Below are 57,671 nucleotides of genomic sequence, written 5' to 3' on the forward strand. Positions count from 1 at the left end.
TTGTGGTTGAGTGTTTTTGTGTAGTATTTTTGCTTGGTTGGATAGACTGGATAGATTGGTTATACAAAACGCATGTTTTATACTGACATGCGTTTGTACTTTTAAGAATGATGGAATGTTAACTTCTTAGGCTTTTAGCTTCGGTGTTATCATGATTCAATGAGAAGTGTGATAAAACTTCACTAAAACTGACTGCACTTATATATAGATGTAATGAATTGAGATTGGTACTAACTTAATTAAAAAATGATTCTTCTATATATGCAATCATAAAATAAAGTGCTACAATCACGCGTTCAGAAACGAATCCCTATTTTTTTAGATTAAGTAATGGATTAAATTATGGCGTTAGAAATTAAGAAAAATACGCACGAAGATGATAGCTTAAAGTCAAAAGGCCTAAATAGTTTTTTATGGATTTTAGTTGTTGCTGTCATTGCAGGGGCGGCATTAGGTAATATCTACCTTGTAGAACAATTTTCTACCCCAATTCGTGTTGTTGGTGTAGTTATTTTATTGCTTGTTGCGCTCGGTATTGCGGCATTAACAAATCAAGGCACAAAAGCACGTCATTTTTTCAGCGAGTCGAAAATTGAATTAAGAAAAATTGTATGGCCTTCGCGTCAAGAAGCAACTCAGACCACTTTTATTGTTGCAGGTGTCACAATCCTTGTTTCATTAATTTTATGGGGATTAGATTCAGTTATCGTTGCATTAATTACGTTCTTAACAGATTTGAGGTTCTAATATGACAGATACCGCACCAAAAAAACGTTGGTATGTATTACAGGCTTTTTCAGGTTTTGAAGGGCGTGTGGCAGCAACTTTACGTGAATATATTAAATTACATCAAATGGAAGATCAGTTTGGTGAAGTACTTGTCCCAACAGAAGAAGTTGTTGAGAATGTGGCTGGGAAAAGACGTAAAAGTGAACGTAAATTTTTCCCTGGCTATGTATTAGTTCAGATGGAAATGAATGATGAAACTTGGCATTTAGTACGTAGTGTTCCGCGTGTAATGGGATTTATTGGTGGTACAGCCGATAAACCTGCACCGATTTCACAGCGTGAAGCGGATAGAATTTTAAACCGTTTACAAGAAAGTTCAGAAAAACCACGTCACAGAAAAGAATTCCAGCCTGGTGAAGAAGTTCGCGTCACTGAAGGACCATTCGCTGACTTTAATGGTACTGTGGAAGAAGTGGATTATGAAAAAGGTCGCTTAAAAGTGTCTGTTTCTATTTTTGGTCGTGCAACACCAGTTGAACTTGAGTTTAGTCAAGTGGAAAAAACAAACTAGATTCTGACCGTATTTTATTAATGCTTGATGTAAGCATAAAGTGCAATCATATTTTGAGTAATTTTACTTGAAGTTTGGGCTGTATTTAATTAGAATACAGCCTTTTCGTAAACAGGGGAGCTAGTAATAGCGTTATTACCCATTCTAGAGGAAGCTAAAAATGGCAAAAAAAGTACAAGCCTATGTTAAGTTGCAAGTTGCAGCTGGTATGGCTAACCCATCACCACCAGTTGGTCCTGCATTAGGTCAACAAGGTGTAAACATTATGGAATTCTGTAAAGCATTTAACGCTCGTACTGAGAGCTTAGAAAAAGGTTTACCAATTCCCGTTGTTATCACTGTATATGCAGACCGTTCATTTACTTTTATCACCAAAACACCACCTGCCGCAGTATTATTGAAAAAAGCAGCTGGTATTAAGTCTGGTTCGGGTAAACCGAACAAAGATAAAGTGGGTAAAGTCACTTTAGAGCAAATCCGTCAAATCGCTGAAACTAAAGCGGCAGATATGACTGGTGCATCTATCGAAACTAAGATGAAATCAATCGCTGGTACTGCTCGTTCAATGGGCTTAGTGGTGGAGGAATAATACGATGGCTAAATTGACTAAAAAAATGAAAGCAATCAAGGCTGGCGTAGATTCTACTAAAGCTTATGAAATCAACGAAGCAATCACTGTATTAAAACAGTTTGCAACTGCAAAATTTGTTGAGAGTGTAGATGTTGCGGTTAACTTAGGTATCGATCCTCGTAAATCTGATCAAAACGTACGTGGTGCAACAGTATTGCCACATGGTACGGGTCGTTCTGTACGTGTTGCTGTATTCACGCAAGGTGCGAATGCAGAAGCTGCTAAAGAAGCTGGTGCAGATTTAGTTGGTATGGAAGATTTAGCAGACTTAGTGAAAAAAGGTGAAATGAACTTTGACGTCGTCATTGCTTCTCCTGATGCAATGCGTGTTGTTGGTCAATTAGGTCAAATTTTAGGTCCACGTGGTTTAATGCCAAATCCTAAAGTTGGTACTGTAACACCAAACGTTGCTGAAGCTGTGAAGAATGCAAAATCAGGTCAGGTTCGTTACCGTAATGATAAAAACGGTATTATCCACACAACAATTGGTAAAGTAGATTTCAGCGAAGCACAGTTAAAAGAAAACTTACAAGCGTTATTAGCTGCATTAGCGAAAGCAAAACCGACGACATCTAAGGGTGTATTCATCAAGAAAGTAAGTATTTCTACAACTATGGGTGCTGGTGTAGCTGTTGATCAGTCTTCACTATAATTCATAGAATTAATTAAAAAAAGACCGCACTTTATGGCTATAAAGTGCGGTCTTTTCTATGAAAAATAATTATTGGCTAACTTTGATAAGTTGCCAAAGTCTTGCCACGTTTTGTGCAGTAGAAATTAGATTTTCTCTACCTTTTTTCAAAGTAGTTTCTAAATTTTCTACTTGGCGTAGTATCGGAAAAACAGCATCAATACCAATATCATATATCACTTCATAGTCTTCCTTTAAACTTCCAACAATTGCAATGACAGGTTTGTTAAAGTGTTTTGCAACTTTAGCAACTCCAGCTGGTGTTTTCCCTTGCGCTGTTTGGCTATCCATTCTGCCCTCTCCAGTAATAATTAAATTAGCACTCTCAACTTGTCTTGTTAGATTGACGGCATTAATGACAATATCTACGCCTGATTGTAGTTGGGCATTAGGAAGTAATAATAAGCCCGCCCCCATTCCACCTGCTGCGCCGCTACCAGGTTGTTCACGAATGTTAAGATGATATTGCTGCTCCACAATAGAAGAAAAATGATATAGCGCACGATCAAGCTGTTGTACCATTTCTACAGTCGCCCCTTTTTGTGGACCAAAAACGGCAGATGCTCCGTTTGCACCGCACAAAGGATTAGTAACATCACAAGCAATTTGAAGTTCTACTGCTTTTAGACGTGGGTCAAGATTGGTAAGATCAATAGCAGAAAGTTGCTGCAATGCAGCTCCGCCTAATTGAATTTCTCGCTGTTCCTGATCAAAGAACTTTCCACCTAATGCTTGTAGCATACCAACACCACCATCATTGGTGGCGCTGCCACCGATGCCGAGTATGATTTTTTTTATGCCGCTTTCAAGTGCTGCTTTAATTAATTGTCCCGTCCCAAAACTAGTTGTTTTTAATGGGTTTCGCTGCTCAGGTGGTACTAAATGTAACCCTGAGGCAGCCGCCATTTCAATGAAAGCAGTGTTTCTATCTCCTGATAGTCCCCATGTGGCAGAAATAGTATTACCAAGTGGAGCTATCACAGATGTTGAGATTAAACAGCCCTGTGTAGCATCGATAAGAGATTGCACTGTACCTTCACCACCATCAGCCATTGGTACTTTAATATATTGGGCGTGGGGAAAAATTTTCTTGAAGCCCGTTTCAATAGCATTAGCGACCTCAAGTGCGGTTAAACTTTCTTTAAAAGAATCAGGTGCAATCACAATTTTCATATTAAGATCCTATTAAACTAACACTAAATACAGCAGATAGACGGTTAAGATACCAACGATCCCCATGATAAAAGTCAGCATCGTTTGAGTACGATAGCCTTGTTGTGGCGTCATTTTAGTGAAATTAGTCACAACCCAGTAGTAACTGTCATTTGCATGGGATACACACATTGCACCCGCTGCAATTGCCATTACAGTTAATGAGGCTGCAATTTCAGAAGTTAAACCTAATGCACTCATTAACGAATCACTAGCGTTGAACATACCCATAATTGATGCTGTAGTAATAATTGCTACTGTTGAGCTACCTTGTGCTGTTTTTAAAATAGCAGAAATCAGGAATGGGAAGAAAATACCCGCAGTGCTGATGATATGCGCATTTTGTTTAATATATTCAACGAATCCTGCTTCAGTAATCACTTTACCTAATACTCCACCCGCTGCGGTAATAAAGAGAATAGGCCCCACTAATTTTAAAGTGTCATTTGTTAATGTATCAAATTCTGAGCTTTTACCAGACTGAATCAATAATAAGATGGCAAAAATAACACCAATAGCAAGAGCAATAATTGGATTTCCTAAGAACTGTAGCAATATACCCAAATTACCTTCTATTGCCATGATTTTACTGATTGAGCCTAATGCCATAAGTAAAATAGGTATAAAAATAGGTGCTAAACTTAAGAAACCACTTGGTAATTGGCCATATTGTTTGAGTAGTTCATCATAGCTTTTGCTAATGACTGGATCTGAATCATCTTCAATTAAAGTAATATTTTTACTTGTCCATTTTGCAAAAAGGTAACTAGCAAATAAGACGGGAAGTGAGACAACAGTCCCCATTCCAATGACAAGTAATAAATTATGGCTTAAACCAACCGCACCTGCTGCTGCAATTGGTCCTGGAGTTGGTGGTATAAAGACATGCGCAGCATAAAGCCCTGCACTCAACGCCACTGCCATACTTACTGGATTAGCGGCAATTTTTTTACGCAGAGCTTCACGTATCGGATTGAGAACAACAAAGCCACTATCACAAAAAACAGGGATACCAACAACCCAGCCCATGATCAGCATCGCAAGTTCAGGTTTTTTCTGACCAATGATTTTGACAACCATATCAGCAAGTTTTAGTGCAGCGCCTGTTTTTTCTAAAATGGTGCCTATGATTGCTCCAAAAATAATTACAATCCCAATACTTTTAAAGGTACCACTGAAACCATCACCTACAATACTCGGGATCTTATTGAGACTAATCCCAGCGATGAGTGCTAACGAAAGTGAGATAGTCATTAATGCTAAGAAAGGATGAACTTTGAGTTTTGCGATTAACCAAATCATAATAATGATGGCAATAACAAAACTAATAATGAGTGTAATACCGCTCATAATAACCTCCTTTATGTTGTTTAGGTTCAATCATTATTATTGTGAATTTGTACTAAAAAAGCTTTGTATAAAACTACAAGAATGTACAGGATGAAACGGAATTTATTGTTAGTTTGGCTAATTTTAAGGCAATAATAATGTACCCAAATATAAGATAAATAAATCAGTTATCTTATTGAAAGATAAACTAGTTATTTGCTCTATTTTATGGAGGCGGTAGCGCAATGTATTAATATGAATGAATAGCTTTTGGCTAGTGAGAGATAGATCACAATTTGATAAAAAATATTGTTGTAATGTTTTTCTAAGTAGGTGGTTTTGATCTTGTTGAATGAGTTTTTGGATTGGCTTGAGTAATTCTTCCGCTTGCCAAGAGCGAGTTAAATTTTGTAACAGGACAGGTAGCTGATATTGTTCAAAAAAGTAAATTGTTTTTTTAGGATGATATTGTAAACCATATTCAAGGGTCGAAAGTGCGGTTTGATAAGAATAATGTATTTTAGATTCACCAGTAAAGTAACCGCCGACAGCTATGTGATAATTGTGTAATATGGCTGTTTCTGGTAATAATTTAGCCAGCTCTTTGTGCTTAATTTGTGTTTGAGGAAGTAATAGTACAATTTTATCGAGTGCTAAAATTGCTAAATGATGAGTAAAATGAGGTTGTTGAAGATAGGTGATGAGTTCTTGTAGTAATTCTGCGCTAGTTGTAGATAATTGAATGATGACAACAATGTAAGGTTGCTGTAAATCAACATCAAAGAAATGAGCTTGTTGTTTAAGTTGTGTTATTTGTTGTGTTTCATCAAGCAGTTGCAGGATGAATTCTTCTTTATATCGATGTAGCCAACGTTCTTGCTCTAATAAAATATATTGCTCAATAATTAATTCAGCGGTCATTTTGACTAACTCGGTATAAGATCTTACTTTATCAGGTTCACCAGAAATACCTACCGCACCTACAATATTACCCAAATAGTTGATTGGCATATTGATACCTGGTTTAGCCTCAAAGTTCCATTTTTCTGCGAGCGTTTGATCAATTTCTACCACTTTATTTTCGCGTATCGCTACAATAGCGCCAATGTGTTTTTGGTTTACACGAGAACTGTCACCTGAAGCAATAATAATTCCATTTTCATCCATTACATTGACCGAGTTTTGGATAATGTTCATTGTACGGCTGACAATTTTTTGTGCGGTTTGTTTATTAATCTTCATCTCAATATATTGCACCTGATCACTGTATAAGACGTAATAATTTTGTATTATAGATTTCGTTGTCAAATGAGTTTTATAACAAAGTAAGCTTTATTAGCAAAACCTGAGAGAAACATCATAGCAGTAGTTTATTTTTTGATAAATTATATTTACAAAACAAGAAATTCTGATTATAATCCCGCATCTGAATTTTGCCATATAAATATAGTGGTGAAAATTGATGGTGCTTGACCAATTTCAAGCCCCGTCCAAGACCGTAGGGGAAATCAAGTGTTTCTTAATTATCCTACGTAGATGGTGAACAGAATAAGAATTTTTCTTGCTTCTGTGCACCGAAGTCGTCCTCATATTATTATTTATATGAGGTAATTTAAGTCCGAGAAATCGGAGTGTATTCAGGAGCTAAAAGCCAATGGCATTAAATCTTCAAGACAAACAAGCAATTGTTGCTGAAGTAAACGAAGCAGCCAAAGGTGCCCTATCAGCTGTTATCGCGGATTCTCGTGGTGTAACAGTAGATAAAATGACTGAATTACGTAAAGCAGCTCGTGAAAACGGTGTTTCAATGCGTGTAGTACGTAATACTTTATTACGTCGTGCAGTTGAAGGTACTGATTTTGAGTGCTTAAAAGATACGTTTGTAGGTCCAACACTTATCGCATTCTCTACTGAGCATCCAGGCGCAGCAGCCCGTTTGTTCAAAGATTTTGCAAAAGCAAACGATAAGTTTGAAATTAAAGGTGCAGCCTTTGAAGGTAAGATCCAAGATGTTGAATTCTTAGCAACATTACCAACTTACGACGAAGCAATTGCACGTTTAATGGGTACAATGAAAGAAGCTGCGGCAGGCAAACTTGTTCGCACTCTTGCAGCATTACGCGACAAATTACAAGAAGCAGCTTAATTCAGCCGTTTCTTTACTCGTTTAACTTTTTTACTTTAGGAATTGATTGTTATGTCATTAACTAACGAACAAATTATTGAAGCGATCGCTTCTAAATCTGTAACTGAAATCGTAGAATTAATCACTGCGATGGAAGAAAAATTTGGTGTTTCTGCAGCAGCGGCAGCAGTAGCTGTAGCAGCAGGTCCAGCAGAAGCAGCTGAAGAGAAAACTGAATTCGATGTAGTTCTTGCAGGCGCAGGTGCTAACAAAGTAGCAGTTATCAAAGCAGTACGTGGTGCAACTGGTTTAGGCTTAAAAGAAGCTAAAGACTTAGTAGAATCTGCTCCAGCAGTATTGAAAGAAGGCATCTCTAAAGCTGAAGCTGATGCACTTAAGAAAGAATTAGAAGAAGCTGGCGCACAAGTAGAAATCAAATAATTTTGGTTAACTTGTTAGCCCTTCAAGGCTCGATGGCTGGTGGTTTTTCCATCAGCCATTTTGTGCTATCAAAACAGGAATAAATTTCTCCGTTTGGTTTTTTCTGTTTTTCTCAAATTAATTAAGTTGACATAATTTGGGGTATCCGCTCATCAGAAGTAAGGTTCAGAGTGCGGTCATCTGGAAACGGTATCTTAATAACATACATCGCATACATAGTGTTTATTTCGATAACATTATGTGTTTGGTTCACTGAAACACAGCAGAGGAACCCTATGGTTTACTCATATACCGAGAAAAAACGTATTCGTAAAGACTTCGGCAAACGCCCGCAAGTTTTAAATGTACCTTATTTATTAACAATCCAACTTGACTCTTTTGATAAGTTTATCCAAAGAGATCCAGAAGGTTTGCAAGGATTAGAAGCTGCATTCCGTTCTGTTTTCCCAATTGTCAGCAATAATGGCAATACTGAATTACAATATGTCAGTTATCAATTAGGTGAGCCAGTATTTGATGTAAGAGAATGTCAAATTCGTGGTACTACTTACGCTGCGCCATTACGTGTTAAATTACGTTTAGTCAGCTATGATAAAGACGCTGCACCGGGCACAATTAAAGATATTAAAGAACAAGAAGTATATATGGGGGAAATCCCATTAATGACCGATAATGGTACCTTTGTCATTAATGGTACTGAACGTGTTATCGTGTCGCAATTACATCGTAGCCCAGGTGTATTCTTTGATTCTGACAAAGGTAAAACCCATTCTTCAGGTAAAGTTTTATATAATGCGCGCATTATTCCTTATCGTGGTTCTTGGTTAGATTTTGAGTTTGATCCAAAAGATAACTTATATGCGCGTATTGACCGTCGTCGTAAATTACCTGCAACTATTATTTTACGTGCATTAAACTACACTACAGAGCAAATCCTTGATCTTTTCTTCGATAAAGTTGTTTTTGAGATTAAAGATAACAAATTGCTTATGACATTAGTGCCAGAGAGATTACGTGGTGAGACAGCAACCTTTGATATCGAAGCAAATGGTAAAGTTTATATTGAACGTGGTCGTCGTATTACTGCACGTCATATTCGTGTATTAGAAAAAGATAATGTTACACAAGTTGAAGTACCAACGGAATATATTGTTGGTAAAGTGGCTGCTAAAGATTATGTCGATTTAGATACTGGTGAGGTGATTTGTCCTGCTAATATGGAAATTTCGTTAGAAATGTTGGCGAAATTATCACAAGCAGGCTATAAAACTATTGAAACGTTATTCACTAATGACTTAGATCATGGTCCTTATATTTCAGAAACATTGCGTGTTGATCCTTCGAATGATCGTTTAAGTGCGTTAGTTGAAATTTATCGTATGATGCGTCCAGGTGAACCACCTACGAAAGAAGCAGCAGAAAATTTATTTGATAATCTATTCTTTTCATCCGATCGTTATGATTTATCTGCAGTGGGTCGTATGAAATTTAATCGCTCTTTAGGTATTGATGAAGAGACTGGTAGCGGCATTTTAAGCAATGATGACATCATCGGTGTGATGAAGAAACTGATTGAGATCCGTAACGGTCGCGGTGAAGTGGATGATATTGACCACTTAGGTAACCGCCGTATTCGTTCAGTGGGCGAAATGGCGGAGAATCAATTCCGTATTGGTTTAGTGCGTGTTGAGAGAGCGGTGAAAGAACGCTTGTCTTTGGGCGATTTAGATGCCGTGACGCCACAAGATTTGATCAATGCAAAACCTATTTCTGCGGCGGTGAAAGAATTCTTTGGTTCTTCACAACTTTCACAATTTATGGATCAAAATAACCCGTTATCAGAAGTGACGCACAAACGTCGTATTTCTGCATTGGGTCCGGGTGGTTTAACACGTGAACGTGCAGGCTTTGAGGTGCGAGATGTTCACGCAACGCACTATGGTCGTGTCTGTCCAATCGAAACACCTGAAGGTCCAAACATTGGTTTGATTAACTCACTTTCTGTTTACGCGCGTACTAATGACTATGGATTTTTAGAAACACCATATCGTAAAGTAGTGAATGGTCAAGTGACGGAAGAAATTGAATATTTATCTGCAATTGAAGAAGGTAAGTATGTTATTGCACAGGCGAACTCAAATTTAGATGAAGATTTCCGTTTTACTGATGCTTTCGTCACTTGTCGTGGTGAACATGGTGAATCTGGTTTATACCGTCCAGACGAAATTCATTATATGGACGTTTCAACTCAACAAGTGGTTTCTGTTGCTGCGGCGTTAATCCCATTCCTTGAACATGATGATGCGAACCGTGCATTAATGGGTGCAAACATGCAACGTCAAGCAGTACCAACATTGCGTGCGGATAAACCATTAGTCGGTACTGGTATTGAAAAAGCAGTAGCAGTGGACTCTGGTGTCACTGTTATCGCGAAACGTGGTGGTACAATTCAATATGTTGATGCTTCACGTATCGTAGTAAAAGTCAATGAAGATGAAACGATCCCAGGTGAAGCAGGTATTGATATTTATAATCTTGTTAAATATACCCGTTCAAACCAAAATACTTGTATTAACCAAGTGCCTTGTGTGTCTTTAGGTGAACCTATTGGGCGTGGTGAGGTGTTAGCTGATGGTCCTTCAACGGATTTAGGTGAGCTAGCACTTGGTCAAAACATGCGTGTCGCCTTCATGCCTTGGAATGGTTATAACTTTGAAGACTCGATGTTAGTGTCTGAGCGTGTGGTACAAGAAGATCGTTTCACAACAATTCACATTCAAGAACTTTCTTGTGTGGCGCGTGACACTAAATTAGGCTCTGAAGAAATCACAGCAGATATTCCAAATGTGGGTGAAGCCGCATTAAGTAAACTGGATGAATCAGGTATTGTTTATATTGGGGCAGAAGTTAAAGGCGGAGATATTCTGGTGGGTAAAGTGACACCAAAAGGTGAAACACAATTAACTCCAGAAGAAAAATTGTTACGTGCAATCTTCGGTGAAAAGGCCTCAGATGTAAAAGATTCTTCATTACGTGTACCAAACAGTGTATCGGGTACGGTTATCGACGTTCAAGTCTTTACTCGCGATGGTGTCGAAAAAGACAAACGTGCGCTTGAAATCGAAGAAATGCAGTTAAAACAAGCGAAAAAAGACCTTGTGGAAGAATTAGAAATCCTTGAAGCTGGCTTGTTTACTCGTGTACGTAATCTCCTTATCGCTGGTGGTTTTGAAGCGAAAAATTTAGATAAATTAGACCGCACTAAATGGTTAGAGCAATCATTAAGTGATGAGTCACAGCAAAATCAATTAGAGCAGCTTGCTGAACAGTACGAAGAATTACGTAAAGAATTTGAGCGTAAGCTAGAAGTTCAACGTGGCAAGATCATTCAAGGTGATGATTTAGCACCAGGCGTATTGAAAGTAGTGAAAGTATATCTTGCTGTTAAACGCCAGATTCAACCAGGTGATAAGATGGCTGGTCGCCACGGTAACAAAGGGGTTATCTCAAAAATTAATCCTGTGGAAGATATGCCATACGATGAAAACGGTCAACCAGTTGATATCGTGTTGAACCCGCTGGGTGTTCCATCACGTATGAATATTGGTCAGATCTTAGAGACGCACTTAGGTTTAGCTGCGAAAGGTATCGGTGACAAGATCAATGCCATGATCAAGCAGCAACAAGAAGTGGCGAAATTGCGTGAGTATATGCAAAAAGCCTACGACTTGGGTCACGGTTCACAAAAAGTGGATTTAAGCACTTTCACTGATGAAGAAGTGATGCGTTTAGCACAGAACTTACGTAAAGGTTTACCGCTCGCAACCCCTGTATTTGATGGTGCACACGAAAGCGAAATCAAAGGTCTATTAGAGTTAGGTGGTTTACCGACTTCAGGTCAAATTACTTTATTTGATGGTCGTACTGGTGAGAAATTTGAGCGTCCAGTAACTGTAGGTTATATGTATATGCTCAAATTGAACCATTTAGTTGACGACAAAATGCATGCGCGTTCAACGGGTTCTTATAGCTTGGTTACACAGCAGCCATTGGGTGGTAAAGCACAGTTCGGTGGTCAGCGTTTTGGTGAGATGGAGGTATGGGCTCTTGAAGCATACGGTGCAGCATATACCTTACAAGAAATGCTAACTGTGAAATCTGATGACGTGAACGGTCGTACTAAGATGTATAAAAACATCGTAGGTGGTACACATCAAATGGATCCAGGTACACCAGAATCTTTCAACGTAATTATGAAAGAAATTCGCTCGCTTGGTATCAATATTGATTTGGATGAAGATTAATCTGACATCATAGCCAAGCTTGGTGTGAAGCAATGTACGCTCAAGTGCGGTGAAAATTTTTAAAATTTCGACCGCACTTGAATAAGTTTAACTCCGACAGGAGCAAATCTGTGAAAGACTTAGTTAAGTTTTTAAAAGCACAATCAAAAACAAGTGAAGATTTTGATGTGATCAAAATTGGTTTAGCCTCACCTGACATGATCCGTTCTTGGTCATTTGGTGAAGTTAAAAAGCCTGAAACCATTAACTACCGCACATTCAAACCAGAACGTGATGGTCTTTTCTGTGCCCGTATTTTTGGACCAGTAAAAGATTATGAATGTTTATGTGGTAAATATAAACGCTTAAAGCATCGTGGTGTGATTTGTGAAAAATGTGGTGTTGAAGTTACGCAAACTAAAGTACGTCGTGAGCGCATGGGGCACATTGAACTTGCCTCACCAGTGGCGCACATTTGGTTCTTAAAATCACTGCCGTCTCGTATTGGTTTATTATTAGATATGCCATTACGTGATATTGAGCGTGTATTATATTTTGAATCATATATTGTGATTGAGCCGGGCATGACTGATTTAGAAAAAGGTCAGCTGTTAACCGAAGAGCAGTATTTAGATGCAGAAGATCGTTGGGGTGATGAGTTTGACGCAAAAATGGGTGCAGAAGCAATTCAAGCCTTATTGCGCGATATGGACTTGCCTCAAGAATGTGAAAACTTACGTGAAGAATTACAAGAAACCAACTCAGAAACGAAACGTAAGAAAATCACTAAACGCTTAAAATTATTAGAAGCCTTTATTCAATCGGGTAACAAACCAGAATGGATGGTGATGACGGTATTACCCGTATTACCGCCAGATTTGCGCCCATTAGTCCCGCTTGATGGTGGTCGTTTTGCAACTTCGGATTTGAACGATTTGTATCGTCGTGTGATTAACCGTAACAACCGTTTAAAACGCCTTTTAGACTTAATCGCACCAGATATTATCGTGCGTAACGAAAAACGTATGTTACAAGAGTCTGTCGATGCATTATTAGATAATGGACGTCGTGGTCGTGCAATTACTGGTTCTAACCGTCGCCCATTAAAATCACTTGCGGACATGATCAAAGGTAAACAGGGTCGTTTCCGTCAAAATCTATTAGGTAAACGTGTTGACTATTCAGGTCGTTCAGTAATCACCGTAGGTCCATACTTACATCTACATCAATGTGGTTTACCGAAGAAAATGGCATTGGAATTATTCCGTCCGTTTATCTATGCAAAATTAGAAAGCCGTGGCTTCGCTTCAACGATTAAAGCAGCGAAGAAAATGGTTGAGCGTGAAGATGCGATCGTATGGGATATCTTAGCTGACGTGATTCGTGAGCATCCAATTTTATTAAACCGCGCACCAACCTTGCACCGTTTGGGTATTCAAGCATTTGAACCTTTATTAATCGAAGGTAAAGCGATCCAATTACACCCACTTGTTTGTGCGGCGTTTAACGCGGACTTCGACGGTGACCAAATGGCGGTTCACGTGCCATTGACATTAGAAGCACAGTTAGAAGCCCGTGCATTAATGATGTCAACTAACAACATTTTATCACCAGCAAACGGTGAACCAATTATCGTTCCTTCACAAGATGTGGTATTAGGTCTGTATTATATGACTCGCGATAAAGTGAACGGTAAAGGCGAAGGCATGTTGCTACAAGATCCACGTGAAGCGGAAAAAGCGTATCGTACAGGTCAAGCAGAATTACATTCACGTGTGAAAGTGCGTATTACTGAATATGCGAAAAACGCGGCAGGTGAATTTGAGCCACAAACAAACTTAGTGGATACCACTATTGGTCGCGCTATCCTATGGATGATTGCACCAAAAGGTATGCCATTTAGCTTGTTTAACCAAACCTTAGGTAAAAAAGCAATTTCTAAATTGATTAATGAAAGCTATCGCCGTTTAGGGATGAAACCGAGTGTGCTTTTCGCTGACCAAATTATGTATACTGGTTTTGCTTATGCAGCACGTTCTGGTTCATCAGTGGGTATCGATGATATGGTGATCCCAGCGAAGAAATATGAAATTATTTCTGCAGCAGAAGAAGAAGTCGCGGAAATTCAAGAACAGTTCCAATCAGGTCTAGTGACAGCAGGTGAACGCTATAACAAAGTGATCGATATTTGGGCTGCAGCAAATGAACGCGTAGCAAAAGCGATGATGGAAAATCTGTCTACAGAAGAAGTCATTAACCGTGAAGGTCAGCCAGAAAAACAAGCTTCATTTAACAGTATCTTTATGATGGCAGATTCTGGTGCGCGTGGTTCTGCAGCACAGATTCGTCAGCTAGCGGGTATGCGTGGCTTGATGGCACGTCCAGATGGTTCGATCATTGAAACACCAATTACCGCAAACTTCCGTGAAGGTTTGAACGTATTACAGTACTTTATTTCAACTCACGGTGCGCGTAAAGGTCTTGCGGATACAGCATTAAAAACAGCAAACTCCGGTTACTTAACCCGTCGTTTAGTGGACGTGGCACAAGATTTAGTGATCATCGAAGATGACTGTGGTACACACGAAGGTATCGTGATGACCCCATTAATTGAGGGTGGTGATGTTAAAGAAGCATTACGTGATCGTGTATTAGGGCGTGTTGTTGCAGAAGATGTATTAAAACCAGGTACTGAAGATGTATTAATCCCACGTAATACTTTATTAGATGAGAAGTTATGTGATGTGATTGATGAAAACTCAGTCGATAGCATTAAAGTACGTTCAGTTGTAACTTGTAATACAGACTTTGGAGTGTGTGCAAAATGTTATGGACGTGATCTTGCACGTGGTCACTTAATTAACCAAGGTGAAGCGGTGGGTGTGATTGCAGCACAATCAATCGGTGAACCAGGTACACAGTTGACCATGCGTACGTTCCATATCGGTGGTGCGGCATCTGCGGCAGCGAAAGAATCCAGTGTTCAAGTGAAAAATACAGGTACATTACGTTTAGCTAATGTGAAATTCGTGACTAACAACGAAGGTAAATTAGTATTAACTTCACGTAACACAGAACTAACGATTATTGATGCTTTTGGTCGTACAAAAGAACATTATAAAGTGCCTTACGGTGCGATCCTAAGCAAAGCTGATGGCCAAGAAGTCAAGGCAGGTGAAACGGTTGCAAATTGGGATCCACATACTATGCCAGTTGTTTCTGAGGTAAGTGGTTTCGTGAAATTCATGGATATCATTGATGGCTTAACTGTAACCCGTCAAACGGATGAATTAACTGGTTTATCATCAATTGTTGTACAAGATGTAGGTGAGCGTGCAACGGCTGGTAAAGATTTACGTCCAGCGATTAAACTTGTTGATACAAAAGGCAATGATATTTTAATCCCAGGCACAGATGTAGTTGCTCAATACTTCTTACCAGGTAAAGCAATTGTGACTTTAGATGATGGTGCAGAAGTACACATTGGTGATCCATTAGCACGTATTCCACAAGAATCTGTGGGTACGAAAGATATTACTGGTGGTCTTCCTCGCGTTGCAGATTTATTTGAAGCGCGTAAACCGAAAGAACCAGCTATCTTAGCTGAGATCTCTGGTATCGTATCGTTTGGTAAAGAAACTAAGGGTAAACGCCGTTTATTAATTACACCAGCGGAAGGCGAAACTTACGAAGAAATGATTCCTAAATGGCGTCAGCTCAACGTATTTGAAGGTGAAATGGTTGAGCGTGGTGACTTGATTTCTGATGGCGCAGAGACTCCGCATGATATTTTACGTTTACGTGGTGTACATGCAGTTACTGACTACATTGTGAATGAAGTTCAAGAAGTTTACCGCTTACAAGGGGTAAAAATTAACGATAAACACATCGAAGTTATTGTGCGCCAGATGTTACGTAAAGCAATTATCACTAAAGCTTATGACTCTGAGTTCTTAGAAGGTGAACAAGTTGAAGTTGCGCGTATTAAGATCGTGAATCGTAAACGCGAGGCTGAAGGTAAACCATTAGTTGAGTTTGAGCGTGAATTACTTGGTATTACTAAAGCATCTCTTGCAACCGAGTCATTTATCTCAGCTGCATCATTCCAAGAAACAACACGTGTGTTAACGGAAGCTGCAGTTGCTGGTAAGCGTGATGAATTACGTGGCTTGAAAGAAAATGTCATCGTTGGTCGTTTAATTCCAGCAGGTACAGGTTTTGCTTATCACCAAAATCGCCAGAAGAAAGTCATTATGTCTGATGATATTCCAGTCAAACTTTCTGCAGCAGATGAAGAAGAGATTGCTTCAGAATTTGTGATGACTTCTGAGGATGCAAGTGCAAGTTTAGCTGAAATGCTAAATATGGTTGAAGTTGATGATGCACAATAAGCACTAATAGCTCAAAACCCCGAACAAATGTTCGGGGTTTTTTATTCGCTAAATGACCAAATTCCTTTTATAATGACCGCACTTTATTCAGTTATTATCGCCAAAAGAGCGGTCAGTTTTTTCAAAATTTTGTGAGTTTATATGAAACCAATTCAACCTAATGACACTGGATTTTGGCTGTTAACACAAGGGTCATCTTTGCATCTCATTGAAGGTCAGCTACCACAGGGAAAAGCGCTTGATTTTAATTTACAAGGTTTAAATGCGATGGTGATTGGTGAACTAGCACGACAACCAGTGTATTTAGTTGAAGAAAAGTTATCTGATTCAAGGCAATATTTCTCTTTACGTGATCAGTTATTCTTACCTGAAGATGTATTTAATGTGTTGAGTTGCGGTGTTGAACTGAATTATTTTCTTAATACACATCGCTTTTGTGGTAAATGTGGTTCCCCCACTCAAATTACAGAAAATGAATGGGCAGTAGAATGTCAAAGTATGCATTGCACATACCGTACTTACCCTGTGATTCATCCTTGTATTATTGTGGCTGTACGCCGTGGACGTGAGATTTTATTAGCTAACCATTTACGTCATAAAGGTGGAATTTATACTACATTGGCTGGGTTTGTCGAAGTTGGGGAAACCTTTGAACAAGCAGTACATCGCGAAGTTTTTGAGGAAACAGGTATTAAAATTAATAATCTACGTTATTTTGGTAGTCAGCCATGGGCATTTCCAAATTCGGTAATGGTTGGGTTTTTAGCTGACTATGAAGGTGGGGAAATTTGTTTACAAGAGACTGAGATTTGTGATGCAAAATGGTTTCGTTATGATAGCGTTTTACCAGAGCTTCCACCACGAGGGACTATTGCATTGAAATTAATTGAGCATACATTAAAGCTTTGTGCGGAAGAAGAAAGGAAAATAAAATGACAACATTAAAAAATGATCGTTATTTACGCGCATTATTGCGCCAGCCAGTAGACATGACACCAGTTTGGATGATGCGACAAGCGGGACGTTATTTACCTGAATATAAGGCAACGCGCGCAATGGCAGGTGATTTTATGTCTTTATGTCGTCATGCAGAATTAGCTTGTGAAGTGACATTACAACCGCTGCGTCGCTACGCACTTGATGCGGCAATTTTATTCTCCGATATTTTAACTATTCCTGATGCAATGGGGCTGGGTTTGAGTTTTGGTGCTGGCGAGGGACCTAAGTTCGCACATCCTATTGAAAGTAAAAGTGCGGTTGATAATTTACCGATTCCAGATCCAGAGGGGGAATTGCAATATGTAATGAATGCGGTACGTACTATTCGCCACGAACTAAAAGGTGAAGTGCCATTGATAGGCTTTTCTGGTAGCCCATGGACATTAGCAACTTATATGGTTGAAGGTGGAAGCAGTAAGGCATTTACTAAAATTAAAAGAATGATGTATGCCGAACCGCAATTGTTGCATCGCTTATTAGATAAATTAGCAAAGGCAGTAATACTCTATTTAAATGCTCAGATTAAAGCTGGTGCACAGTCAGTGATGGTTTTTGATACATGGGGCGGCGTTCTTGGACATCGTGAGTATTTAGATTTTTCATTGCAGTACATGCATAAAATTGTTGATGGTTTGATTCGTGAAAATGAAGGTCGTAAAGTCCCTGTAACTTTATTTACTAAGGGGGGAGGTCTATGGCTGGAGGCAATGGCTGAGACGGGTTGTGATGCTTTAGGATTAGATTGGACCGTCAATCTAGCAGAAGCGAAAGCTCGAGTTGGACATAAAGTTGCTTTACAGGGTAATATGGATCCTTCTGTGTTATATGCTTCTCCTGACCGTATTGAACAAGAAGTGCGGTCGATTTTAGCCGATTTTGGACAAGGAAGTGGGCATGTGTTCAATTTAGGACACGGTATTCACCAAGATGTACCTGAGAGCAGCCCAAAAGTGTTTGTTGATGCTATTCATCACTATTCTAAAAATTACCATAAATAAAGTACGATAAATCATGAGAAATCCGATTCATAAACGTTTAGAAAATCTTGAAGCTTGGCAGCATGTCACTTTTATGGTTTGCTTATGTGAACGTATGTTGCCTAATTTTCAGTTATTTTGCCAAGTGACTGAACAAGATAGTAACGCAAAAATATATCAGAATATTCTTAATCTGGTATGGGAACATTTAACTGTCAAAGGAGCTAAAATCAACTTTGAAAGCCAATTGGAAAAATTGGAACACATCATTCCAGATGTGAATGATTATAAATTTTATGGGGTGTTACCAGCTATTGATGCTTGTGAGGGGCTTTCTGAATTGCTGCATGCTATTATTGCGGGTGCTACGCTAGAACAAGCGATTAAATTGAGCCAACTTTCTTTATATACGATTAGTACATTATTAGAAACGCAAAATGAAAGTGAATTAAGCGAGAAAGAACTCAAAGAAAGTGAGGACATACAACAAGAATTAGATGTGCAATGGCAGATATATCGTAGTTTAAAAGAGTGTGAAGAACGCGATGTATCCCTCATATTAAGTTTAAAAAATGAGCTGAGAGATAGTGGAATCTCCAATATTGGTATAAAAATTGAGCAATAATGTGATGTTTATTACAATTTTTAAAAATCTTGCTTTGTTTTATCGTTAACTTAGATTAAGCTTGCTATTGCTGTAGTTACAGTGATGATAGTTATCGGAAACACACAATGTTTTTCCTTACAATTTGAATAAAAGTAGAAGGTATTTATTTATGAATAAAACGGACTTAATCGATGCAATTGCAAGTGCAGCTGATTTAAATAAGAAGCAAGCTAAAGCAGCATTAGAAGCAACTTTAGAAGCGATTTCTGGCAGTTTAAAAGCTGGTGAGCCAGTGCAATTAATCGGCTTTGGTACATTCAAAGTAAACGCACGTAAAGCGCGTACAGGTCGTAACCCACAAACTGGTGCAGAAATCAAAATTGCTGCATCTAAAGTGCCTGCGTTCGTTGCTGGTAAAGCATTAAAAGACGCTGTAAAATAATTAAGTAATCCTTTTTACACTTTGAAAGCTCTGTGAATTATCACAGAGCTTTTTATATTGTTCTCTCACTCCAAATGATAAATTAATTTACATTTTATCGCCAACTCTATAACATGCTACTCTTCGTGATTAAATTTTTAAATTAGCAAATGTACTTATTTTATTGACAGGAAATTTAGTGTATTAGCTTTGTATTATTAAAAGAGGAAAAGCAATGTGTGGTATTGTTGGTGCGGTAGCACAGCGTGATATAGCAGATATTCTAGTTAATGGTTTACATCGTTTGGAGTATCGAGGGTATGATTCAGCAGGGATTGCAATTGTTAATGAGCAACAACAGCTACAGCGTTTACGCTGTTTAGGTAAAGTAAATACATTAGAACAGGCAATTATGATGCACCCATTGCGTGGTGGAACAGGAATTGCGCATACTCGCTGGGCGACTCATGGCGAACCTTCGGAAAATAATGCTCATCCCCATGTTTCTGCAAATTTTGCAGTTGTACATAATGGCATTATTGAAAACTATCAAGCACTACGTACTATGTTGCAAGATAAAGGCTATTTCTTTCAATCACAAACGGATACTGAGGTTATCGCGCATCTAGTCGCGCGGGAAATGCGTACTGCAGCCTCTTTACTACATGCAGTACAGTCTGTTGTGAAGCAGCTTAAAGGTGCTTATGCCATTGTGGTCATGGATTGTGAAAATCCACGTCATCTTATTGCAGCACGATCAGGTAGTCCATTAGTGATTGGGTTGGGAAACAATGAAAACTTTTTTGCTTCAGATCAGATTGCGTTAGTCAATGTAGCGAGTCATTTTATTTTTTTACAAGAAGGTGATATTGCCGAAATAACTTCTGATTCAGCGCAAATTTATGATTTAAGCGGAAAAGTGGTTTTGCGTGAAAGTCAGCACATCATTTTGACAAGTGAAACTATTGAAAAGGGCGCATTTCGTCATTTTATGCAGAAAGAAATTTTTGAGCAGCCTACCGCATTAATTAATACGATGAATGGACGAATAAGCCATGAACATATCTTATTAGAAAGTATCGGGCATAATGCAGTCGCGCTGTTAGAAAAAGTTGAACATATTCAAATTGTGGCTTGTGGTACCTCTTATCATGCGGGGATGGTTGCGCGTTATTGGTTTGAAGACTTAGCTGGAATGAGCTGTGATGTTGAAATTGCTTCTGAATTTCGTTATCGCCAAGCTGTGACACGTCACAACAGTTTGTTTATTACACTATCACAATCTGGTGAAACGGCTGATACGCTCGCTGCGTTACGTTTAGCTAAAACAAAGGATTATCTAGGCACTATAACAATTTGTAATGTAGCAGGTTCTACATTGGTAAGAGAATCGGATTTTGCTTTTATGACGCATGCTGGTGTTGAAATTGGTGTAGCTTCAACGAAAGCCTTTACGACCCAGTTAGTTAATTTGCTTATACTTGTAAGTGCAATTGGTAAAGCCAAAGGGACTATTTTGACTCAACAAGAACAGAATATTGTGCAAGCACTAAAATCGTTACCAACAGAAATTGAGAATGCATTGGCATTTGCACCAGTCATTGAAAGATTCGCGCAAGATTTTGTTGAAAAGCAACATGCCTTATTTTTAGGGCGTGGTGAATATTATCCTATTATGTTGGAAGCAGCTTTAAAGCTAAAAGAAATTTCTTATATTCATGCTGAAGCCTATGCTGCGGGTGAGTTAAAACATGGACCATTAGCTTTGGTTGATGCAGATATGCCTGTTATTGTCATTGCACCAAGTAATTTACTTTTGGAAAAAGTAAAATCGAATATTGAAGAGGTTCGGACGCGAGGTGGACAACTTTATATTTTTACAGATGAAAAGGCAGGCTTTTTCGCGAGTGAGGAGATAAAAGTTATCAGTATGCCAAAAGTGAATACGTTGACAGCACCTATTTTTTATATCGTCCCTATGCAGTTGTTAGCTTATTATGTGGCTTTGATGAAAGGGACTGATGTAGATCGACCGAGAAACTTAGCTAAAGCAGTTACTGTTGAGTAGTAAGCAATGAAATGAGCAAAACTTTGCAAAAACTGACCGCACTTTACTTCACTTTTGACTGTAATGCTGATTGACTATTGAAATCACTATTACACTCATTTAAGTTGTGATTACAATTTATCGGCATGGTGAATCATTACGAAACGTTCCCAAAGCTGCTCATTGCTTTCAATGTGTTCTGGATCCGTGATGATACAGTTGTTGATTGGACAGACTTTTTGGCAGGTCGGGATTTCATAATGCCCAACGCATTCGGTGCACAGTGCGGGGTCTATGACATAAATTTCATCGCCCATTGAAATAGCCTTATTTGGACATTCTGGCTCACACATATCGCAATTTGTGCATTTGTCAGTGATTAAAAGTGCCATGATCTTTGTCCTTTGCTATTGCTGTGTTAAAGTGAAGGCGTCTGATTATAATGAATACCGTTTAAAAGTGAAGTAGGAATTTTATGAACGAGAAAAAAACACTACAGCTTTCTATCTTTGTCGTTTGTTTTTTAATGTTTTTATTGTCTGGATGGTATTACTTTTCTAAGCAAAAACAAGCAGTTGAAATTATTGTTGATCGTAATTATGACTATGTCATGAAAAATGATCCTATTGGGCAAAATGCGAATGCACCTACTGATTATTATACTTTTGTCCTTTCTTGGTCTCCAGCCTTTTGTGAAAAACAACGTCAACGTTATGGTGAAGATTTACCTAACTCTTTGCAATATCAATGTGGTCTAACACAACAATTCGGTTGGGTGATCCATGGCTTATGGCCACAAAATGAACGTGCTAGACGAGTTTCTGATCAGCCTCGCTTTTGTAAAGGCGATTTACCTATAGTACCACAGGAAATTATTGAGCAATATTTACCAGAGTCACCAAGTGCTAGCTTACTACAGGGAGAATGGGAAAAGCATGGCGCTTGCGCTTTTATGCATGCAAAAGATTATTTTGAAAAACAGCGTGAATTATACCGCACGTTAAAGTTGCCAAATTATGAGCTTAGCCGCAATGAATTATTTCAATGGTTACGTAAAAATAATCAGCAATTGAAAAATGCATACTTAGGTGCGAGTCGTAATGAATTGTTTATTTGTTATGATTTGAATTGGAGAGTGATTGATTGCCCAAGAAGTCGAACAGGGTATTAATTTTTATTCATTAAATGATGAAAAATGTTTGATCTAACGCAGTTACACCCTAGTTAGAAAGGGGTATAATGCCAGCAGTTTTTTCGAAATTTTAATTTAACTGAATAAAAGAGGACAAGATATGTCAGTGATCAAAATGACAGACTTAGATTTAGCCGGCAAACGTGTGTTTATTCGTGCTGATCTGAATGTGCCAGTAAAAGATGGTAAAGTGACTTCTGATGCACGTATTCGTGCAACGATTCCAACTTTAAAACTTGCTTTAGAAAAAGGGGCGAAAGTTATGGTAACTTCCCATTTAGGTCGCCCGACAGAAGGTGAGTTTGATGAAGCAAGTTCTTTAAAACCTGTTGTTGATTACTTAAATACACATTTAGATGTACCTGTTCGTTTAGTGCGTGATTATTTAGATGGTGTTGAGGTTAAAGAAGGCGAAATTGTTGTATTAGAAAACGTACGCATTAACAAAGGCGAGAAGAAAAATGATCCTGAATTAGGTAAAAAATATGCGGCACTTTGTGATGTTTTTGTGATGGATGCTTTTGGTACAGCTCACCGAGCTCAAGCATCAACTTATGGCGTAGCAGAATATGCGCCAGTTGCTTGTGCTGGTCCATTGTTAGCGGCAGAATTAGATGCATTAGGTAAAGCATTAAAAGAACCAGCGCGTCCAATGGTTGCAATTGTTGGTGGTTCAAAAGTATCAACTAAATTAGAAGTATTAAATTCATTATCAAAAATTGCAGATCAAATCATCGTAGGTGGTGGTATTGCAAATACTTTTATTGCTGCAGCAGGACATAATGTTGGTAATTCATTGTATGAAGAGGATTTAATTCCTGTGGCAAAAAATTTAGCAGCAAGCACTGATATTCCAGTGCCAGTTGATGTGCGTGTGGGTACAGAATTTTCTGAAACAGCACCAGCAGTAGAAAAAGCAGTGAATGAAGTGCAAGATGGTGAATCTATTTTTGATATTGGCGATAAATCAGCAGAACAACTCGCTGAAATAATCAAAAATGCGAAAACTATTCTTTGGAATGGTCCTGTCGGTGTCTTTGAATTCCCTAATTTCCGTAAAGGAACTGAGATTATCTCTCATGCAATTGCAAATAGTGAAGGTTTCTCTATTGCTGGTGGTGGCGATACTTTGGCTGCAATTGATTTATTTGGTATCAAAGATAAAATCTCTTATATCTCAACAGGCGGTGGTGCATTCTTAGAATTCGTAGAAGGTAAAGTATTACCAGCAGTTGAGATTTTAGAAAAACGTGCACAAAGTTAATCTAAAAAATAACGAATAATATTATGAATGATGCGCGAAAGCGTATCATCATGGAATGAAATTATAAAAGGGTGAGTGAGACACCTTATAACAACATAAAGGAAGCAGAAAAATGGCTAAACTATTAGATATTGTAAAACCAGGTGTGGTGACTGGTGATGATGTACAAAAAATCTTTGCTTATGCGAAAGAAAATAACTTTGCAATCCCAGCAGTAAATTGTGTTGGCTCTGACTCAGTGAATGCCGTATTAGAAACTGCGGCACGTGTTAAAGCACCTGTCATTATTCAGTTCTCAAACGGTGGTGCACAATTCTATGCCGGTAAAGGTTTAAAACCTACAAGTGGTGCACGTACTGATGTATTAGGTGCGATTGCTGGTGCAAAACATGTTCATCAATTAGCTGAAGAATATGGTATTCCTGTTATCCTTCATACAGACCATGCTGCGAAAAAACTGTTGCCTTGGATTGATGGTTTACTTGATGCAGGTGAAAAACATTTTGCCGAAACAGGTAAACCATTGTTTTCATCTCATATGATTGACCTTTCAGAAGAACCAATGGAAGAGAATATGGCTATTTGCCGTGAATATCTTGCACGTATGGACAAAATGGGGATGACACTAGAGATTGAGATTGGTATTACTGGCGGTGAAGAAGACGGTGTGGATAATTCTGATGTTGATGAGTCTAAGCTTTATACTCAACCTGAAGATGTGTTGTTTGTTTATGATCAATTAAATCCAATTAGCCCACGTTTCACCATTGCTGCTGCATTTGGTAATGTGCATGGTGTTTATAAGCCAGGTAATGTCAAATTGAAACCATCTATTTTAGGTGCATCACAAGAATTTGTTTCGAAGGAACGTAATCTACCGGCAAAATCATTAGATTTTGTTTTCCATGGCGGCTCAGGCTCAAGTCGCGAAGAAATTCGTGAAGCCATTAGTTATGGTGCAATTAAAATGAATATTGATACTGACACACAATGGGCATCTTGGGAAGGTATCTTAAATTTCTATAATGCTAATAAAGATTATCTGCAAGGGCAATTAGGAAATCCAGAAGGGCCAGATTCACCAAATAAAAAATATTATGATCCACGTGTTTGGTTACGTAAAATGGAAGAATCGATGTCTAAACGTTTAGAACAATCTTTTGAAGATTTAAATTGTGTTGATGTGCTATAACGTTTTAGATAAATAGAAAATTTGACCGCACTTTTAAAAGTGCGGTTTTTTTAGCTTTTTATTTAGGAGTTTAACATGGAGTAGTAATGAGTTTATCAAAAAAGAATATCATGTCGTTATGTGTTAACTTAACTGTTGGCTTATTTTTTATATTTATCTTAACTGTTAAAGGTAGGCATAATATTGCGCCTATTTTTGGGGTTTTGATTGGCGCTGGCTATTTTATTACTTTTTTCTTAAGAAGAATGCATGGTCTATTTCATCGTTTGGTAACGCATTGATATTAAGTTATATCTTCTATTTTAGTTTGTTTTTATTTTGTTTTACATAACGGTAGAATTCGAGAACTTGATAATCCTAGCCGTTTACTTATTTTTTTACCTTTGTTACTTTTGTTTACCTACTATCCTATTCGTTTTAAAACTATAGCTATCAGTATTCTTTTTGGTGCTTTTCTTGCAAGTATTATTGCATTTTACGATTGTTTCATTTTGTCTTCTCCCATCGCTTATTCTGCCGGGATGATGCAGATTCAGGCTGGGGATATTGCAATGGATTTAAGTATGTTTTCTTTGGTCATGAGTTTATATTTTGCGGGATGTAAAAGATATTTCATAATGGCTTTTTGTCTTGTTGCGACTTTGTCAGCTCTATTTGGACGTTTTTTATCAACAGCAAGAGGTGGATGGATTGGCTTACCTATTATTGTACCGTTAATTTTGTATTGTTTTAGGCGCATTTTATCAACGAAATTTATATTCAGTTTTATCGCTATTACACTAATCGCGATAGTCAGTGTTGCCACATTACCTCTGTTTAAAGCCATGCAGCGAGTATACCAAGCCCAAGATGAGATCACGGCATATTTTGTAGCGAATAATGGTAGTACTTCTGTTGGTGCTTGTTTTGATATGTGGAAAAGTGCTTTGCTGATGGTAAAAGAAAAACCAATATTAGGTTGGAGAGTTGAGGACGTTGGTGAGGAAAAGACAAGCAGAACAGCAAACTATTAGTCAATTTGCTGGGCAGTTTAATCATGCACATAACCCGTATTTAGATGATTAATCAAAACGAGGTATTTTGGGATTGATTGCACTATTATCTATATTTTATGGCGCGTTAAAAACATTTGAAGTAAGTCGAATATAAAAATAAAAATTTGTTTTTACTTTGTTCAATAGAGTAGTACGGCTGCCCAAACGACTAACACATTCATCATTGAAATGAAAACAGCAGCAGAACCAAAATCTTTTGCTCGCCCAGAAAGCTCATGGTGATCTAAACCCACACGATCAACTACAGCTTCAATTGCACTATTGACTAATTCAAGCGCGAGTACTAACAGTAGTGAACCGAGCATCAGTGCAATTTCAATACCATTTTCAGCTAGCCAAAATGCTAGAGGTACAAGAAACAAAGCAGCAAAAAGTTCATGGCGAAAAGCAGTTTCAAATTTGACCGCACTTTTCAATCCCTTAAGTGAATAACCAGTTGCTTTGATTAAATGAGTTAGACCTGTTGTTTTATACATTTTTATTATCCTAAGCTTGATGAGTTAGAGGCGTTTAGCTTCAATAACATCTTCTAATTTTGCTAATCGAGCTAGAATTTTACTCAAAATTTGGACATTATTCAGCTCAATTTCCATATCAATAGTTGCTAATTGTTTCTTAGTATCCGTTCGACTTGAGACACCTAATACGCTGATCTTATCATTTGCTAATACCGTGGTAATATCACGTAATAGTCCGTGACGATCGCTAGCAATAACACGAATGCTGATTTTGAATCCGCTGGCATAGTTTTCTCCCCAAATGGATTCTACAACGCGTTCTGGATGAGCATTTTGTAATTCGAGGAATTGTTCACAATCGCTACGATGAATTGAGATACCTCTACCCATGGTAATATATCCCATAATGTGATCACCCGGAATTGGCTGACAACAACGGGCAATATGATGCATTAAGTTACCAACACCTTCAACAATGACATAACCTTTAGGCTTTTCTTTTTGTTGGTTATGTGCGGCACTTTTATTTGCCACATGACGTAATATGCCTTCATCGACTTCTTGTGCTGTTGTTTTAATGAGTTTATTTTGTAAGAAGTTAATTAAGTGGTTAAGGCGAATATCTCCTCCGCCTAACCCTGCATATAAGTCTTCTAAATTTTTTAAGTTATAGCGCGGTAGTGCATGTTGTTCTATTTGCTTTAATGTAATGTTTAAGCGCGTCATTTCGGCATCTAACATGTCTTTACCAGCGGGAATGTTTTTATCGCGATCTTGCTTTTTAAACCAAGCATGAATTTTGGCTCTAGCTTTTGCCGTATGTGTAAAGCCAAGATTAGGATTTAGCCAGTCACGACTCGGATTCGGATTTTTCTGTGTGATGATATCAATTTGATCACCCATTTGAAGTTGGTAAGTGAAAGGCACAATTCTTCCGCCAACCTTCGCTCCAATACAACGGTGCCCAATTTCGCTATGAATTGTGTAGGCGAAATCTAAAGGTGTTGAACCTGTTGGGAGATCGATAACTTCTCCTTTCGGTGTGAACACATAGACGCGATCGTCAAAAACTTGGCTACGCATTTCTGCCATAATCTCGCCTGAATCGGTAATGTCATCTTGCCATGCGAGTAGTTTACGTAACCAAGCAATTTTTTCTTCGTAACCAGAACGTCCACCTACAGTACCTTCTTTATACTTCCAATGTGCGGCGACACCAAGCTCTGCATCATCATGCATTTGCTGTGTGCGAATCTGTACTTCAATCGGTTTTCCACCTTGTCCTAATACAACCGTATGAATAGATTGATAGCCGTTGGGTTTTGGATTGGCGACGTAATCATCAAATTCTTTAGGAATATGTTTAAAATGAGTATGTACAATGCCGAGTGCTGTGTAACAGTCTTGTAATTTCTGTACGATAATACGTACGGCACGGACATCATATAAGTCACTAAATTCTAAGTGTTTCTTCTGCATTTTCCGCCAAATACTATAAATATGTTTCGGGCGACCATAAACTTCTACATTATCAATATTGTGTTTTAGATAGCCACTTAGCTCAGTAACAAAATCGGCGATATATTGTTCACGATCTAAGCGGCGTTCTTGTAATAATTTTGCAATGCTACGGTATTGTTCAGGATGTAAATAACGGAAACAATAGTCTTCAAGTTCCCATTTAAGTTGTCCGATACCTAAGCGATTCGCTAATGGAGCATAAATGTTAGCGCACTCTTTCGCTGCCAGCACTTTATCTTCTTCAGAACAGTTTTGTTCAGCATCACGTAGGAAAGTAATACGTTCTGCAAGTTTAATAATGACACAGCGGAAATCATCTACCATTGCTAATAGCATGCGGCGTACGTTATCGACTTGTGAATTATTGGCGGATTGGCTGACGTTAAGCTGGCGAATGTTGTCCATTTCCATGACACCTTTCGCTAATTTACTGATATTACTACCAAACTCTTCGCTAATTTGGGTGAGTTCAACCAATTTATGATTAATGATAGGATACAGCATGGCAGTTAGTAGACTGTCTGTATCCATATTCAGACTATGCAGAATTTCAACCATTTCCACACCAGAATGTAACGAACAAATTGATTGTTCATTGATTTGAGCTGAAATTTGTTGTGAATAGTGCCAAGCGCGAATAAGGCTTTCTCTGGCTGGTTGTGGCAACTCCAATTGCCCACACCATGTTTCAATCACAAAATCTTTGGGATTGAGTAAATGAGAACTTCGTACTGCAACCATAATCTATCCTTATTCTTTTGCAAATAAACTGATGGATTCTAAATGTCCTGTATTAGGGAACATATCAATCATCGCGACTTTTTGGAGCCGATAGCCAAATTTTTGTAAAATTTCAGTATCTCGTATTAACGTAGCTGGATTACAAGATACATATAAGATTTTTTCTGCATTGAGTTCGCATATTGCATTAAGCACAAATGCCGCACCACTGCGAGGCGGATCAAGTAAGATTTTATTAAATTGTTGGTTTGCCCATGCTTGATCAGCAAAGGACTTATCTAAATCTGCCTGGTAGAATTGGACATTATTGCATTGATTTTGTTCCGCATTTTTTTCAGCTTTTTGCACCATTGCCCTCACACCTTCAATCCCAACGACACGCTGGACTAAACGACTTAATGGGAGTGTAAAGTTACCCATTCCACAGAATAAATCTAACACATGATCTGTAGCTTTTAATTCCAACCAGTCTAGTGCTATATTGATCATTTGTGCATTTAACCGTTTGTTTACTTGGATAAAATCGCGTACATCAAAGTGTAATTGGAGATTATTATTGAGCTGATAATAAGGTGAATTACCATAAACTTGTTGTACTTGATGATCATCTTGTAAAAACAACATTAGCTGTTCTTGTACCGCAAAGTTGAGTAATAAAGTGCGGTCAGTTTTATTCAAATTTCCACTATAACGCAGTAGCATAGCAATACCATTATCTGCTTTTACTAGTTCTAGATGTCCTAAATTTTTAGGCATTGACCATTGTGTGAAAAGTGTATTCAATTTTGGCAACAATTGATTTAGTGCGATTTCCAATATATCACATTGTTGAATATGGACGATTCGCTGTGAATTCTTTTGTCGAAATCCAATCTCTAGCTGTTTATTATTCAGATTGTATTTCATGCTAAGTTTTACTCGACGTCGATAATGCCATTGTTCACCAGCTAACATAGGCATTAATACAGTATGAGGTTGTAATTTTGTTAAACGTTGAAATAATGCTTTTTGTTTTGCATCACGTTGGAGTTCAAGGGGAATATGTTGGCTTTGGCAGCCACCGCATTTACTATAATATGGGCATTTAGGTTGTTGTCTTTTGGGGCTTGTTTGTAAAAATTTGTGCACGATACCTTGTCCATATTGACGTTTTTCTTCAAGGACTTGAACTTCTACAGTTTCTTGTGGTAACGCATTTTCAATAAACCAAGTTTTGCCCTGTACTTTTGCAACACCTACACCTTGATAATCTAAATCAAGAATTTGTGTAATAAATTTTTGCGTGTGCTTTTGAGATTGTTTATGAGAATAAAGTAAAACCATAGTTTATTTCTGGTATAGCATATATTGAGTAAATAATTCTCGGCTTTTCAAAGGTTTATTACCTAAATAAGGTTTCAATGCAATCCGAGTAAAACGCTTTGCCGCTTGTAAAGTTGCAGTATCATTAAACTGGCGAGCTTCAAATGCAAGTAGTTCACGTCCATAAAAAGTAAAATTGTCTTTGATTACTGAAGCAATAAATCCTTTTTCTTCACGATAACGATAGGTCATATTTTCATCTACAACCTCGCCTGAGCCAGCACAATGACAAAAGTCAACACCATAGCCTAAAGTATGTAGCAGTTGGAATTCAAAATAACGTAGACTCGGTTCGACTTGTTGTGGCGCACTTGCTAGACCAGTTAAACAATGGAGATAATCTTGAAAAAGTTGTGGGTACGCTGTTTCAGGTTCGAGTACACGACTAATTAGCTCATTAATGTAAAAACCACTATACAGTGCAGTATGTTGTAGTGGCAGAGCAATGGCGGCTGACTCAACTCGAGTTAATGTTTTTAATTCAGCTCGACCAGTCCAACGTAAAAGCAACGGAGTGAAAGGTTGTAATACGCCTTTTAACGAAGAGCGTTTTGCACGTGCACCTTTGGCAAGCACAGTTAAGCGTCCTGTTTCTTCAGTGAATAAGTCAACTAATAAGCTGGTTTCACTATAAGCTCTGCGATGTAGTACAAAACCACGTTGCCAATTTTCGATAATATGCCTCATTTCTGCTAAATTAAATCGTACGTATTTTAGCAGATTTTTGACCGTACTTTTTGCTCTTTATAATTTATTTTTAACAATAAAAAGATAATAAAAGTGCGGTAATGAATACCGTACTTGAGTTTGTTATATGAGCTTTAGTTAATCTTACCGAATTTACCGCTTTGTACATCATACATTGCTTGTACGATTTCATCGTTCGTATTCATTACGAATGGACCGTAACCAGCAATAGGTTCATTGAGTGGTTCACCTGTTAAAATGAGTAGTTTCACATCATTGTTTGCTTCAATATGGACATTTTCTTCACCTTTTTCAAAAGTGACCAATTCACCACGACGTGCGATATCTTCACCATTAATTTGTATTGTTCCGTCAAGTACTAGGATAATAAGGTTATGACTTTCTGGCACTGCATAAGTGTAAGCTTTAGCTGCATTCATTTTTATATCCCACATATTAATTGGGCTAAAAGTTGTAGCAGAACCAGTTACATCATTTAATTCACCTGCAATGATACGTGCAAAACCTGCATTATCAGCTAATTCAACGACAGGAATATTTGCAGATTTAATTGCTTGATATTTTGCTGGTGTCATTTTATGTTTCTCAGGTAAATTTACCCATAATTGTACCATTTCAAACATACCACCTTCGCGTGAGAATTTCTCTGAATGAAATTCTTCATGCATAATACCTGCTCCGGCTGTCATCCATTGGACATCTCCTGTACCAATAATGCCACCTCCACCAGTGGAGTCGGCATGTTGTACTTCGCCTTGATAAGCAATAGTGACAGTTTCAAAACCTCTATGTGGATGTTCGCCGACACCACGAAAATCACTTTTACGCCCACCATCAAAATGACGTGGAGGGTTGTAATCCATTAATAGGAAAGGATCTAAATTTTTATCTTTATCTTGATAACTAAACATCGATTGGACGTGGAAACCATTACCAACCCAATGTTTTGCTGGTGCATAGTGAACTTTTGCGACTTTTTTCATGTTGTCCTCTCTTAGTTACATTGTTAGGGCTTCTTAGCGTGATTATCCGCATAAGTGAGGCTATTATATATTTTCCTTATTTTTGATAAAGTCTTATTTTATTGAAATATTTTCAAATATAAGTTAATAATTTTTGAGAGGATGAATGATGATTTAATTCACTGAAAATGAGCTTTTCTGATATGATATTTAGCAAAATAACACGGTTAATTAACATTATGAGAATACCAAGAATTTATCACTCTACTTTATTGCAAGCAGTGAAATATTGTGCGTTAAGTGAAGAAGCCGCGAATCATGTTGGGCGTGTGCTACGTATGCAAGCAGGTCAACAATTGGAGTTGTTTGATGGTACGAACTATATTTATACAGCAGTTATTACGCAATCAAGTAAAAAAGCAGTAGAAGTTGAAATCTTAAGCCAGCAATTAGATGATCGTGAAAGCCACCTTAAAATTCACTTAGGACAAGTGATTTCACGTGGCGAACGGATGGAATTTACTATTCAAAAATCCGTCGAATTAGGTGTGAATGTAATTACGCCATTGTGGTCTGAACGTTGTGGTGTAAAGTTAGATGCAGAACGTATGGATAAAAAAATCCACCAATGGCAGAAGATTGCAATTGCTGCTTGTGAACAATGTGGGCGCAATATTGTGCCTGAAATTCGTCCAATGATGAAGTTGCAAGACTGGTGTGCAGAAAAAGATGGGAGTTTAAAGTTGAATTTACATCCAAGAGCCCAATATTCAATTCGTACCCTACCTGAAATTCCAGCGGAAGGAGTACGTTTATTGATTGGCTCTGAAGGTGGGTTATCTGCGCAAGAGATTGCACAAACAGAGCAGCAAGGTTTTACTGAAGTGTTATTAGGAAAACGCGTATTACGTACTGAGACAGCCGCACTAGCAGCAATTACTGCTTTGCAAACTTGTTTCGGTGATTTAGGTTAAAAGAGAGATATGATGGAATTACAAGATCATTTTTTAATTGCAATGCCACAAATGGAAGATGAATATTTTTCTCGCTCTGTAGTTTACATTTGTGAGCATAATGATCAAGGCACAATGGGGTTAGTTCTCAACCAACCCACAGATCTGAGTATTGCAGAACTTTGTGCCAAGATGAATTTTATGATGAAAACTGACCGCACTTATGGTGATGATTTAGTGTTAGCTGGGGGACCTGTCAATATTGAGCGTGGTTTTATTCTACATACTAAAACTACTCGAGATTTCAAACACAGTTACAAAGTGACCGATCATTTATTCCTAACAACTTCTGCCGATATTATTGATACGTTCGGTACGCCAAATGAACCTGAAAAATATTTAGTTGCTTTAGGTTGTGCAAGTTGGACACCACGTCAATTAGAAGGAGAAATTGCTAATAATGATTGGTTAGTTGTACCTGCTAATGATCGTATTTTATTTGATGTATCTTACGAAGATCGTTGGTTAGAAGCCAATTTATTGTTAGGTATTCAACATCATAATTTGGCATATCAAGCAGGGCATTGCTAATGGGAATTACCGCACTGGCATTTGATTTTGGTACAAAAAGCATTGGCTGTGCAGTAGGGCAAAGCATTACTGGCACGGCTCGAGCATTGGCTGCATTCAAAGCGCAAGATGGTATTCCTAATTGGCAGCAAATTGAGAAATGTTTAACCGAGTGGAAGCCCGATATCATTGTAGTTGGTTTACCTTTAAATATGGATGGTTCAGAGCAAGAACTTAGTGTAAGAGCAAGAAAGTTTGCTAATCGTTTGCACGGACGTTTTGGTATTAGAGTTGAATTACAAGATGAACGTTTGACGACAGCACAGGCTCGTGCAGAGATTTTTACGCGTGGTGGTTATCGTGCATTAGACAAAAGTAAAGTCGATGGCATCTCAGCTTGCCTCATTTTAGAAAGTTGGTTTGCGCAGCATAGCGGCATCGAATAAAATCTAATCTATAACTCATCGTACCTTTTCTTAAATCCTTCCCCTTTGTATTTATTTTATCTAATTTGAGTTGATTTTATCAAAAAAACGTATAGAATTTGCGCCCCTTTAAATTTAAGGATAAATCTAAGGAGATACAATGAAAAGGTTTTTACCTAGTCTTTTATTGTTAGGTTTAGTTGCTTGTTCATCAAATCAACGGATATGTGACTGTTCTCAGCCTGAGTCTCAAACTGATTTAGCGACTAAATCCTCAACAACACAATTTCAACCCCTATTATCAAAAGCGCCTTCAACGCCATTTAATTTGCTTTCTTCATCTAACTCAGATGAGCAGCAAAAAGAAAAAATACCTGAACCTGTATTATTGAGCGGGTTAACGACTCCAACACCTAGTGTTAAAGGTGTTAATGAGCCAGTCCTTTCATCTGACTCATCAAATTTTATGACTTTGATGGGGCAGAATGGCACCGTACTGACGGTTTGGGCATTGGCAAAACGTAATTGGTTATGGGCTTATGCCAATATAGATTCTCAGAATTTTGGCACAATTCGTAATTGGAAAATGGAACATAGTAAACATCGTGAGCATTTTCGTTTCGTTAACCAATCTTTAGGTACTTGTATTGAAGCTTATGGTAATGGGTTGATTCATGATACTTGTAATTTAAATAGATTAGCGCAAGAGTTTGAATTATTACCAACAGATAGTGGCGCTTTTGTCATTAAAAGTGTGTCACAGGGACGTTGTGTGACTTATAACCCAGTGAGTACAACAGATTATTCAACGATTACATTATCAACTTGTGATGGAGCAACCGAACCATTACGTGATCAAACATGGTATCTCGCTCCTCCTCTATTAAAAGCTATGGCGGTTAATTAAACTAAGGAGTTAATATGCAATGGATAAAGCAATTAAGTATAGTTTTCTGTGCTGTGTTATTTAGCTTTTCAAGTTATGCTAATTTAAGTGATTTCAAAGTAGCAACTTGGAATTTACAAGGCTCTTCTGCCGCAAATGAAAGTAAATGGAATATTAATGTTCGTCAGTTATTATCGGGCGAACAAGGTGCAGATATTTTAATGGTACAGGAAGCAGGCTCTTTGCCGAGCACTGCGCTAAGAACTGCACGAGTGATTCAACATGGCGGAACACCAATTGACGAATATACTTGGAATTTAGGTACTCGTTCTCGTCCAAATACGGTTTATATTTATTATTCTCGTTTAGATGTTGGTGCAAACCGAGTCAATTTGGCTATTGTGTCACGCCGCCAAGCGGATGAGGCTTTTGTGATACATTCTGACTCCTCAGTGCTTCAATCGCGTCCCGCCATAGGTATTCGTATTGGTACAGATGTATTTTTTACAGTGCATGCTTTAGCAACAGGTGGTTCTGATGCGGTAAGCTTGATCCGTAATATCTTTACTACTTTTAATCAAATGCCAGAGAGGCGAGGGTATAGCTGGATGGTTGTTGGTGACTTTAATCGTGCCCCTGTTAATCTAGAAGCCGCATTAAGACAGGAACCTTCTGTAAGTGAAAATACAGTTATTATTGCTCCAACAGAACCGACTCATCGTTCTGGTAGTATTTTAGATTATGCGATTTTGCATGACGCAAATTTACCACGTAGAGAGCAAGCGCGTGAGCGTATTGGTGCGAGTTTAATGTTAAATCAGCTACGCTCACAAATTACTTCTGATCATTTTCCTGTTAGTTTTGTACGTGATCGTTAAGGGGAATATAATGAACAAATATTTATTGAGCTTCTTATTGAATTTGATATTAGCGTTGCCAAGTTATGCAGAATCAAACCCAGATCCAACAACTTATCCTGATGTTGAATTATCGCCTCCACCACGTGTTAGCTTACGTAGTTTATTTACTGGTGAGCCAATTCGAAATGATCACTATGGTACTCATAGCCCTTTAAATAAACATTGGGAGCTAGTGGAATATAAGGGACCAGAATATGAAGAGAACCGCGATGGTGGCACCTTAATACAATTTAAAGTAGTAGGTGCATCAAAATGCTTTGCCTTCCAAGGAGTGAGTAATTGCACAGATACAAATCATACAGTATTTAGTTTGATTCCAACAGATACAGGTTCTTTTATTATTAAAGATGTGTTATTAGGCTTTTGTTTAACAAGCCATGGTTTCAATGATTTAAATCTTGAACCTTGTGGACATACTGTAAGTGGTAAGACATTTTCTTTGGCATATCAATGGGGGATTCTACCACCTTTTGGACCAAGTAAAATTTTGGTACCACCTGCTAAAAAATAGTACAAACACTTTATTTCTGTTTTAAAACACATGTTGATATAAGTAAGAAATGAGTGACTAGGCTTTTGCTTATCTCATTTTAAAATTTGGATACAATAACACATGGAATGTGGCATGAATAAGCAAAAAAACACCGCACTAAAAAGTGCGGTGTTATTTTTTATCGTTTTATCAGCAATAAATTATGCTTGACCTTTAACGGCTTTTAATCCTAAGAAAGGTGCTTTATCACCTAATGCTTCTTCAATACGGATTAATTGGTTGTATTTTGCGATACGATCTGAACGGCTCATTGAACCTGTTTTGATTTGACCCGCCGCAGTACCTACTGCTAAATCTGCGATAGTTGCATCTTCAGTTTCACCAGAACGGTGTGATATTACCGCAGTGTAACCAGCATCTTTTGCCATTTTGATTGCAGCTAATGTTTCAGTTAATGAACCAATTTGGTTAAATTTAATTAAGATAGAATTCGCGATACCTTTTTCGATACCTTCTTTTAAAATTTTGGTGTTAGTAACGAATAAGTCATCACCAACTAATTGAACTTTGTCACCTAAAACTTTAGTTTGGTATGCAAAACCTTCCCAGTCTGATTCATCTTGACCATCTTCGATAGATACGATTGGATATTCTTTGCATAACTCTTCTAAATAATGTGTGAATTCTTGTGAAGTGAATGATTTACCTTCACCTTTCATTTCATACATACCATTTTCTTTGTTATAGAACTCAGATGATGCACAGTCCATCGCGAGAGTGACATCTTTACCTAAAACATAACCCGCTTTTTCAACAGCTTCTTTAATACAAGCAAGTGCAGCTGCGTTTGATTCTAAATTAGGCGCGAAACCACCTTCATCACCAACAGCTGTACTTAAGCCTTTACCTTTTAATACTTTAGCAAGATTATGGAAAACTTCTGCACCGATACGTAGGGCTTCTTTTAATGTTTTTGCACCTACTGGTTGAATCATGAACTCTTGGATATCAACGTTGTTATCTGCGTGCTCACCACCATTAATGATGTTCATCATTGGTAACGGCATAGAGTATTGGCCTGGTGTACCATTAAGTTCAGCAATCCAAGCGAATAATGGCATACCTTTCGCTGCTGCCGCTGCTTTTGCGTTGGCTAAAGAAACAGCTAAGATCGCATTTGCACCAAATTTAGATTTATTTTCAGTACCATCTAAATCGATCATGATTTGGTCGATTTCAGCTTGATTCGCCGCATCTTTACCAATTAATGCTTGAGCGATAGGACCGTTTACTGCTTCAACCGCTTTCAATACACCTTTACCTAAGAAACGTGCTTTGTCACCATCACGTAATTCTAATGCTTCACGTGAACCTGTTGATGCACCTGAAGGTGCTGCAGCTAAACCGACGAAGCCACCTTCTAAATGTACTTCTGCTTCAACAGTTGGGTTACCACGTGAGTCGATGATTTCACGGCCGATCACTTTAACGATTTTTGCCATTTTTATTTTCCTCTTAAATTGAAAGTAAACTATAACGAATGTGTCGTATCTTAAAATAATTCATTTCGTTTGTCTTGTGAAAAATGCTGATTAATTGATTTATATCTAGTTTTTTAAGCGGGGAAAAAGTCATTACAAAATTTAGTTTACAGCCTTTATTTAAGCCGCCTTCTAGCATAGACAATAACCTAATTTTACGTTTTATCTACATAGCTTTCGTAACGTATTGATTACTAAACAGCACTGCAAAATTAAGTAAAAATCGACCGCACTTAGTTTGTTACAATCGTAGAAGAATGTGGTCACAGATTTAGTATATGTAAATGAAATAGAAAGAGATGAATAAGTTGTTAAGAGGAATTCACTGATTGACTATGCTCTGGATTTACGCAGTGAGAAAATAGCAAAAGGTACACAGATTATAATGTGAATGAGGGGAGATAGAGCGTGATCCAAACGGAATTAAGCGATGAGTAATAAGCGCCACAATGTTGTGACGCTTACTTTATCGTATTTATTTTTTTTGATTTTCTTTAGCTGCTTTGACAAAACCAGCAAATAATGGATGACCATCGCGAGGTGTAGATGTAAATTCAGGATGGAATTGGCAAGCAACAAACCAAGGATGGTTTGGTACTTCAATGATTTCCACTAATTTTTTATCTGCAGATAAACCTGTTACTTTCAAACCTGCTTGTTCAACTTGCGGGCGTAATACATTGTTTACTTCGTAACGATGGCGATGGCGTTCTTCAATGGTTTCTGCACCATAAAGCTGATAAGCTTTGCTTCCTTCGATTAGATGGCATTGTTGGGCGCCTAAACGCATAGTGCCTCCTAAATCAGATCTATCAGAACGCGTTTCAATATTACCTTCCGCATCTTGCCATTCTGTAATTAAACCGACAACGGGATAGTCGCAAGTGCGGTCGAATTCAGTTGAATTTGCATGAGTTAAACCTGCAACATTACGTGCGTATTCAATGTAAGCGACTTGCATACCTAAGCAAATACCTAAATAAGGTACATTATTTTCGCGTGCATATTTTGCTGTAAGAATTTTGCCTTCTATGCCACGATTACCAAAACCGCCAGGCACTAAAATACCATCCACACCTTCCAACACTTCGGTACCTTTAGTTTCTACATCTTGTGAATCAATATATTTGATATTCACGTTTAAACGATTTTTGAGACCTGCATGTTTTAATGCTTCATTGACTGATTTGTATGCATCGGGCAATTCAGTATATTTACCGACCATCCCAATAGTCACATCACCTGTTGGATTGGCTTCTTGATATAACACTTGTTCCCATTCTGAAAGATCAGCTTCTGGACAATCTAAATGGAAACGTTGGCAAATGAAATCATCTAAACCTTGTGATTTTAGTAATGCTGGAATTTGATAGATTGAACTGACATCTTTTAATGAAATTACGGCTCTTTCTGGCACATTACAGAACAAAGCAATTTTGGCACGTTCATTTGGTGGGATCATACGATCTGAGCGGCAAACCAGAACATCTGGCTGAATACCAATAGATAATAATTCTTTAACTGAGTGTTGGGTCGGTTTGGTTTTCACTTCACCCGCAGTTGGAATATATGGCACTAATGTTAAGTGCATAAATAAAGTCCGCTCACGACCTACTTGAACCGCTAATTGACGTAACGCTTCTAAAAATGGTAATGATTCGATATCGCCAACAGTTCCCCCGACTTCAACAATCGCAACATCATGACCCGCTGCACCATCAATAACACGAGATTTAATCTCATTAGTAATATGTGGAATGACTTGGATTGTAGCGCCTAAATAATCACCACGACGTTCTTTACGTAGTACTTCAGAATAGATTTTTCCTGTCGTAAAGTTATTACGTTTGGTCATTTTAGTACGAATAAAGCGTTCGTAATGACCTAAATCTAAATCGGTTTCTGCGCCGTCTTGGGTAACGAAAACTTCACCATGCTGAGTTGGGCTCATTGTACCTGGATCCACATTAATATAAGGATCAAGTTTTAACATGGTTACATTTAAACCACGAGCTTCTAAGATTGCTGCTAATGACGCTGCTGCAATACCTTTACCTAGGGAAGATACAACACCACCCGTTACAAAAATATAATTTGTAGCCATATGAAACCTAACTGTTGAGATGAAAAATAGATTGAATGAATAATCAAAGACGGGAGAGTAGTTTACAGCAAAGGGTTAATTAACTCAATCATTGTACGGTGTTTTCTGCTAAAGTCGCTTTAACATCAGACAGAAATGCTATTTATACCTATGTATTCGGGTAGGTAGTTATTGTAACACGTCTAAATATTGTACATTTTTTAGCACGCTGTTGTAGGTGCTGTCGATTTTTTATAGTACAATGTCACATTTTTATATTCTGTATAGATTAAAAAAATTTTATTTCTTTTTACTTTTGAGGTTTTATATGAACAAAAACACCTTTGTAGTTGGCTTTATGTTATTTGCCATTTTTTTTGGTGCAGGAAATTTAATTTTTCCGCCCAAGTTAGGGTTTGAAAGTGGTCTGGGTTTTTGGCCTGCTATTCTTGGTTTTGTTACAACTGGAGTGGGATTGCCACTATTAGGTATTTTAGTTGCAACGCGTTATGAAGGCGGATATAAAAAAGCATTAGAAGATATTCATCCATGGATGTCAATTCTCTTACTCGGTGCAATTTATTTAACTATCGGTCCTTTCTTTGCTATTCCACGTACTGCCGCAACGGCATTTGATATGGCAGTGATTCCATTTATTGGTGAAATGGATCAAATAGCATTGTTCGTTTTCACTCTCGTTTATTTTGGTATCACGTTATGGGTGAGTTTGAATCCAACTAAAATGGTGGATCGCATTGGTGCTATTTTAACACCTGTACTTTTAGTGGCGATTATGGCTTTAGTGGTTCGCATGGCGACTATTTTAATGGGCGGTGAATATGTGAATACCGCAGCAGGTATGAGCAACCCATTGGTAACGGGCTTTATTGAAGGCTATCAAACAATGGATGTATTAGCTTCTTTTGCTTTCTCTGTTGTTGTAATGAATGCTATTCGTGCGAAAAGTGATAAAAATAGTAGTTTTATTAAGCAGGCTACACTGGCAAGTATTGTTGCCGCTATTGCGCTTGCCTTTATTTATATTGCGATTGGTTGGATTGGTAATAATATGCCATTAAGTACAGGCATGCTTGCTGAAGTATCCGCCAAAGGTCAAAACTTAGGTGTGTTTATTTTAAATGAAGCGACAACGCAATCTTTTGGCGCGCTAGGTCGAAGCCTGCTTGGCTTAATCGTTACGCTTGCTTGTTTAACGACGGCGATTGGTCTGGTTGTTGCGACATCATCTTATTTTAATAGTATTTTCCCAAAAGTTTCTTATCGTAACTATGCGATTTTATTCACGTTAATTGGCTTTGGTTTAGCAAATCAAGGTTTGAATGCGGTGATTAGTAAATCTGTTCCTGTCTTACTGGTACTTTACCCAATTTCAATGACTGCTATGTTGCTTTTATTAGTCAATTTAGTCATGCCACTACCAAGATTAGCTAAAGGTGTTTCAATTGTTCTTGTGACAATTATTTCGATTCTTTCTGTTATGGGATCAACGCTAGTCGCCAATTTACCGCTTAAAGCTTATTCGATGGAGTGGTTACCATTCGCTATCTTAGGTTGTATAGCTGGTTTGATTATTGCAAAAGTGAAATCGAATCAAGCATTACGCAAAGCAACTGCGAAATAATTTCCTGTTTCTAAATAAAAGGCAGACAAATAGTCTGCTTTTTAATTAGGTAAAATTGAATTATGAATTATGCGAGTTCGTAAGGTAATGTTAACAAAGCTAAATCGGTCTGTTCGGTGAGTCTGAATTTTGTTCCCGCTTCCACCTGATTATTCATAACGACTTGTAACCATAACATGCCTTCGAAATTGACTGCATTGATAATTGCACCAGTTTTACGCCAGTGAGTGTCTAATTGCATTTCAATTTCACTATTTAATTCAGGCGTGTCTTGGCTATTGCCAACAAAAGTGAACATCGCTCGTTTATTTGCACCACGATATTTGGCACGTGCGACAATTTCTTGCCCAATATAGCAACCTTTTTGGAAGGAAATCGTATTTTCTAAGCATTGTAGATTTAAGGCTTGGGGAATAAATTCGCCTTGTGTTACTGTGCTTAACATTGGAATACCATCTTGAATATCTAACAGGTCCCATACAGAATGTGTTGCGTTAGTTGTGATATCTAACGAGGTTGGGTGAAGCAGTAATAGGCGAGGCTGTTGGCTGTTTAGATGGATGCGGATTTGAGCTTGAATTTCATCACACGCATTGATGAGCTGTTGACCAGCTAAACCAATAATATGCCAATTCAGTTCAGTGAAAGTCACTTTTGAAAAGACAGCATATTTTTTGAGCTGTTCTAATGTAGTTAGTAACAGTTGTTTTTTGATTAAAAGACAGAAATGTTGTGCTTCCGTACGAATTAAACGGAATAATGAAGTGACTTTGCCTTTCGGATCACAATGAGCTGCTAGTGTTGAATCCCCTTCAGCAAGTTGGCTCACATCACAAGTTAATTGACCCTGTAAGAATTTTTCCGCATCTTCACCTTTTATTTCAATTAAAGTGTATTGTTGTAAATCGCAAGCAATAGTATCTTGCATTTGAGTTAATAATGAATAAGTCATATCCTTTTTCCTTACTCTAAGTTTTGAATTTGTTCACGCATTTGTTCAATTAACACTTTTAATTCTACCGCAGAATTTGTCACTTCAGTATTAATTGATTTTGACGCAAGGGTATTGGATTCACGGTTTAACTCTTGCATCATAAAGTCTAATTTACGACCAATTGCACCGCCTTTTTGTAAAATAGTTTGTGTTTCTTTCACGTGTAGTTGTAAGCGATCTAGCTCTTCTGCTACATCTACGCGTTGTGCCACTAAAACCATTTCTTGTTCCAGTCGTTGAGGATCAGCCTGTAAATTAATTTCTTCAAAGCGTTGTAGTAAACGATCGCGTTGCCATTGTAAAATGTCTGGCATTTTTGACCGCACTTTATCCGCTTCAATAGAAATAGCGGTCAAGCGTTGTTCAATTAACGCTTGTACTTTTTCACCTTCTCTCGCTCGCATTGCAATAAAGTCAGTTAATAAAGCGTCAAAGCCGCTTAACAATTGCTGACTAATAAGATCCAGATCTTGCTCTGGTGCTTCTACGACCCCTGGATAGCGTAACACATCATTTAAATTAATTTCGCCTTCACCTGCTTGTTGTTTAATCCATTGTAATGATTGGATAACTTGTTGTGCTAAGGCTTTGTTTAAATTGAGTTCAGTTGCAGTTTGTTTTTTATTATCAATCCGCAGTGTACATTCAATTTTACCACGTGTGAGCTTTTGACGCAGTTTTTCACGTAACGTATTTTCAAGACCACGAAATTGTTCAGGTAAACGAAAAAAAGTTTCCAAATAACGTTGGTTTACCGAACGAATTTCCCATATGGCATCGCCCCACTCTTGTTTTATTTCAAGACGGGCGAAGGCGGTCATACTATAAATCATGTGAATTCCTTAAGTGTTACGAAAAGATGAACTGTTAAACTTGGCTATTGTACTTGTAAATTTCGTTTCTGTCAGTTTGTTTGTATGCTAAAATAGCGCGAATTTTTTATCAGAATAGCGAATAAAAAGGAATATCTTATGCGCCCAAATGCACGTGCAAATAATCAGCCCCGCCCAATTAAAATTACTCGTCACTACACAAAACACGCTGAGGGTTCGGTGCTTGTCGAATTTGGTGATACAAAAGTATTATGTACCGCAACGGTTGAGGAGTCTGTTCCGCGTTTTTTGAAAGGACAGAATCAAGGCTGGGTAACCGCAGAATATGGCATGTTACCACGCTCAACTCATAGTCGCATGCAACGTGAAGCAGCAAAAGGCAAACAAGGTGGACGAACTATGGAAATCCAGCGTTTAATTGCACGTTCATTACGCGCGATGGTGGATTTAGCAGCGTTAGGTGAGCGCTCGATTACCTTAGATTGTGATGTAATCCAAGCAGATGGTGGTACGCGTACGGCTTCGATTACAGGCGCTTGTGTTGCTTTATGTGATGCGATTAATACATTAGTTGCAAATGGTGCATTAAAAACTAACCCGCTCAAAGGGTTAGTGGCGGCAATTTCCGTCGGTATTGTTGAAGGAGAAGCTGTATGTGACTTGGAATATGTTGAAGATTCAACTGCGGAAACGGATATGAATGTCGTCATGATGGAAGATGGCAGAATGATTGAGGTACAGGGGACGGCAGAAGGTGAACCATTTAGCCATGAGGAACTCTTAACGTTACTTGGATTAGCGAAACAAGGTTGTGATGTGATTTTTGCTGCCCAGCGCCAAGCGCTAGCAGAATAAAAGGGACTTGAGAGTGGAAGCTTATAAATTAGAATTTATTCAATTTGCGTTAAGTCGTCACGTATTGAAATTTGGAGAGTTCACATTGAAATCAGGTCGTATTAGCCCATATTTTTTTAATGCGGGTTTATTTAATACGGGCGCTGATTTAGCGCGTTTAGGTGAATTTTATGCCAAAGCGATTCAAGCCAATGGGTTGGATTATGATGTGATTTTTGGTCCCGCCTATAAAGGCATTCCCATTGCAACTACGTTATCTGTTGCGCTATTTAATCAATTTCAGGTTGATAAGCCCGTTTGTTTTAATCGTAAAGAAGTTAAAGATCATGGCGAAGGCGGTCATTTAATTGGTGCAGCTTTACAGGGTAACGTGTTATTAGTTGATGATGTGATTACTGCGGGTACAGCCATTCGCGAGTCAATGGCATTAATTGCTGCAAATAATGCGCAATTAAGCGCGGTACTTATCGCTTTAAACCGCAAAGAAAAAGGTCAAGGCGAGTTATCTGCGATTCAAGAGGTTGAGCGTGATTATCAATGCCAAGTATTGTCAATTGTTGATTTTGATGATTTGATTAGCTTCATTGAACAAGAAGCACAGTATCAACAATATTTACCCGCTATGCGTGCTTATCGGGAACAATATGGGGTGAAATAAGCGAAAAGTGCGGTCTGTTTTAAGAAAATTTTAAGCATTATGCAATATTTTAGTAAAACAGACCGCACTTTTGTCTATTTTGGAGAAAAAGAATGAGTTTTATTGGTAAATTTTTAGGACTGATTATCGGTTGGAAGTTTGGTGGCTTTTTCGGCGCAATCTGTGGCGTGATTTTAGGTCATTTGGGTGATAAAAAATTGTATGAGCTTGGTACGGTAAATTCGAGCTTTTTTAAAAGTAAAATTACTCGTCAGTCGCTTTTCATGCAAACGACTTTTGCCGTGCTAGGACATTTAAGTAAAGCAAAAGGGCGAGTGACAGAAAATGATATTCAATTAGCAACGCATTTAATGCAGCAAATGCAATTAGATGAGACTAATCGCCGTTTAGCTCAAGAGGCTTTTACGCGTGGTAAAGGGACTGATTTCCCTTTGCGTCAAGTGATTCGCGAATTTCGACTCGGTTGTGGGCAACGCGCAGATTTGTTGAGAATGTTTTTACATGTACAAGTACAGGCGGCGTTTGCTGATGCGCAATTAGAGCAAAGCGAGAAAGACGTTTTGTATGTTGTTGCAGAAGAACTTGGTTTATCTCGTTTTCAGTTTGAGCAAATGTTGGCAATGGAATTTGCTGCGCGTCAATTTACTCGCAGAGGCTACCAACAGCAAGGTTACCAAAATGGTTATAGCTATCAACAACATAGTCAGCAAAATTATGGTGGTTACCAATCACATTCTGGTCCAACAGTAGAAGATGCTTATCAAGTACTGGGTGTGGCTGCCACAGATGATCAACAAACAGTTAAACGTGCATATCGCCGTTTAATGAATGAAAATCACCCAGATAAGTTAGTGGCAAAAGGGTTACCAAAAGAAATGTTAGAAATGGCTAAAGAAAAAACTCAGCAAATTCAAGCCGCGTATGATTTAATTTGTAAAACAAAAGGTTGGAAATAATGTTATTGCCAGCAAAAGATCGTTTTCCACTTTTGCTTGCAATGATCATTGTGCTGATTTTGGTATGGTCAAGCATTGAACCTTTCTCAAGAGCGGTATGGTATGCTGAAGTTTTACCAATATTGTTAATTTTAGGACTACTTGTAGTGACTTACCGCATTTTTCAATTTAGTCATCTTGCTTATTGCCTAATGAGTCTTTGGATGATCTTACATTTAATTGGTGCCCATTATACTTTTGAACATGTGCCATTTGATTGGGGTAATCGCCTCTTATCAGCTTGGTTAGGAGAGGAACGTAATCATTTTGATCGTGTTGCTCATTACGCGATTGGATTTTATAGCTTTCCAATGGCTGAGTGGCTATTACGCCGTAAATTATGTAGTCCAGCGCTTGCTGGCTTTTTTTCTTTGTTTTTTATTATGAGCGTTGCGGCAAGCTATGAATTAATTGAGTGGCAGTATGCTGTGATTGCTGGTGGTGAAGCCGGCGCGGCATTTTTGGGTTCGCAAGGCGATAGCTGGGACGCGCAAAAAGATATTTTGGCTGACATGTTAGGTGCTATTACGGCGTTAGTGTTGTTTTATTTAGTGAGAACTGACAAACAATGCGTGTAATTTTAGCGCCAATGCAAGGCGTACTTGATCCTTTTGTGCGCCAACTTCTGAGTGAAGTAAACCACTATGATTTGTGCATTTCTGAATTTGTACGTGTGGTTGATCAGCTTTTACCACCTAAAGTGTTTTATCGTCTCTGTCCTGAATTATATCAACAAGGATTGACTCAATCGGGTACGCCAGTGCGAGTTCAGTTACTGGGGCAACATCCACAATGGCTCGCGGAAAATGCACAACGTGCCATTGAATTAGGATCTCAGGGGATTGATTTGAATTGTGGATGTCCTTCAAAAACAGTGAATGGTAGTCAGGGCGGAGCTTCATTATTAAAGCAACCGGAATTGATTTATCAAGCCACAAAAGCATTGCGCCGAGCGGTGCCAGCACATTTACCCGTTAGTGTTAAAGTGCGTTTAGGTTGGGATAGTATTGAACAAGCCTTTGCTATTGCGGACGCTGTGCAGCAAGGTGGCGCAACAGAAATGACTATTCATGGCAGAACTAAAGCAGATGGTTATCGTGCAGATCGAATCAATTGGGCGAAGATTAATGAAATTCGACAAAAACTGCACATTCCTGTAATTGCTAATGGTGAGATTTGGAATTGGCAAGATGGACAAAATTGTTTAGCGATAACGGGTTGTAATGATTTAATGATTGGGCGCGGCGCACTTAGTATTCCTAATTTGAGTTTCGTCGTGAAATACAATCAACCTAAAATGGCATGGGCGCAAGTACAACAAATATTGCAGCAATATGCGCATACTGAAAATCAGTTTGATACTGGATTTTATCATGTTGCACGAATTAAGCAGTGGCTAGGTTATTTAAAAAAAGAATACCCTGAAGCACATGCGCTATTTGAATTAATTAAAACTTGCCATGATGGACAAGAACTAAGAATAAAAATAGATGGAGCAATGATTAAATGAAATACCAATGGCTTTTTTTTGATGCAGATGAAACGTTATTTTCTTTCGATGCATTTGCTGGTTTGCAAAAATTATTTGCTGATTATGGTGTTGATTTCCAACAAACAGATTTTGATGAATTCCAGCGAGTCAATAAACCGCTTTGGGTACAGTATCAAAATGCAGAAATTACCGCAGAACAATTGCAAGTGACGCGTTTTGCCAGTTGGGCTACTCGTTTAAATAAAAAGCCAGTGGAATTAAATGATCATTATTTAATTGCGATGGCAGATATTTGTAAGCCACTTGAACATGTAGTAGAAACTTTAGCAGTATTAAAAGAGCATACCAATTTAGGCATCATTACTAATGGATTTACAACCTTGCAACGTTTACGTTTAGAGAAGACTGGGTTAGCCGATTGGTTTCAGTTTATTACTATTTCAGAAGAAGTGGGAATCGCAAAGCCTGATTCGCGTATTTTTGAACATAGTTTAGAGCTAGCAAATGTCACGGATCGCAGCCACGTTTTGATGGTTGGCGACAATCTGGATTCTGATATTTTAGGTGGACATAACGCACAGTTGGATACGTGTTGGTTACATTATAATCGCGAAAATGCGACAAATGTTATACCGACTTACAGTATTGGTCGTTTTGATGAGCTATTGGAGATTGTTTTAGCCTAGTAAAAGGCATTGTGCTGTAAGAAAGTGAGTAAAAGAGCGGTCGATTTTTAGAAAGTTTTGAAATAAAAGTGATGCTTCTCAAAGAGCGGTGCTACGTACAATTTAGCGTGCTGGCGAGATACTCTGTATGAATGTGTTTGTATGAGCTTAATTATCACACTAAAAGTGCGGTCTGTTTTCTGAAGGTTTTGGTGACGAATAGCTATCTTCTGCCAAATGGTTGGTAAACATTACAAGAGCATGGAAATTGAGAGGCGGGTCTTGTGTCCGCCTTGATAATGAAAATGTCTGATTAATTGGTTTGCTTTTTGAGTGCTGCTGAAATACATTGCTACAATGAGAGCTGTTATAATCTGTGGATTGCTCCTTTAGCCTTTCATTATTGCTTAATTACACATCTAGACCAAGTACTTTACGTCCATTGATACTAGCAATATTTACCATGGCTTCTAAATCAGGAAAGCGACACCCTGCGGCTAGTAAGCTCAGTTCTTGCCACATATCGCCTTCGCATAATGGCACCATATAATCACAGATATTATCGGTACCGATTGCAACAGTAATCCCTTCTGGAATCATTTCATCTGCTGGCGTTAATGCATTATGAAATGGCATTAAATCTTCTTTACGATTACTATCGATCCATGCCATTGGGCACGCAATCATCATCATTTGTGCTTGACGCATTTTTTCATATAAACGGTAGCGGTAATCTTTCGAATGTGCGCCAATAGAAATGCCATGAATTGCAACGACGCGTCCTTCCATACCGTGTTCAATTGTTTTGTCACAAAGTTGTTCTGTTTCTTTTTCTTTAGGAGAGTTGAATTGATCTACATGGACATGACACATGATACCGCGAGATTTGGCTGTATCTAATAAAATATCCATTGCTTCTAAGCCTCGTCCATAATCTAATTCATCACGATAAGGTAAGCCGCCTATCATATCAACCATTTCCGCACCAATGTCAAACCATTGTCTTGCGGTTGGTTCAATTACACCTTTTAGTGTTTGGTTGGCAAATTTTAATGTAATGTCGTGTTTATATACTTCACGTGCCTTGTGTGCAGCAATAATCGCACGGTCTTCGCAGATAGGATCGATATCAACAAAAGTACCAAAGGCGGTGACACCTTGTGAGATCATTAATTCAATAGATTGGCAAAAACGAGCATAATAGTCATCTACACTGGATGTACGTTTGACTTCATCAACTAAATCCCATTTTTGTTGCAAATTACTGGTGTGATAAATTCCAATTTTTTCTGGAGTCATCGTGAAGGCACGATCTGCGTGTGCATGTGCATTTACCCACCCCCCTTTTTTAATGATTTCATCTCTAATATAAGTTTTAAAACTACGAACGTGGTTTTTCATAATAGCTCCGTGAAGGCATAAAGGTGAGAGATAAGTTAGGGATCGTAGAGATAAAAAAAATCCCCAATAGCTGAGGATTTCTGATTAATCAAAAATAGAAATGGAATCAATACGTTAAGGCGATTGATGGAATAACTAGCAATGTTATGAAAAATTCTCTGATTTTTAATTAATAACATTATGTCTAAATCCTAAAAAATTGCTCGCTAGTATAAAGTGTTGAACCTGAAAAATATAATTGGTTTTGACTATTGGTCATAGCCAGTTTTCGATTATTTTTCAATGAACGAGCGATCTTGATTGAATACCTCAAGGAATAATCCTAACGGTGGGCGTTGAGAAGATTCTTTTTGGTAATCACGATTGTATTTTTGATAATTTCCTTGTTTATCAATATGGTATTGTGTGCCATCAGCTGCAACAATCACATTCCAACGATAGTTAGATACTAAAATCCAGCCTACATCTTGGTTTAAATTAAACAAATCTCGGCCTTGTGAATAGTCTGAAATTGGATTTTGCGCATGAAAAATATGTTTCATTACTGCGGGCAGTAAATCCATGTGGCTAGTTAACTTAGTTATTTGTTGTACGGGTAAGGTGTGCCAATGAATGATCATTGGTACTTGGATTTCATCACGTGCAAAATAATGATTACGTTCTTTTTTATTTAAATCATTAAATTGATAGCCGTGTTCAGCTGTAATCGCAACAAAAGTATTGGTTAAGTCGATATCGGGTAATATTGCGCTTAATAAACGATCGATTTCGGCTAATTCCAGCATATAGTCTTCAGGTGACAAATTTGGACGAATATCGAGACTTAAGTAGGCAGCAAAAGGCTTATTTTGTGTTTTTGCTGTTTGTAGCCAAGTTTTAAACAACGTAGTTTCTGATTGATTGTTAGTTTTGCGTGTTGAACGGCTGAGAGTCGGGAATAAGACTTGACGGAATAATGTTGAATTAAACTGTGTACTAGAGAATAAACCTAATTGATAGTTTTCCTGTTTTAATTTTTCAACTAAGACTGAAGCTGTTTTATTACTGAGTAGGCTATCCATATAATTAGCGCTTAAACCATAAAATAAGCCAGTAAGCCCAGTGTTATTACTATTACCGCTACTATAATGATTAGTAAATTGAGTTGAATTTGTTGCAAACTGAGCCAAATGAGGCATTTTTGCTTCAGTGATAGCGTCATAGCGTAAACCGGAAATGGTAATTAAGACCATATTTGGCGTTTGGCTTGCAATAAAATTCAGTTTTTGTTTTGGATAGTTTACTTTTAGTGCATCTAATCGACCTTGTTGTTCAATAATTTGGTCGTATTCTTCTTTATTTAAGAAACCATGTTTCTCTAAGAATGAACGTGCGGTCATTGGGTAAGAGAGTGGAAAGTTAGAGCGCTGCATGGTTATCGGACGATAAATAAACGCATCGGCCCAAGCATAAATTAAGTGGGTAGCGATAAAGGTACAGACAAAGAAAACACCGACTACTTTAAGCCATTTTTGACGTTCTAAACTACGTAATTTCTGCCAAGACCAGCGCGAGAAAACCATTTGAACTAGTAAAATAATCGGCATTGGGACAAAGAAAATTTGCCATGTACGTGATAGTTCACCGTTATCTGGGTTGACTAATAAATTCCACACAACGGTAGATAAGTGCAGATTAAAACGGGAGAATACTTCCGTATCCACCAATAGTAGTGTCGCCCCAATTGTGGTCAGGAGCACAGTAATACCGCGGAAAGTTCGCTGATTTTTGATGATAAAACTCAGTGGAAAAATAATCAGCAAATAAAGCGCAAAAACGACAAAACTAAAATGACCTAAAATGCTAATGAAAAAATACAATTTACCTAATAATGTATCTGGCCAATCGATAATAAAGGCATAACGTGTGCCGATGGCGATTGCCCATAAGATATTAAAAAAAGCAAACCAATGACCCCATGAAATTTTTCGTGAGGTTTCTTCGCGATATTGTTTGCTTACTTTAATCCACATTATATTTACGATTTTTTGTCGCTAATTGAATGTAATAGAGCATTTGAAAAGGCTTTGGCTAATGCTGTGCGTTGATTGGTACCAACACTGCTGACTAATAAATTAGTGACCATATTACCGAGAACAACGAGTGATAAATCGACAGGTGCTTGATGTTTTTCTAAAACGGCGATCATGTCATTTAAAATCGCATCTACTTGTTTATCTTGATATTTTGAATTTTTTGCCATTCTAATTTTGCATTACGAAATAAAGTTTGTGCTATATCATAACCGATTATTTTGTATATCCCAGCATTTTTTCTTATTTATAGTTAAAAAAGTGCGGTTATAATATGACGAACTTTTTAAGGCAAAATAATGGATTAAACATGAGCATAAATGTGAACGAAATTGTGCTTCATCAGTTGATGAGAACCGGTGAAGGTGAGGCAGTAAAATTAAGCACTTTGTTACGTGAACAACTACTTACAATTACATCAGAAGTAGAACAAATGATGTTGCAACTACATCAAGCCTATCAAAATAAAAGTAAAGCCTATGGTGTATTTCAAGACACTTCCCTTTTTGCTCAAGATTTAAATCGTTTACTCGAAAATGACAATGAATTTCTCGAGTTTAGTCAAAAATCGACCGCACTTTTAGCCACAGAATTAAGTAAATATTCATTTGCAGACAACGGCACGCTAGTCTTTTGTCGTTATAGCTTTTTAGCTACAGATTATCTTTTTATTGCTTTACTTGATAGTCGAGCCAGTATGTTAGTTGATGAACATTTAGATATTCATCGTACTGAATATCTTGATATTACGCAGTTTGATATTGCAGCGCGTATTAATTTGACAGAGTTAAAATTAGATGCGCAATCGAATCGTTATTTGACTTTTGTTAAAGGGCGAGTAGGACGCAAAATTGGCGATTTCTTTATGGACTTTTTAGGGGCGGATGAAGGGTTGAACCCTCAAGTACAAAATCAATGTCTATTGCAAGCAGTGAGTGATTATTGTGAGCAAGCGGATTTGAGCAAAGAACAAGCGCAAGCCGTGAAAAAGCAAGTATTTGAATATTGCAAAGGGCAGATTAATTGTGGAGAAGAGATTGAATTAACGGAACTTTCTGCCAATATGCCAACTCTAAACGAACGCGCTTTTGTGGAGTTTGCGAGTGAACAGGATTATGGCTTAGAGCCAAGCATTCCACCAGTACGTTCGGCATTAAAATCGTTAACCAAATATTCTGGCTCTGGTAAAGGTGTCACTATTAGCTTCGACGCAGAATTAATTAATCAGCGTATTTTTTGGGATGAAAGTACTGATACATTAACAATTAAAGGATTACCACCAAATTTACGTGACCAATTGCAACGGCAGTTGAAAGAACAGAATTGATTTGGCAATCCAGCAAAGTTTCGGTATTATCGTTCATCATTTGCAGTGTATAAAAAGGTAAAAACTATGCAATTTAAATCAGTTATCAGTGCTATTGTGCTGGCATTGAGTATCACCGCTTGTTCAAGTGTAGATAAAATCGTTTATCGTATTGATGTGCCACAAGGCAATTATTTAGAAGCAGCAGCGGTAAATCAATTACAAGTAGGGATGAATGCTCAGCAAGTGCAGTATCTATTAGGTACACCTGTATTAATTGATCCTTTTAATAGCGATAAATGGTATTACGTATTTTTACAACAAAAAGCGTATCAGACGCCTGAGCAGCATACATTACTGGTAAATTTTGATAAGCGTGGGGTGGTAACGAGTTTTGATTTAGATAAACCTTTACCTGATGAAAGCAAGCCTGCGATTAATAATGCAATTATTCAAGCAGAAAATACTGCGCCAAAGAGTTGGTGGCAATTTTGGAAATAGTTAATTATTTGTAGCACTTCGTGGTTTGCGTGTGCTCTTTTTTCGGTTGGTCAAAGTTGAGGATAGTCTATGCCTAAGATTTTGTTAGTGGATGATGATGTTGAATTGATAGAGCTTCTTGCTGAATTATTGACGCTAGAAGGCTTTGAGATTGATATGGCAAATAATGGCTTGCAAGCATTACAAAAACTCGATCTTAGTTATGATTTAGTCTTGCTAGATATTATGATGCCTGTGTTAAATGGGGTTGAAACGCTAAAAAGAATTCGTCAAGAATTTAGTGTTCCAGTCATTATGCTGACTGCACGAGGCGATGATATTGATCGTATTTTAGGTTTAGAGCTTGGTGCAGATGATTACATTCCAAAACCCTTTAATGATCGTGAACTGGTAGCACGAATTAAAGCAATTTTACGCCGCACACAACAGTCAACTCCTCTAGGTGTTGTTGAACTTAAAGATAATCGTAGTGAATTTATGTTCTGTGGTATTACTCTTTGCCCAGGACGCCAACAAGCTTTTTATAATGATAAAGATTTAGAGTTAACTGGAACAGAATTTGCGTTGTTACAAAAATTAGTCTTAAACCCTGGACAAATTCTTTCAAGAGAATCTTTGAGTATTGAAATCTTAGGCAAACAATTAACACCATTTGATCGTGCTATTGATATGCACATGTCAAATCTACGTAAAAAATTACCACCTCGTACCGATGGTTCACCTTGGTTTAAAACCTTAAGAGGTCGTGGTTATTTGTTAGTGTCAGAAAGATAAATAAAAAGGCTATTATTTGATAATAGCCTTATGTTTGAGGACTGTATGCCATTTGCGAAAGAAAGTTACTTTAATACTATTTCATTCCGTATTTTTGCCTTTTTCTGGCTTACTTTCTCTTTGTTATCAATTCTTATTTTTTCGATTCCATATTTCGATTCACGTATTTATTCTGAATTAAGTGAAAAAGAGCTTGCGGCTTATCAACAAGAAATTATTACTTCTATTCGCCATAATCAAATCGCACGGATTTTAGCAGGCGTACCGCTTTCTCATGCTGATCGTCTTGGTGTCATTCGCCCAGTTTTGGTGGATGAAAATGATGGGCACAATGTTTTAGGGGCATCAGCAACTGAAATTCCGCTTTTATCACAATTTATGTATTCGTCATCAAATCCTGCGAAACCGCTAAAAAAAGTATTTGGTGATGTACGTATTGTTGGTCCTTTTTCGATTCATTTAGGTGGCGAAGCAAATAAATCTTACACGTTATATTTTATTGATCGTGTTAGTGTACAAAAGGAAATCATGAGCTTTGTGTTTGCCAATCCTGCAGTATTAGTGGCATTGCTGATTTTAATTTCAACGCCATTGTTGTGGTGGTTAGCACGAAGTATTGGTAAGCCAATTAAAAATTTACAGATGTCAGCAAAAGCTGTGTCACTAGGCGATTTTAAAGTCAATAAAGATCTTGAAACTAAAGGTTCTTTTGAATTACGCCAAGTAGGGCAAAGTTTTAATCAGATGACAGAAGCGTTGGAAGATTTACTTTCTAGTCAGCAAGTATTACTGTCTTCTATTTCTCATGAATTACGTACGCCATTAACTCGTTTACAGCTGGCTTTAGCGTTATTACGTCGTCGATTTGGTGAAGAAAATACTGAAATTCAACGAATTGAAATTGAAGCGCGCCGCTTAGATAAAATGATTAATGATTTATTGTTGTTATCTCGCCAACAGCTAAATAGCCATGTAGTGCGTGAGATTTTCCCAATCAATGAATTATGGGAAGAAGTATTGGATGATGCTATTTTCGAGGCAGAGCATCGTCAACTTTGTTTCACTGTAAGACAAAATATTTCTCAACCACAAAAATATTATATTAATGGTAATAAAGGACTATTGGTTAGCGCAGTAGAGAATATTGTGCGTAATGCCTTGAAATATACACATAGTGAAATCAAAGTTTCGATTTTCTTGAAAAAGCAAGAATTAATGATTGTTATTGATGATAATGGCAAGGGATTAGATGAGTCTGAATATGATAAAATTTTTCAGCCTTTTTATCGTGTCGATGAAACGAGAACTAGAGAAACTGGTGGAACAGGGTTAGGGTTAGCTATTGTGGCAAATGTTGTTAAAGAGCACCATGGTGCTGTTTGGGCAAGTGCCAGCCATTTAGGCGGATTATGTGTAAATTTACGGATTCCTTTATGGATTAATAGTTAGTGAAAATGCCACACTGTGTTGTGGCATTTTTGGTGTGATAATTAAGCTATTCTGGGGGTGGCTGCAAGTGCTTGGAGTCTACGTAAAATTAAATTCAATACTACGCCATAAGCGGGTACGAATAATAAGATACCTACCACTAATTTAAATAAATAATCGACAAAGCCTAATTCCATCCAATGTGCAGCCATAAATGGATCGCTGCTCGCATAGAACGCAATTGCAAAGAACAGGAATGTATCAGCCATTGAACCAAAAATCATCGAGCTAGTTGGCGCAATCCACCAAGTCTTTAATTGGCGTAAACGATTAAAGACTAATACATCCAATAATTGACCAAAGACATAAGCAAAAAAGCTCGCAATTGCAATACGGAAGACAAACATATTGAATGTGCTCAGCGCATTTAAGCCTTGGTATTGGCTATCAGAAAATAACGTAGAAATTACATAGCTGATAATGAGTGCGGGAATCATCACAACAAAGATGATCCATCTTGCTTCTTTGGCGCCAAATACACGTACTGTTAAATCGGTGGCAAGAAAAATAAATGGAAAAGTGACAGTTCCCCAAGTGCTATGAAAGCGAAAGTCTTCACTTGCACCAAACACACTTAATGGCAGCTTGACTTCAAATGGGATTTGTACCAGATAGTTACTCGCAGCAATAATAAAAATATGAAAAAAACTCAAAATAATTAAAGCTCGACGAGTTTGTTGATCGCTAAAGATCGAAAATGAATGTTTCATTGTAATACCTTTTTGATTGTTAATTGGGGTGAGGGAACCCAAAAGTGAATAATAAATTGTTATTCGCTATTTGCGAGGTCGCCATCATACGCATTTCAGCTCAGAATGCAAGCTTGTTTATTGATTAAACGTTTGCACCTAGAAAGAATCTCGCTACAATAAGTTTGGTTTTCATATTTTAGGTCAATTATGTTTATTCTTTATACATTGATTGCGCTCGCTGCAGGTGTCGCACTTGCTTCTCAGGCGGCAATTAATTCTCAATTAGCAAAAGCAATGGGTGATGAACCTTTAATCGCAACCTTTATTTCTTTTGGTACTGGCGCCTTGCTTTTACTGGTCATTAGCGCAATTAAAACAGATTTGCTGACTCAGCTTGCTACAGTGACACAGCATTCTTGGTGGAAATTTATTGGAGGGTCTCTTGGGGTGTTAGTAGTATTCACCACTATATTGCTTTCTCCTAAAATGGGGATTACCAATATGCTGTTCTTTATCATTGTAGGTCAGTTAATTACGGCAATGATTATTGATCATTATGGTTTAATTAATATGCCTGTACGCGAAGTGAATATATTCAAGTTAATTGGCTTAGCCATTGTTGGTATTGGGCTTGTGACTTTCTTTTTTGGTGATAAGCTAATGAAGTTGTTTCATTAGCGTTGACAGCGTAAAAGTGCGGTCGATTTTGTGAGAGTTTCGTTGAGAGGCAGCATATATCATACAGCAAAATTTATATCAAGATGGAGTTAATTATGCAAAAAGTAACATTAAGAATCGAAGGAATGCATTGTGGTGGTTGTGTAAAAAGTGTCACGCGTATTTTACAAGAATTTGATGGCGTTGCTATTGCCAATGTGAATCTAGAGGCAGCTAATGCAGAGGTCACATTTGATCACACTAAAGTAAGCGTTGCTGATTTAATTGATGCAGTGGAAAATGCAGGCTTTGATGCACAACAAGCATAACACTTATGCAATAGAAATAGACTGTGTGTTCAGTCTATTTTTTTATCGAAATTAACTGTACACAAATGGAATAGCGCATGCAGCAAAAAATTACTATTCAAATCGAAGGAATGACCTGTCAAGCTTGTGCAAGCCGTATAGAAAAAGTGTTAAATAAAAAACCTTTTGTGCAACAAGCTACGGTTAATTTTGCCAGTGAGCAGGCACAAGTGATGTTTGAAGATAGTACACATTCAGTGCAGGATATTTTGCAGATTATTCAAAATACAGGTTTTGCGGGGACGTTCAAAACAGATGATGAAGTTGTGCTTGTGGAAAAGCAGGTAAGTCATTGGCGCCTATGGCTTTTGTTGTTAATTAACCTCCCTTTTGCTGTCGGCATGCTAGGTATGTTATTGGGACAACATCATTGGATGTTACCTGCATGGTGGCAATGTGCCTTAGCTTCAATTGTACAATTTTGGTTAGCAATTCCTTTTTATAAAAGCGCATGGGGCAGTATTAAAGGTGGATTAGCTAATATGGATGTGTTAGTCA

55 protein-coding genes (1 of these 55 running past the window's edge) are annotated in these 57,671 nt (G+C 37.9%); 38 read left to right on the forward strand and 17 right to left on the reverse strand.

The window, feature by feature from the left end:
- Positions 1–342: 342 nt before the first annotated feature.
- The 4 genes from secE to rplA all read left to right on the forward strand — a co-directional run bounded on the left by secE (position 343) and on the right by rplA (position 2,583).
- Positions 343–747, forward strand: coding sequence for a preprotein translocase subunit SecE (gene secE, locus C0975_RS04315; protein ID WP_101775172.1), 405 nt, complete (start codon positions 343–345; stop codon positions 745–747).
- Between the two features lies 1 nt (position 748).
- Positions 749–1,300 carry a transcription termination/antitermination protein NusG gene (gene nusG, locus C0975_RS04320; RefSeq protein WP_101775173.1) on the forward strand — a complete coding sequence of 184 codons (552 nt, stop codon included), beginning with the start codon at positions 749–751 and terminating at the stop codon, positions 1,298–1,300.
- Positions 1,301–1,460: 160 nt separating this feature from the next.
- Positions 1,461–1,889 (forward strand): 50S ribosomal protein L11, encoded by a 429-nt coding sequence (gene rplK / locus C0975_RS04325; RefSeq protein ID WP_005763439.1) that lies wholly within the window; start codon positions 1,461–1,463, stop codon positions 1,887–1,889.
- Positions 1,890–1,893: 4 nt separating this feature from the next.
- Positions 1,894–2,583: a 50S ribosomal protein L1 gene (gene rplA / locus C0975_RS04330; RefSeq protein ID WP_101775174.1), complete on the forward strand. Its 690-nt coding sequence runs from the start codon at positions 1,894–1,896 to the stop codon at positions 2,581–2,583.
- Positions 2,584–2,652: 69 nt separating this feature from the next.
- On the opposite strand, the gene C0975_RS04335 is transcribed toward rplA, so the two are convergent.
- The 3 genes from C0975_RS04335 to C0975_RS04345 all read right to left on the reverse strand — a co-directional run bounded on the left by C0975_RS04335 (position 2,653) and on the right by C0975_RS04345 (position 6,405).
- Positions 2,653–3,795, reverse strand: a complete 1,143-nt coding sequence (locus C0975_RS04335) for a glycerate kinase (protein ID WP_101775175.1) — start codon at positions 3,793–3,795, stop codon at positions 2,653–2,655.
- 12 nt (positions 3,796–3,807) lie between these two features.
- Positions 3,808–5,184, reverse strand: a complete 1,377-nt coding sequence (locus tag C0975_RS04340; protein ID WP_101775176.1) for a GntP family permease — start codon at positions 5,182–5,184, stop codon at positions 3,808–3,810.
- Between the two features lie 123 nt (positions 5,185–5,307).
- Positions 5,308–6,405 carry a sugar diacid recognition domain-containing protein gene (locus tag C0975_RS04345; protein ID WP_101775177.1) on the reverse strand — a complete coding sequence of 366 codons (1,098 nt, stop codon included), beginning with the start codon at positions 6,403–6,405 and terminating at the stop codon, positions 5,308–5,310.
- Between the two features lie 412 nt (positions 6,406–6,817).
- On the opposite strand from C0975_RS04345, the gene rplJ reads away from it, so the two are divergent.
- From rplJ to glmS, 9 genes are all read left to right on the forward strand, one after another.
- Positions 6,818–7,309 (forward strand): 50S ribosomal protein L10, encoded by a 492-nt coding sequence (rplJ, locus tag C0975_RS04350; RefSeq protein WP_049214725.1) that lies wholly within the window; start codon positions 6,818–6,820, stop codon positions 7,307–7,309.
- Positions 7,310–7,360: 51 nt separating this feature from the next.
- On the forward strand, positions 7,361–7,729 hold the full coding sequence (gene rplL / locus C0975_RS04355; RefSeq protein WP_049214724.1) for a 50S ribosomal protein L7/L12: 369 nt from the start codon (positions 7,361–7,363) through the stop codon (positions 7,727–7,729).
- Between the two features lie 275 nt (positions 7,730–8,004).
- Positions 8,005–12,033, forward strand: a complete 4,029-nt coding sequence (rpoB, locus tag C0975_RS04360; protein ID WP_101775178.1) for a DNA-directed RNA polymerase subunit beta — start codon at positions 8,005–8,007, stop codon at positions 12,031–12,033.
- Between the two features lie 110 nt (positions 12,034–12,143).
- Positions 12,144–16,403: a DNA-directed RNA polymerase subunit beta' gene (gene rpoC / locus C0975_RS04365; RefSeq protein ID WP_101775179.1), complete on the forward strand. Its 4,260-nt coding sequence runs from the start codon at positions 12,144–12,146 to the stop codon at positions 16,401–16,403.
- 141 nt (positions 16,404–16,544) lie between these two features.
- A complete protein-coding gene (nudC, locus tag C0975_RS04370) occupies positions 16,545–17,339 on the forward strand; it encodes an NAD(+) diphosphatase (RefSeq protein ID WP_101775180.1) in 795 nt (264 codons plus the stop codon).
- The gene (gene hemE, locus C0975_RS04375) at positions 17,336–18,400 is read left to right on the forward strand and encodes a uroporphyrinogen decarboxylase (RefSeq protein WP_101775181.1); all 1,065 of its coding nucleotides are present in this window, start codon (positions 17,336–17,338) and stop codon (positions 18,398–18,400) included. Before nudC ends, hemE begins: the two co-directional genes overlap by 4 nt.
- A 13-nt stretch (positions 18,401–18,413) precedes the next feature.
- A complete protein-coding gene (locus C0975_RS04380) occupies positions 18,414–19,004 on the forward strand; it encodes a YjaG family protein (protein ID WP_101775182.1) in 591 nt (196 codons plus the stop codon).
- A gap of 151 nt (positions 19,005–19,155) precedes the next feature.
- On the forward strand, positions 19,156–19,428 hold the full coding sequence (locus C0975_RS04385; RefSeq protein ID WP_049214718.1) for an HU family DNA-binding protein: 273 nt from the start codon (positions 19,156–19,158) through the stop codon (positions 19,426–19,428).
- A gap of 214 nt (positions 19,429–19,642) precedes the next feature.
- On the forward strand, positions 19,643–21,475 hold the full coding sequence (glmS, locus tag C0975_RS04390; protein WP_101775183.1) for a glutamine--fructose-6-phosphate transaminase (isomerizing): 1,833 nt from the start codon (positions 19,643–19,645) through the stop codon (positions 21,473–21,475).
- 110 nt (positions 21,476–21,585) lie between these two features.
- On the opposite strand, the gene C0975_RS04395 is transcribed toward glmS, so the two are convergent.
- Positions 21,586–21,846, reverse strand: coding sequence for a YfhL family 4Fe-4S dicluster ferredoxin (locus C0975_RS04395; RefSeq protein ID WP_101775184.1), 261 nt, complete (start codon positions 21,844–21,846; stop codon positions 21,586–21,588).
- A gap of 83 nt (positions 21,847–21,929) precedes the next feature.
- Here C0975_RS04395 and C0975_RS04400 point away from each other — a divergent pair, with 83 nt between their 5' ends.
- The 5 genes from C0975_RS04400 to C0975_RS11345 all read left to right on the forward strand — a co-directional run bounded on the left by C0975_RS04400 (position 21,930) and on the right by C0975_RS11345 (position 26,115).
- Positions 21,930–22,625, forward strand: coding sequence for a ribonuclease T2 family protein (locus C0975_RS04400; RefSeq protein WP_101775185.1), 696 nt, complete (start codon positions 21,930–21,932; stop codon positions 22,623–22,625).
- Between the two features lie 121 nt (positions 22,626–22,746).
- Positions 22,747–23,910: a phosphoglycerate kinase gene (pgk, locus tag C0975_RS04405; RefSeq protein WP_101775186.1), complete on the forward strand. Its 1,164-nt coding sequence runs from the start codon at positions 22,747–22,749 to the stop codon at positions 23,908–23,910.
- Positions 23,911–24,022: 112 nt separating this feature from the next.
- Positions 24,023–25,102: a class II fructose-bisphosphate aldolase gene (fbaA, locus tag C0975_RS04410; protein ID WP_101775187.1), complete on the forward strand. Its 1,080-nt coding sequence runs from the start codon at positions 24,023–24,025 to the stop codon at positions 25,100–25,102.
- A gap of 86 nt (positions 25,103–25,188) precedes the next feature.
- Positions 25,189–25,383, forward strand: a complete 195-nt coding sequence (locus tag C0975_RS04415; protein WP_101775188.1) for a hypothetical protein — start codon at positions 25,189–25,191, stop codon at positions 25,381–25,383.
- 336 nt (positions 25,384–25,719) lie between these two features.
- Positions 25,720–26,115: an O-antigen ligase family protein gene (locus C0975_RS11345; RefSeq protein ID WP_167383033.1), complete on the forward strand. Its 396-nt coding sequence runs from the start codon at positions 25,720–25,722 to the stop codon at positions 26,113–26,115.
- 161 nt (positions 26,116–26,276) lie between these two features.
- Here the strand turns inward: C0975_RS11345 and C0975_RS04425 are convergent, their stop codons facing one another.
- The 5 genes from C0975_RS04425 to C0975_RS04445 form a co-directional block, all read right to left on the reverse strand.
- On the reverse strand, positions 26,277–26,633 hold the full coding sequence (locus C0975_RS04425; protein ID WP_101775190.1) for a diacylglycerol kinase: 357 nt from the start codon (positions 26,631–26,633) through the stop codon (positions 26,277–26,279).
- A gap of 24 nt (positions 26,634–26,657) precedes the next feature.
- Positions 26,658–28,877: a GTP diphosphokinase gene (relA, locus tag C0975_RS11475; protein ID WP_101775191.1), complete on the reverse strand. Its 2,220-nt coding sequence runs from the start codon at positions 28,875–28,877 to the stop codon at positions 26,658–26,660.
- Positions 28,878–28,886: 9 nt separating this feature from the next.
- Entirely contained in the window at positions 28,887–30,200 is a 1,314-nt protein-coding gene (rlmD, locus tag C0975_RS11480; RefSeq protein WP_101775192.1) for a 23S rRNA (uracil(1939)-C(5))-methyltransferase RlmD, read from the reverse strand.
- A gap of 3 nt (positions 30,201–30,203) precedes the next feature.
- Positions 30,204–30,926, reverse strand: coding sequence for a DNA repair protein RecO (gene recO, locus C0975_RS04440; RefSeq protein ID WP_101775193.1), 723 nt, complete (start codon positions 30,924–30,926; stop codon positions 30,204–30,206).
- 134 nt (positions 30,927–31,060) lie between these two features.
- A complete protein-coding gene (locus C0975_RS04445) occupies positions 31,061–31,930 on the reverse strand; it encodes a pirin family protein (protein WP_101775194.1) in 870 nt (289 codons plus the stop codon).
- 218 nt (positions 31,931–32,148) lie between these two features.
- On the opposite strand from C0975_RS04445, the gene rsmE reads away from it, so the two are divergent.
- From rsmE to C0975_RS04475, 6 genes are all read left to right on the forward strand, one after another.
- A complete protein-coding gene (gene rsmE, locus C0975_RS04450) occupies positions 32,149–32,883 on the forward strand; it encodes a 16S rRNA (uracil(1498)-N(3))-methyltransferase (RefSeq protein WP_101775195.1) in 735 nt (244 codons plus the stop codon).
- A gap of 12 nt (positions 32,884–32,895) precedes the next feature.
- Complete coding sequence (locus C0975_RS04455; RefSeq protein WP_101775196.1) at positions 32,896–33,453, forward strand: YqgE/AlgH family protein; 558 nt, start codon at positions 32,896–32,898, stop codon at positions 33,451–33,453.
- Positions 33,453–33,878, forward strand: coding sequence for a Holliday junction resolvase RuvX (gene ruvX, locus C0975_RS04460; protein WP_101775197.1), 426 nt, complete (start codon positions 33,453–33,455; stop codon positions 33,876–33,878). Before C0975_RS04455 ends, ruvX begins: the two co-directional genes overlap by 1 nt.
- Before the next feature lie 139 nt (positions 33,879–34,017).
- Positions 34,018–34,764, forward strand: a complete 747-nt coding sequence (locus C0975_RS04465; protein ID WP_101775198.1) for a cytolethal distending toxin subunit A/C — start codon at positions 34,018–34,020, stop codon at positions 34,762–34,764.
- A 14-nt stretch (positions 34,765–34,778) separates the two neighbouring features.
- The gene (locus C0975_RS04470) at positions 34,779–35,621 is read left to right on the forward strand and encodes a cytolethal distending toxin subunit B family protein (protein WP_101775199.1); all 843 of its coding nucleotides are present in this window, start codon (positions 34,779–34,781) and stop codon (positions 35,619–35,621) included.
- Between the two features lie 10 nt (positions 35,622–35,631).
- A complete protein-coding gene (locus C0975_RS04475; RefSeq protein ID WP_101775200.1) occupies positions 35,632–36,174 on the forward strand; it encodes an RICIN domain-containing protein in 543 nt (180 codons plus the stop codon).
- 182 nt (positions 36,175–36,356) lie between these two features.
- Here C0975_RS04475 and eno read toward each other — a convergent pair whose 3' ends face one another.
- On the reverse strand, positions 36,357–37,658 hold the full coding sequence (gene eno / locus C0975_RS04480) for a phosphopyruvate hydratase (RefSeq protein ID WP_101775201.1): 1,302 nt from the start codon (positions 37,656–37,658) through the stop codon (positions 36,357–36,359).
- 514 nt (positions 37,659–38,172) lie between these two features.
- Positions 38,173–39,801: a glutamine hydrolyzing CTP synthase gene (gene pyrG, locus C0975_RS04485; protein ID WP_101775202.1), complete on the reverse strand. Its 1,629-nt coding sequence runs from the start codon at positions 39,799–39,801 to the stop codon at positions 38,173–38,175.
- Positions 39,802–40,108: 307 nt separating this feature from the next.
- Here pyrG and brnQ point away from each other — a divergent pair, with 307 nt between their 5' ends.
- A complete protein-coding gene (gene brnQ, locus C0975_RS04490) occupies positions 40,109–41,422 on the forward strand; it encodes a branched-chain amino acid transport system II carrier protein (RefSeq protein WP_101775203.1) in 1,314 nt (437 codons plus the stop codon).
- A 67-nt stretch (positions 41,423–41,489) separates the two neighbouring features.
- Here the strand turns inward: brnQ and ygfZ are convergent, their stop codons facing one another.
- Positions 41,490–42,374, reverse strand: coding sequence for a CAF17-like 4Fe-4S cluster assembly/insertion protein YgfZ (gene ygfZ / locus C0975_RS04495; RefSeq protein ID WP_101775204.1), 885 nt, complete (start codon positions 42,372–42,374; stop codon positions 41,490–41,492).
- A gap of 11 nt (positions 42,375–42,385) precedes the next feature.
- The gene (locus C0975_RS04500) at positions 42,386–43,249 is read right to left on the reverse strand and encodes a YicC/YloC family endoribonuclease (RefSeq protein WP_101775205.1); all 864 of its coding nucleotides are present in this window, start codon (positions 43,247–43,249) and stop codon (positions 42,386–42,388) included.
- 138 nt (positions 43,250–43,387) lie between these two features.
- Here C0975_RS04500 and rph point away from each other — a divergent pair, with 138 nt between their 5' ends.
- From rph to yjjG, 6 genes are all read left to right on the forward strand, one after another.
- Positions 43,388–44,104 (forward strand): ribonuclease PH, encoded by a 717-nt coding sequence (rph, locus tag C0975_RS04505; protein WP_101775206.1) that lies wholly within the window; start codon positions 43,388–43,390, stop codon positions 44,102–44,104.
- Between the two features lie 13 nt (positions 44,105–44,117).
- Positions 44,118–44,762, forward strand: coding sequence for an orotate phosphoribosyltransferase (pyrE, locus tag C0975_RS04510; protein ID WP_101775207.1), 645 nt, complete (start codon positions 44,118–44,120; stop codon positions 44,760–44,762).
- Between the two features lie 92 nt (positions 44,763–44,854).
- The gene (djlA, locus tag C0975_RS04515) at positions 44,855–45,718 is read left to right on the forward strand and encodes a co-chaperone DjlA (RefSeq protein WP_101775208.1); all 864 of its coding nucleotides are present in this window, start codon (positions 44,855–44,857) and stop codon (positions 45,716–45,718) included.
- Positions 45,718–46,335 (forward strand): DUF2238 domain-containing protein, encoded by a 618-nt coding sequence (locus C0975_RS04520; protein WP_101775209.1) that lies wholly within the window; start codon positions 45,718–45,720, stop codon positions 46,333–46,335. The genes djlA and C0975_RS04520 overlap by 1 nt, the downstream gene beginning before the upstream one ends.
- Positions 46,326–47,267: a tRNA dihydrouridine(16) synthase DusC gene (gene dusC / locus C0975_RS04525; protein WP_101775210.1), complete on the forward strand. Its 942-nt coding sequence runs from the start codon at positions 46,326–46,328 to the stop codon at positions 47,265–47,267. The genes C0975_RS04520 and dusC overlap by 10 nt, the downstream gene beginning before the upstream one ends.
- Positions 47,264–47,935: a pyrimidine 5'-nucleotidase gene (gene yjjG / locus C0975_RS04530; protein ID WP_101775211.1), complete on the forward strand. Its 672-nt coding sequence runs from the start codon at positions 47,264–47,266 to the stop codon at positions 47,933–47,935. Before dusC ends, yjjG begins: the two co-directional genes overlap by 4 nt.
- 390 nt (positions 47,936–48,325) lie before the next feature.
- On the opposite strand, the gene C0975_RS04535 is transcribed toward yjjG, so the two are convergent.
- The 3 genes from C0975_RS04535 to C0975_RS04545 all read right to left on the reverse strand — a co-directional run bounded on the left by C0975_RS04535 (position 48,326) and on the right by C0975_RS04545 (position 51,557).
- Complete coding sequence (locus C0975_RS04535) at positions 48,326–49,315, reverse strand: amidohydrolase family protein (RefSeq protein WP_101775212.1); 990 nt, start codon at positions 49,313–49,315, stop codon at positions 48,326–48,328.
- A 272-nt stretch (positions 49,316–49,587) separates the two neighbouring features.
- Positions 49,588–51,327 carry a DUF3413 domain-containing protein gene (locus C0975_RS04540; RefSeq protein ID WP_101775213.1) on the reverse strand — a complete coding sequence of 580 codons (1,740 nt, stop codon included), beginning with the start codon at positions 51,325–51,327 and terminating at the stop codon, positions 49,588–49,590.
- Positions 51,328–51,332: 5 nt separating this feature from the next.
- Positions 51,333–51,557 carry a YejL family protein gene (locus C0975_RS04545; RefSeq protein WP_101775214.1) on the reverse strand — a complete coding sequence of 75 codons (225 nt, stop codon included), beginning with the start codon at positions 51,555–51,557 and terminating at the stop codon, positions 51,333–51,335.
- 140 nt (positions 51,558–51,697) lie between these two features.
- On the opposite strand from C0975_RS04545, the gene yejK reads away from it, so the two are divergent.
- The 4 genes from yejK (at position 51,698) to cpxA (ending at position 55,417) form a co-directional block, all read left to right on the forward strand.
- Complete coding sequence (gene yejK, locus C0975_RS04550) at positions 51,698–52,714, forward strand: nucleoid-associated protein YejK (RefSeq protein ID WP_101775215.1); 1,017 nt, start codon at positions 51,698–51,700, stop codon at positions 52,712–52,714.
- A gap of 66 nt (positions 52,715–52,780) precedes the next feature.
- A complete protein-coding gene (gene bamE / locus C0975_RS04555; protein WP_101775216.1) occupies positions 52,781–53,194 on the forward strand; it encodes an outer membrane protein assembly factor BamE in 414 nt (137 codons plus the stop codon).
- A 69-nt stretch (positions 53,195–53,263) separates the two neighbouring features.
- The gene (locus tag C0975_RS04560; RefSeq protein WP_101775217.1) at positions 53,264–53,968 is read left to right on the forward strand and encodes a response regulator; all 705 of its coding nucleotides are present in this window, start codon (positions 53,264–53,266) and stop codon (positions 53,966–53,968) included.
- A gap of 45 nt (positions 53,969–54,013) precedes the next feature.
- Entirely contained in the window at positions 54,014–55,417 is a 1,404-nt protein-coding gene (gene cpxA / locus C0975_RS04565; RefSeq protein WP_101775218.1) for an envelope stress sensor histidine kinase CpxA, read from the forward strand.
- A gap of 41 nt (positions 55,418–55,458) precedes the next feature.
- On the opposite strand, the gene C0975_RS04570 is transcribed toward cpxA, so the two are convergent.
- Positions 55,459–56,166: a 7-cyano-7-deazaguanine/7-aminomethyl-7-deazaguanine transporter gene (locus tag C0975_RS04570; protein ID WP_101775219.1), complete on the reverse strand. Its 708-nt coding sequence runs from the start codon at positions 56,164–56,166 to the stop codon at positions 55,459–55,461.
- 189 nt (positions 56,167–56,355) lie between these two features.
- Between C0975_RS04570 and C0975_RS04575 the strand changes: the two genes are divergently transcribed.
- From C0975_RS04575 to C0975_RS04585, 3 genes are all read left to right on the forward strand, one after another.
- Entirely contained in the window at positions 56,356–56,826 is a 471-nt protein-coding gene (locus C0975_RS04575; RefSeq protein WP_101775220.1) for a DMT family transporter, read from the forward strand.
- Positions 56,827–56,921: 95 nt separating this feature from the next.
- Entirely contained in the window at positions 56,922–57,134 is a 213-nt protein-coding gene (locus C0975_RS04580) for a heavy-metal-associated domain-containing protein (protein WP_101775221.1), read from the forward strand.
- Between the two features lie 77 nt (positions 57,135–57,211).
- Positions 57,212–57,671 carry the start of a heavy metal translocating P-type ATPase gene (locus C0975_RS04585; RefSeq protein WP_101775222.1) on the forward strand. Its footprint extends 1,703 nt past the window's final position, so only the first 460 of its 2,163 coding nucleotides appear in the window; its start codon is at positions 57,212–57,214; the stop codon falls past the right edge of the window.

The organism is Pasteurella oralis (assembly GCF_002850605.1).
Taxonomy (GTDB): Bacteria; Pseudomonadota; Gammaproteobacteria; order Enterobacterales; family Pasteurellaceae; genus Pasteurella; species Pasteurella oralis.

Bases quoted from the DNA above. Each gene is read 5' to 3' on its own strand.
- secE (WP_101775172.1), top strand. From the start codon at position 343: ATGGCGTTAGAAATTAAGAAAAATACGCACGAAGATGATAGCTTAAAG.
- nusG (WP_101775173.1), top strand. From the start codon at position 749: ATGACAGATACCGCACCAAAAAAACGTTGGTATGTATTACAGGCTTTT.
- rplK (WP_005763439.1), top strand. From the start codon at position 1,461: ATGGCAAAAAAAGTACAAGCCTATGTTAAGTTGCAAGTTGCAGCTGGT.
- rplA (WP_101775174.1), top strand. From the start codon at position 1,894: ATGGCTAAATTGACTAAAAAAATGAAAGCAATCAAGGCTGGCGTAGAT.
- C0975_RS04335 (WP_101775175.1), bottom strand. From the start codon at position 3,795: ATGAAAATTGTGATTGCACCTGATTCTTTTAAAGAAAGTTTAACCGCA.
- C0975_RS04340 (WP_101775176.1), bottom strand. From the start codon at position 5,184: ATGAGCGGTATTACACTCATTATTAGTTTTGTTATTGCCATCATTATT.
- C0975_RS04345 (WP_101775177.1), bottom strand. From the start codon at position 6,405: ATGAAGATTAATAAACAAACCGCACAAAAAATTGTCAGCCGTACAATG.
- rplJ (WP_049214725.1), top strand. From the start codon at position 6,818: ATGGCATTAAATCTTCAAGACAAACAAGCAATTGTTGCTGAAGTAAAC.
- rplL (WP_049214724.1), top strand. From the start codon at position 7,361: ATGTCATTAACTAACGAACAAATTATTGAAGCGATCGCTTCTAAATCT.
- rpoB (WP_101775178.1), top strand. From the start codon at position 8,005: ATGGTTTACTCATATACCGAGAAAAAACGTATTCGTAAAGACTTCGGC.
- nudC (WP_101775180.1), top strand. From the start codon at position 16,545: ATGAAACCAATTCAACCTAATGACACTGGATTTTGGCTGTTAACACAA.
- hemE (WP_101775181.1), top strand. From the start codon at position 17,336: ATGACAACATTAAAAAATGATCGTTATTTACGCGCATTATTGCGCCAG.
- C0975_RS04380 (WP_101775182.1), top strand. From the start codon at position 18,414: ATGAGAAATCCGATTCATAAACGTTTAGAAAATCTTGAAGCTTGGCAG.
- C0975_RS04385 (WP_049214718.1), top strand. From the start codon at position 19,156: ATGAATAAAACGGACTTAATCGATGCAATTGCAAGTGCAGCTGATTTA.
- glmS (WP_101775183.1), top strand. From the start codon at position 19,643: ATGTGTGGTATTGTTGGTGCGGTAGCACAGCGTGATATAGCAGATATT.
- C0975_RS04395 (WP_101775184.1), bottom strand. From the start codon at position 21,846: ATGGCACTTTTAATCACTGACAAATGCACAAATTGCGATATGTGTGAG.
- C0975_RS04400 (WP_101775185.1), top strand. From the start codon at position 21,930: ATGAACGAGAAAAAAACACTACAGCTTTCTATCTTTGTCGTTTGTTTT.
- pgk (WP_101775186.1), top strand. From the start codon at position 22,747: ATGTCAGTGATCAAAATGACAGACTTAGATTTAGCCGGCAAACGTGTG.
- fbaA (WP_101775187.1), top strand. From the start codon at position 24,023: ATGGCTAAACTATTAGATATTGTAAAACCAGGTGTGGTGACTGGTGAT.
- C0975_RS04415 (WP_101775188.1), top strand. From the start codon at position 25,189: ATGAGTTTATCAAAAAAGAATATCATGTCGTTATGTGTTAACTTAACT.
- C0975_RS11345 (WP_167383033.1), top strand. From the start codon at position 25,720: ATGGCTTTTTGTCTTGTTGCGACTTTGTCAGCTCTATTTGGACGTTTT.
- C0975_RS04425 (WP_101775190.1), bottom strand. From the start codon at position 26,633: ATGTATAAAACAACAGGTCTAACTCATTTAATCAAAGCAACTGGTTAT.
- relA (WP_101775191.1), bottom strand. From the start codon at position 28,877: ATGGTTGCAGTACGAAGTTCTCATTTACTCAATCCCAAAGATTTTGTG.
- rlmD (WP_101775192.1), bottom strand. From the start codon at position 30,200: ATGGTTTTACTTTATTCTCATAAACAATCTCAAAAGCACACGCAAAAA.
- recO (WP_101775193.1), bottom strand. From the start codon at position 30,926: ATGAGGCATATTATCGAAAATTGGCAACGTGGTTTTGTACTACATCGC.
- C0975_RS04445 (WP_101775194.1), bottom strand. From the start codon at position 31,930: ATGAAAAAAGTCGCAAAAGTTCACTATGCACCAGCAAAACATTGGGTT.
- rsmE (WP_101775195.1), top strand. From the start codon at position 32,149: ATGAGAATACCAAGAATTTATCACTCTACTTTATTGCAAGCAGTGAAA.
- C0975_RS04455 (WP_101775196.1), top strand. From the start codon at position 32,896: ATGGAATTACAAGATCATTTTTTAATTGCAATGCCACAAATGGAAGAT.
- ruvX (WP_101775197.1), top strand. From the start codon at position 33,453: ATGGGAATTACCGCACTGGCATTTGATTTTGGTACAAAAAGCATTGGC.
- C0975_RS04465 (WP_101775198.1), top strand. From the start codon at position 34,018: ATGAAAAGGTTTTTACCTAGTCTTTTATTGTTAGGTTTAGTTGCTTGT.
- C0975_RS04470 (WP_101775199.1), top strand. From the start codon at position 34,779: ATGCAATGGATAAAGCAATTAAGTATAGTTTTCTGTGCTGTGTTATTT.
- C0975_RS04475 (WP_101775200.1), top strand. From the start codon at position 35,632: ATGAACAAATATTTATTGAGCTTCTTATTGAATTTGATATTAGCGTTG.
- eno (WP_101775201.1), bottom strand. From the start codon at position 37,658: ATGGCAAAAATCGTTAAAGTGATCGGCCGTGAAATCATCGACTCACGT.
- pyrG (WP_101775202.1), bottom strand. From the start codon at position 39,801: ATGGCTACAAATTATATTTTTGTAACGGGTGGTGTTGTATCTTCCCTA.
- brnQ (WP_101775203.1), top strand. From the start codon at position 40,109: ATGAACAAAAACACCTTTGTAGTTGGCTTTATGTTATTTGCCATTTTT.
- ygfZ (WP_101775204.1), bottom strand. From the start codon at position 42,374: ATGACTTATTCATTATTAACTCAAATGCAAGATACTATTGCTTGCGAT.
- C0975_RS04500 (WP_101775205.1), bottom strand. From the start codon at position 43,249: ATGATTTATAGTATGACCGCCTTCGCCCGTCTTGAAATAAAACAAGAG.
- rph (WP_101775206.1), top strand. From the start codon at position 43,388: ATGCGCCCAAATGCACGTGCAAATAATCAGCCCCGCCCAATTAAAATT.
- djlA (WP_101775208.1), top strand. From the start codon at position 44,855: ATGAGTTTTATTGGTAAATTTTTAGGACTGATTATCGGTTGGAAGTTT.
- C0975_RS04520 (WP_101775209.1), top strand. From the start codon at position 45,718: ATGTTATTGCCAGCAAAAGATCGTTTTCCACTTTTGCTTGCAATGATC.
- dusC (WP_101775210.1), top strand. From the start codon at position 46,326: ATGCGTGTAATTTTAGCGCCAATGCAAGGCGTACTTGATCCTTTTGTG.
- yjjG (WP_101775211.1), top strand. From the start codon at position 47,264: ATGAAATACCAATGGCTTTTTTTTGATGCAGATGAAACGTTATTTTCT.
- C0975_RS04535 (WP_101775212.1), bottom strand. From the start codon at position 49,315: ATGAAAAACCACGTTCGTAGTTTTAAAACTTATATTAGAGATGAAATC.
- C0975_RS04540 (WP_101775213.1), bottom strand. From the start codon at position 51,327: ATGTGGATTAAAGTAAGCAAACAATATCGCGAAGAAACCTCACGAAAA.
- C0975_RS04545 (WP_101775214.1), bottom strand. From the start codon at position 51,557: ATGGCAAAAAATTCAAAATATCAAGATAAACAAGTAGATGCGATTTTA.
- yejK (WP_101775215.1), top strand. From the start codon at position 51,698: ATGAGCATAAATGTGAACGAAATTGTGCTTCATCAGTTGATGAGAACC.
- bamE (WP_101775216.1), top strand. From the start codon at position 52,781: ATGCAATTTAAATCAGTTATCAGTGCTATTGTGCTGGCATTGAGTATC.
- C0975_RS04560 (WP_101775217.1), top strand. From the start codon at position 53,264: ATGCCTAAGATTTTGTTAGTGGATGATGATGTTGAATTGATAGAGCTT.
- cpxA (WP_101775218.1), top strand. From the start codon at position 54,014: ATGCCATTTGCGAAAGAAAGTTACTTTAATACTATTTCATTCCGTATT.
- C0975_RS04570 (WP_101775219.1), bottom strand. From the start codon at position 56,166: ATGAAACATTCATTTTCGATCTTTAGCGATCAACAAACTCGTCGAGCT.
- C0975_RS04575 (WP_101775220.1), top strand. From the start codon at position 56,356: ATGTTTATTCTTTATACATTGATTGCGCTCGCTGCAGGTGTCGCACTT.
- C0975_RS04580 (WP_101775221.1), top strand. From the start codon at position 56,922: ATGCAAAAAGTAACATTAAGAATCGAAGGAATGCATTGTGGTGGTTGT.